Here is a 40,949-nt window from a genome sequence, read left to right as displayed (position 1 = left end):
CCTCGGTGGGCGCCACGTTCAGATTTAAAAACAGCGCACCGACCGCCATCAGAAAAAGTTCACCGCCGTAACTTGTCTCGCGATTTTGAACTGGATCATCGTCATCCTCAGTTTTTTCATCGTCAGATTTTCCACCCAGTTGGCTACGGCCCAACATCGCACCAACGCTCGCCGGCACCGCCAGCAGAGCAATCATACCCACGATCTCGTGGGGCGTCTGACCCGCCTGCAACACGCCTATGGATGACAGAATCAGGGTGCTGGCAACCATGCCCAAAGCGTAAGCGATGACGGCGTCTCGGACAGATTGCCGCCAACCCGAGGTCTGCTCAAACCCTATCCGGCGAGACAACCCGATCAATAGAGGCAGATTGATCAAAAGAAGGAGCAAAAGCCGGGTGCGATCCATGTAGAAGCCAAGCTCCCACATTTCCATCGTCATAAACATCGGCAGAGCGAACAGAAGAGCGCCCGCAACTCCGCGCGCGATTCCAGCAAGAAATTTGCTTGTATCGAATCCACCACTTGCGCCGTCTTTCGAACCCAATCTCGTTCTCCACAGAATGACTCTGGTCATGCGCGAGGACCGGATCGTCGCAATGCCGAACCTTAACAGCATCGAAGAGTGGACGCGACGACAATCACGTCACGCTAATCAAGGACTTTTCAATATCCAACCCACCTGATAGGTTCTCACTTTGTTCGCGGTCAATTTTGACGCGTCCATCGCGGTTTATAGAGCTTCGTCCATACCGAATTCAAAGTAGGCGCATATCAAGGATAACGGCATGGCGGTTGCCTATCTGGAAAAACTGAACGAGCAGCAGCGCAAGGCCGTCGAGCACGGCGTCGGGCTGGCAGATGGCAACACAGCAGGGCCTCTGTTGATCATTGCAGGTGCAGGCTCGGGTAAGACCAACACGCTCGCACACCGCGTGGCCCACCTTATCGTCAACGGGGCTGACCCGCGACGTATTCTCCTGATGACCTTTTCGCGCAGAGCCGCCTCCGAAATGGCCCGCCGCGTCGAGCGCATCTGCCGCAACGTCCTCGGAGCCAATGCTGGCATCATGACAGACGCCCTTGCCTGGTCCGGTACATTCCACGGTATCGGTGCGAGACTGCTACGGATGTATGCCGAGCAGATCGGTCTCAACCTGGACTTCACCATCCATGATCGGGAAGACAGCGCTGATCTTATGAACCTCGTGCGGCACGAGCTCGGATTTTCCAAAACAGAGAGCCGTTTCCCGACCAAGGGCACCTGTCTCGCCATCTACTCCCGCGCCGTCAACTCTGAGACGCCGCTGAACGAAATCCTGCGCCAGCACTACCCATGGGTCGCCACATGGGAAGAACAGTTACAGGAATTGTTCGGAGCTTATGTCGAGGCCAAGCAGGCGCAGAACGTGCTCGATTACGATGATCTCCTGCTCTACTGGGCGCAGATGGTCAGCGATCCCGATCTCGCCGACGATATCGGCAATCGTTTCGACCATGTCATGGTCGACGAATATCAAGATACTAACAAACTCCAGTCGTCTGTCCTGATGGCGCTCAAGCCCGGCGGGCGTGGCCTGACCGTCGTCGGCGACGATGCCCAGTCGATCTACTCGTTCCGGGCAGCGACGGTTCGCAACATTCTCGACTTCCCGACATCCTTCAGCCCTGCCGCTGATGTCATCACACTCGATCGCAATTACCGCTCGACCCAGCCCATTCTGGCGGCAGCCAATGGCGTGATCGAACTGGCGCGCGAGCGTTTCACCAAGAACCTGTGGACCGAACGGGAGTCGCTGGAGCGACCCAAACTCGTCACGGTCAAGGACGAGACCGAACAGGCCAATTTCATTGTTGAGCAAGTTCTGGCCAATCGTGAGACTGGCATGACGCTGAAACAGCAGGCAGTGCTGTTTCGGACATCCAGCCACAGCGGGACGCTAGAAGTCGAACTCACGCGTCGCAACATCCCGTTCGTCAAGTTCGGCGGCTTGAAGTTTCTCGACAGCGCCCATGTGAAGGACATGCTGGCCGTGCTGCGTTTCGCCCAAAACCCTCGTGATCGGGTCGCTGGTTTTCGTCTTTTACAAATGTTGCCCGGTATCGGCCCCAAGAAGGCCGGTGTCATTCTCGACACGATAGCGTCCGATCCCGAACCGCTCTTGACGCTTGCTGAAATTCCGCCACCGCCGAAGACTGGCGAGTACTGGACGTCTTTTGTTCAATTGCTGGGAAACCTTCGCAAAACACAGGAGGGCTGGCCGTCGGATATCGCGCAGGCCCGCCTGTGGTACGAACCCCATCTCGAGCGCATCCATGAAGATGCTGACACTCGCAAGGCCGACCTTCTGCAACTCGAGCAGATCGCCAGCGGCTATCCTTCGCGCGAACGTTTCCTGACCGAACTGACACTCGACCCGCCGGATGCGACAAGCGATCAGGCGGGCGTACCGCTGCTCGATGAAGACTATCTCATCCTATCGACCATCCATTCGGCCAAGGGGCGGGAATGGCGTTCCGTCTTCATGCTTAATGTTGTCGATGGTTGCATACCATCGGACCTGGGGACAGGGACGACGCAAGAGCTCGAGGAGGAACGGCGTCTGCTCTATGTCGGCATGACGCGGGCCAAGGACAGCCTGTCGCTCATCACCCCGCAGCGGTTTTTCACGCATAGTCAGAACTCGCAGGGTGACCGGCACGTCTATGCATCGCGTTCGCGGTTCATCCCGGCGACACTGCTGCAATACTTCGAACCGACGGCTTGGCCGAAAGTCTCGGCCGCAGCATCTGAACGCAGTGCCCAGCAAATCCGCATCGATGTCGGCGCACGCATGCGCGGCATGTGGAAATAGGAGTGAGCGATGTGCAATCTCTACAACGTAACCACAACCCGTGACGCCGTCCTGCAGTTCACCAAGGCATTCCGTGATCTGGCAGGGTGGAACGAGGCGAGCTTTGATGTCTATCCCGGCTATCAGGCTCCCATTGTTCGCATCGCCGAGGATGGTCAAAGAGAGATCGTCCGGGCAACTTGGGGCATGCCTTCACCTCCGGCCTATGTGAAAAACTATGATCCCGGCGTCACCAATATCCGCAATGTCGGCTCTCCACATTGGCGTCGGTGGCTCGGACCGACCAGTCGCTGTGTCGTTCCCTTCACATCCTTTGCGGAACCGGATCCTGCAAGCAAAGTCGGCGGCGGACGCGTGCCGAATGCCTGGTTTGCCAAGGATGAGACCAAACCCCTAATGTTCTTTGCAGGCTTTTGGACACCTTGGAAAGGCATCCGCAAAGTCAGAGACGGAGAGCAGGAGTACGAGCTGTTCGGCTTTCGTCGCAAATCCGAGTCTGCGTAAATCCGCGGAGATCCTTATTGCTAACCACTGCCTAATAGTCTCCGGTCCGCCAGGTGTCGGAAAGACAACGTTGGCACAAGTGCTCGCTGCGGAGTACAGTGATGATGGATGGTAAACGGAATCGAATTTGTCCCGCCTAATGGCACCAAAGGATGGGGCGTGTTCAATATCAACACCGAGGATGATCCCACCCGCTTAAACATCCTTCGCTACATCCCGCCATCTCGACGGAAAAAGGCTCCAGAGGCTAAGAAATGACGTGACGAACTGCCAGAGCGCCACTGTGTGCTAAATTGAATGAGTTTCCGCGCGGCGATCACGTGATTTCGATGGCGAGGAGCCCATCACGCGTTGTGGCCGACAAGTTGGACAGTGCTGTCGGGTTATCGCAACCGTTTTCGTTAGGCTCGACAAAGAGAACCAGAACCGGAAAATGGCACCTGGTTCGTTTTACGAATTGCCTAGAATGACGGATCATTTGGCAGGGCTATGTAATTGCAGGTAGACGCAATCCAAAGCAGGCAAGTCAGATGTGGAACAACGCTGATGCAGGGAAATCCGAACAAGGAATAAATTGTTAGGGTGCAACAGAAATCAGGCACTTACTTAAGCAGATTAAGGGGAAGAATCGATTCTGGAATTTATTTTACCCTCAGAAAGAACGGATATTTCCTTCGTTTAGAATTGTTCTCTTCCGATCCCCATAGAGAGGAAAGTTTCGATGGGTTGTTCATGATGATCCTCATGGATTGACTTCCATAAGAATGATGCTTGAATCAATATAATCAATCTTGATTCATTCAATCAATGTCGAGAAAATGACGAAGCACGAGCAGTTCATCGATGCAGACACGGCATCCCAAACCCTCGGCATCAGCCGCGCTTCGCTCTACGCCTATGTCAGCCGCGGGCTGGTGCGCACGATGGCTGCACCCGAAGACCCGCGACGGCGTTTGTATAGCAGTCACGATATCGATCACCTGAAGAAGACTAAATCCGTCAGTAGAAAGCCCCGCGACGTGGCGGCGACGACGCTGGATTGGGGTCTGCCGGTGCTGCCATCCGGCATCACGCTCATTCAGGATGGACGACTGTTTTATCGCGGACAGGACGCGGCAAAGCTTGCCGAGCGCCAGTCGTTGGAGGATGTCGCGCGTCGCCTCTGGTCCTGCGGCAATCATAATCCGTTTGCGACGGTCAGACCCTTTTCATGGAATCTGTCACTGATCGAGATGACGCGGGATTTGCCGTTGACGGAACGCTGTCAGGCTTTGCTTTCCCTGCTGGAAGCCGGGAGTATGACTGCATGGCAGCGCGACAACAGGACACTATGGCCAAGCGCTGCTGCACTGCTGCGTGCTATGACCGCTGCTGCCACGGCCAGCCCGCCAAGCGCTGAGCCAGCCCATCTGCATCTCGCAAACATCTGGCGGCTGGATGCTGTTGGGGCCGACATCATTCGACGCACGCTGGTGCTGCTGGCAGACCACGAATTGAACGCCTCGGCGTTCGCCGTGCGGGTCGTCGCCTCAACCGGAGCCTCACTCGGTGCCTGCCTGAATGCCGGTCTGTCGGCACTCAGCGGACCGTTACATGGCGGCATGACGAGCCTTGTGGACATCCTATTCGATGAAATCGACGCGGCACCGGATGCCGCAACGGTGGTAGAGCGGCGGTTGAGGCGTGGCGACGGTCTGCCCGGCTTTGACCATCCGCTTTATCCCGATAGCGATCCGCGCGCGGCAGCACTCCTTCCCCTGCTGCAACCCGACGCGAAGCGTCAGTCGCTGATCGACACGATGGCGGAAACAACCGGCAAGCTGCCGACGATTGACGTCGCTCTCGTCGCCATCCGCCGTTCCCTCGGACTTCCGCCCGGCGCGGCACTGAGCCTCTTTGCGATTGGACGCACCGTCGGCTGGATGGCCCATGCCTTCGAGCAATTTGAGGAGAAAAAGCTGATCCGTCCTCGCGCCCGCTACAATGGCCCGCAGCCGAGAGATGATGGGGAATAATTGTATTATACTGAATATATGTTGAAGACGCTCCAAATCGAAGTTTCGCCAAGGCGCTTCACTTGCCAGCATCGCAAATGACTGCAATTAAATCTCCCCTATCTGACGTTACGGGAGGGTGTTGCATGACAACGATGACAGCCGCAAACATACAACTTGGCGCTATTCTCGCCGAGGCTGAAAATCAGCAGTCGTCCCTCAGCGTTTCCAAGCTGGAAAGCAGCGGCCTCGTGCCCGATAACCTCGAAACAGCCATGGCCGCGCAAGCCATCGCAACTGCGGCCATCGGCAAGGACGTCAGTGGCTGGAAAGTCGGGTTCAACAACAACCGCGCGATCGCTGCGCCATTGCTCGATGTTTACGACTTAGCTGCACAGGGCACGCTTGCGGTTCCGAAAACCGGAGCGGTTGGCGTCGAAATCGAGATATGTTTCGTACTCTCCGATGACATTCCGGCACCCGAAACGGGCAAGGACTATACAAGGGACGATATCCTGTCGCATGTCGCATCGGTCCATCTGGGTGCCGAACTGGTGAGCTATCGTATCGTGGAGGAAACAAATGCCCCCTTCCCGCTGCACCTCGCAGACCGTCTCGGCAATCATTCCTTCGTCTTGGGGCCGGAAATCGACAGCGCCATCATAACCCGCGTTGCCAATGAGGACGCCACGCTTCCAACGCTTGTTGTAGAATTCGATGGCGACGTGGTCCTTGCCGCCACTCCAATGCATCCGCAGGCCGATGCTGTCGCGCCGTCGCTGGCCTATGCCAATGCGCCGCTCGACCATCTGGGTGGTTTGAAGCGTGGCCAAGTGGTGACGACCGGCAGCCTTTGCGGGTTGGTGCGCCTGACGGGCCAGACATCCATTCGCGCCACATGGGGCGACATCGCGGCGCTGGACATCACCCTTCCAGATTGACCACGTCTGCCTCCAAACACCACTGATCAAACTTTCATCGCGCCATGTACCCCTGACTTTTCGCAGGGTCTCTGGCGCGATTATTCTCATTTCCGCCACAAAGCACGGCGGCATCGCTGGTACACTTGCGACTGGAGGAATTGTCGGGGAGGACAGTTTTAACAGGAGATAAGTCGATGGCGAATTCGATCATGAATGCTCTTGGAAAGCCGCTCTACTACAGCGACACATCCACCGGCTTTTTCTCGGCAACGGGCTCAGGCCCCAACCTCTACGGCACTGCAAAAAACGATTCGATGTGGGGCGATAGTGGCGTCAACGTTACCATGCATGGCGGCACCGGCGACGACATCTACTACCTCTATTCCACCATCAACCGTGCGGTGGAAGCGCCCGGACAGGGCATCGACACCATCAACACTTGGATGAGCTACACACTTCCCGACAACATTGAAAATCTGATCGTAACCGGTGACGGTCGCAACGCGTTTGGCAACAGCCTCGACAACATCATCAGCGGTGGCTCCGGCAAACAGACGATCGATGGCGGCGCTGGCAATGACGTGCTGAAAGGCGGCGGCGGTGCCGACACTTTCGTCTTCGCCAAGGGAAACGGCACCGACCTCATCACTGATTTTGGCGCTGACGACTTCATTCGTCTCGATGGTTACGGGGTAACCTCCTTCGATAACCTGCTGAGTGCCTCCACGCAAAAGGGCTCAGATCTCTGGCTGAATTTCGACAATGGTGAAAGCGTCGTTCTGGCCAACAAAACGGCCAACGATCTCTCTGCGGACCAGTTCAGGCTCACACTCGACCGGTCGCAACTGACCAGCACCTTTGCCGACGAGTTCAACTCTCTGTCGTTGAGCAACGGCCAGTCCGGCGTCTGGGAACCGAAGTTCTGGTGGTCGGGTGAGGAAGGCGGCAGCCTGCACACAAATTCGGAAAAGCAGTGGTACATCAACCCCGCCTATCAGCCGACCTCTTCGGTCAATCCGTTTTCGGTGCAGAACGGCGTTCTGACAATCAAGGCCGCTCCGACGCCCGATGCCATTTCCGATGCCGTGAACGGGTATGACTACACGTCCGGCATGCTGACGACCCACCCATCGTTTTCACAGACCTATGGCTACTTCGAAATACGTGCCGATATGCCGAGCGATCAGGGCGTATGGCCTGCCTTCTGGTTGCTGCCGGAGGATGGGCGCTGGCCGCCTGAAATCGATGTCATCGAAATGCGCGGCCAGAACCCGAATACGCTGATCCTGTCAGCGCACTCCAACGCCTCTGGCCAGCAGACATCGACCATCAACAATGTCACGGTGGGTAGCACCGAAGGCTTTCACAAATACGGGCTGTTGTGGGAGGAGGACCACATTACCTGGTACTTCGACGATGTGGCCGTAGCCCAGATCGATACGCCCGCCGATATGCACGATCCCATGTACATGCTCGTTAATCTAGCCGTTGGCGGCATCGCGGGGACACCTTCGACCGGGCTGCCGAATGGCTCCGAGATGAAGATCGACTACATCCACGCCTATTCGATCAACGATCATGCCGCGACCGCAACAACGGCGACGCCAATCGCCGACAATCTTCTGGTCTAATGAAATCCCGCGCTCTGGCTTTGTCAGGGCGCGCTTCAGATGCCTGCGGATTTGGAGCGTAGCGCATCGTTGGCATAATGCGCCTTCTTCTGCTCGTACATGTTGATATCGGCGCGTCTGACCATCGCCTCCAGCGTCTCGCCTTGTTCGCTAGTGGCGACGCCGACCGATATGCCGAGTGGCGCAGTGGAATAGAACTGATTGTTGATCTTCAACAGTTCGAAGATGGTGTCCACCATGGTGGCTGCTGCCTGCTTGTCGGCACCGGGCATGAGGATGGCAAACTCATCGCCGCCAATGCGTGCTGCATGGTTGGGGGCCGCCACCACACCGTTCAGAACTTCACCCAACCTGCGCAGCAATTTATCGCCTGCATCGTGGCCCAGCGTGTCATTGGCAATCTTCAACGCGTTGAGATCGATGATGACGGCTGAGACAGGCCGCAGGCTGTTGCGCTCCAGCCGGTTCAATTCATCGGAATAGAAAGCGCGATTGTAGAGTTTGGTCAGCACGTCATGCTTGCCCAGATATTCGAGATAGGCTTCGGCCTTCTTGCGTGCGGTGATGTCCGTCAGCGCCACCTGCACAAGTGACCAGTCGTTTTCATGGCCTGGGAAGACCGAGAAGTGCAGCAACAGGTGACGCTCCGACCCGTCGAGCGCGTAGTTGATGACCTCACGCTGCTGGAACAGATTGCCGTTCCACAGATCGATCAGCTGCTCTCGAAACGGCTTGTCCATCTCGTCGCGAAACACATCACCCAGACGCCGCATCAGCGTTTGCTCATCCGGTGCGCAGAAAAGATCGAGCGTGGCTTTGTTCACCTCGACCACGCGAATTTCGCTCATGCATTGACGCACGAATTCGGGATGCACATCCATGAAAACGCGGAAGTCCATAATGCCGCGACTTTTGATATCGTCGATCAGGCGCTTGATGTGGCTGAAGTCTTCGACCCAGAGCGACACAGGCGAATGTTCGAACATGCCCTCCGCGTAACGCCGGTTGCTCTGTTCCAGCCGTCTTGCTTCCTCACGCTCCGTCACGTCCTCGGTGGTGATGAGGATGCGGTCCAGCGTATCCTCATGGCCGGGAATGATCGCGCCGCGCAACTGTATATCCAGCCGCTGCCCGCTCAGCGAGTAATTGACGGCATGGCTAGAGAAGCGCGCTTTTCCCTGCCACAGCGCTTCCAGCTCGGTAATGTGGCTTTCCAGCATATCGTCGCGAAAGACGCGATGCAGATTGGCGATCAGATGATCGAAATCGCGGGCCGCGAAAAGTTCGAGCGTCTTCTCGTTGACCTTCAGCACCCGTATCTTCTGCGAGCATGCCTGAACGCGGGACAGGTCTTCGCACAGAAATGCCCGGAGATCCGTCACGCCTTGCTGCCGCCAGAGATCGAACTGACGCTTCACGCCCGAGAAGTCTTCGATCCACATGGCAACAGGGACGAGATTGAAGATGTCTGCATCAATGGACTGCGTCATGGCATGATCTCGAATTTGCAAAATCGGGCGGCTCCCGCGATGGAGAAGTTCGCGAAAACCCGCATCGAAACAGCCCCAATGGTTTAAGGCTGGATATCTCGCATTGCGCGGTGCCAAAAGCAGTCTTACGCAATTGCGAGAAAAAGCAAATTACCAAAGCTTAACGTGGCGGTTCACATCTTTATACAGCAGGTAGCGGAACCGGCCCGGCCCGCCCGCATAGCAGGCCTGTGGGCAGAACGCCCGCAGCCACATGAAATCTCCGGCCTCGACTTCCACCCAGTCATTGTTGAGCCGGTAAACCGCCTTGCCTTCCAGCACGAAAAGGCCGTGCTCCATCACATGGGTTTCCATGAAGGGAATGGTCGCGCCTGGCTCGAAGGTCACGATGTTGAGGTGCATGTCATAGCGACCGTCCGCCGGGTCGATGAAGCGCGTGGTCGCCCATTTGCCATCCGTTTCCGGCATGGCGGAAAGCTCGTGCTCATCTTCATGTGTGAAGATGGCCGGCGGCAATTCCAGACCTTCCACGACATCAAACACTTTCCTGACCCAGTGGAACTTGACAGGGCTCGATCCTTCGCCGCGCAGCTTCCACGCGTGGCCAGCCGGAATATAGGCGAAGGACCCTGCCCGCATTGAATGCTTCTGTCCGTCATGTTCGATGGACATTTCACCATCGACCACGAAGATCGCCGCCTGTGCGCGGGCATCCGGCTCTGGCTTGTCGCTACCGCCGCCGGGCAGCACTTCCATGACGTATTGCGCGAAAGTCTCGGAAAAACCCGTCATTGGTCGGGAGATGATCCAGGCACGCGTATCGTTCCAGTGCGGCAGCACGCTGGTGACGATATCAGACATCACCCGCTTTGGAATGACGGCATAGGCGGTGGTAAATGTCGCTTTGCTTGATAAAAGTTCTGTCTGGCCGGGAAGCCCGCCGAAATCCGAATAATATCGCTTGTTTTCCATGATGCACTCCAAAGGCATGCTACTTCATAGAATGCTTTAATGCCTTTCGACATCAAATGGAATCGCCTTGCATAATGAAATTTGCGCTGCCATCAGCGGGCAGCGCAACGTCTGAAGTCGCTGGAAATCAAGCCTTTTTGCGGATAACGCCGTAGACGATATTGCGGTTCTCGCCGAAGAAGACTTCGGCTTCGATGGCCGAGGGATCGGCGCTGGCGTTGATGATGTTCCACATGTCTTCTTCGGTGCGCAGAAGCAGCGCCCAGTTCATGAAGGTTTCCATATAACCGTCCACGCCGATATCCTGCGAGAAGTTGGCAAACAGGAACGTGCCGCCGGGCTTGAGCATATCGAGGCAGCGCTGCGTCAGCTTGATCGAAACCTTGTCGACCAGATAATCGTAGAGGCCCGCCGCGTAGACGAAATCGAACTGACCCAGTTCATGGCGTCCTGCCAGAATACCGCGCACGGAGCCATCGATCGCCTCGATGCAGGTGCCGCTGAAGTCGCGGGTGATAGCACCGATGCTGAGGGGGTCCTGATCCAGCGCGACCCAGCGCTTGATCGCGCCGTTGGCGAGCGCTGCGGACTGGTTTGCCTCACGAAGATGTCCCGCCGCAATCGTCATGATTTCCGTGTCGGCCCCGTGCTTTGCAGCGAGATCATCGACATACTTGGTCAGAATATCGCGACGCTCTCTGACCGCGACGGAGGAGGATGCGTCTTTCGTATATTCGTAGAGTGCAGCGCCGATGGGGGATGCGGCGGCAATCCGGTCTTGCACACTTGGATGGCCGTAGATGAAGTCCAGCAACTGCGCATCGCCGGAGTAGCCACGCGGTTTTTCGTGAGACCAGTAGGTGAATGGGTCTTGCAGGAAATATTCGGAAACCGGGTGATCCTGAACCACCGGGATCAGCTCGCGCCACACGCCAGAGTCGAATTTTTCTCTGATCTGATGCAGCCTACCGGCGACTTCATGTATAATTTGCTGCGGCGCACGCCCACTCAGAAATTGCTGGTGCGCAATACCAAGGATGAGGGCGATTTCTGCTTTTCCGACTTCAAATTTCTCTTCAAAATTGTTGTTTCTCCCACCGAATATCTCCGCCGATATTGCATCTGGAGTAATAAGACTATCGCCGTCAAATTCTCTATTCACAAATTGGGACACACGCACTCTCCTGATTAACGCCTTGTTAACTCTGAGACAATTCAAACTTAAACGGGTGCCGAGTCAATGAGACGAAAGCCTTAAATATACGGGTTTTCGGGAAACTTTTTATTAAGGTAAACACAATTTGGATTGTACTTTTCGCGGCTCTTAAAGAAACTTAAAAGGATACAATTCATTCTTCGCAGGCTTGCAACCTCTCCATGCACCGATGGCCGCAACGGAAGGGGAGTAAAGAAACAGCACCTGGCAATAAAATTTGTTTCGTTGGAAACAATCGACTTACGATATTATTGCAACCTATGGAAAAGTGCATGACGCACACTTTAGTGGATGTGGTTGAACTTGATCTCATCGGGGATGAGACGCAGAAGCAGTCTTCGGATGCTCTGCGGAAAATCTTCCTAGAAGAGGCCGATGTCAAAAGGCGCAAGGCGATACGCCAGGGCCTCTGGATCGCTGTGCCGATCTATCTGCTGTTTTCGATCACCGATCTTTTGCTGGTGCCGGACGTTGCACCGCACACGATGTTTGCGCGTTTCGTCGTCGGCATTGCGGCGTTGCTGACGCTGGAAATGCAAATCCGCGCCAACGCCAAAACCAACCATATGGATATCGCCTGCGCAACGGCGCTGATCTGCGGCTATATCGGCTGGGTCATGCCTGCCATGATGACGACTTACACCGTCAACATGTCCTATTACATGGTGTTCGGTGCCATCTTCATGATGGGCGCCAACCTGTTCTTCACCTTCAATTTCTCGCTCTCGCTGTTTGCATCCAGCCTTGTTCTGATGATCTATTTCGCCGCGCTGAGGTACATCCACGAAGACATCTATTACCAGATCGCCAACGGGACATTCTATTTCTCCTGCTTCATCTTCACGTCCTACGTGAACCTGCGCCTCAATCGAGAGCGCTATCGCGTATTCCTCAATGCCATCGAAGCGAAGGTGCAGCAAAAGCAGGCGGAAGAGCGTGGCCAGGCGCTTCTGCATCTCTCGAACACCGATCCGCTGACCGGCCTTGAAAATCGCAGGGCGATCGACACGAGGCTGCGCGAACTCTGGGATGGATGGGTAAACGAGAACCGCAACTTTGCGGTCTTCCTGATCGACGTCGATTTCTTCAAAAAGTACAACGACTTTTATGGACACCAGGAAGGTGACCGGTGCCTGATACAGGTGGCGCAGACGTTGCAGGAAAGCATGAGCCGTTTCGATGCGGTGATCGGGCGTTATGGCGGTGAAGAGTTCATTGCATTGGCCCGTTTCAGAAATGCCCGGGATATCGAAGAGATCGCGGAAACGTTGCGGCAGACCGTTGAAGACATGTCGCTGGTACACGAGCGGCGCCGCGATGGAACATCAGTCATCACGGTGAGCGTCGGCGCATCCTTCACACGTCCCCAGCCGGACCCGAAGCTTGAACGCCTCATCAACGAAGCGGACCGCGCGCTTTATCTTGCCAAGGCAAACGGGCGTAACACCGTTAAATTGTTCGACCCCAAAGACCCGCTGAACAGCGACGATACGGAAAATGTCGCGGCTTTGCTGAACATTGCTATCGAAAAGGATCTGGTGTCTCTCGTCTATCAGCCGATCAAGAACCTCTCATCGTGCCAGATCGATGGTGCGGAATCGCTGATGCGCCTGCGGCTTTTGGACGGAACCATGGTGCCGCCGTGCATTTTCATTCCGATTGCAGAGCGAACTGGCGTCATCATGGATCTCGGCCTATGGGCCATTCGCACCGCGTGCCAGCAGGTGCTTCGCAGCGACTGCGTGCCCATCGTCAGCGTCAATGTTTCGCCGATCCAGCTGAAAAGCCCAGGTTTCGCGACATCGGTCGCCGCTATTCTCGGGGATGTCGGCGTTGCGGGCGGCAGGCTGGCCTTTGAGATCACCGAGGGGCTGGAGATGGACATGAACTCCGACGTCCTTCACTGCATCAGCGATCTCAAGACGCTCGGCATTCGCATCTGGCTGGATGATTTCGGCACCGGCTTTGCTGGACTGTCCTGGCTGCGGCTCATCGATTTCGATACGGTCAAGATCGACAAATCCTTCTTGCACGATGCCCATACGCAGCGCGGCAAGGCGATGCTGAAGGACATTATCGGCCTCATTCGCAATCGGGGCCACAAGATTCTTGTCGAGGGTGTCGAGACAGCCGAGCAACTGGCGTTGCTGAAAGAACTCGGCATCGATCAGGTCCAGGGCTATTTCGTTGGTCGGCCCACACCGGTCGACAAATTCAGGGTGGACAAGCCCTGCTATCTGCCACGAACAGGGCTTATGCGTCCGGTCTGAACGAAAAAACCCGGCATCTGATTGCCGGGTTTTTCTTTGTCAGTGTCTTGGTATTCGCCTCAATCTGCCGCGCCCGGCACTTCGCACATCTCGCGCTCGCCCACAATGATGGACCGTTTGCCGACGTGGTTAGCGGGACCGACGATCCCCTCCTGCTCCATGCGCTCAACCAGCGAAGCTGCGCGATTGTAGCCGATAGACAGACGGCGCTGGATGTAAGACGTCGAGCACTTCTTGTCGCGCAGCACGACCTTCACTGCTTTTTCGTAGAGATCAGCCGTATCGTCTTCGGCCATGGCGGTTTTGTCGAAGACGGCGCTGTCTTCTTCCTCGCTGTCATCAACCTCGTCCGCATCTTCGGTAACCGTGCCCAAATATTCCGGGCGGCCCTGCGTCTTCAGATGCGCAACGACCTTTTCGACTTCCTCGTCTGAGACGAACGGTCCGTGGACACGCGCAATGCGTCCGCCACCGACCATGTGAAGCATATCGCCCTGCCCCAGCAGATGCTCGGCACCCTGTTCACCCAGAATGGTGCGGCTGTCGATCTTGGAAGTGACCTGGAAGGAGATACGCGTCGGGAAGTTGGCCTTGATGGTGCCGGTGATGACGTCGACCGATGGGCGTTGCGTCGCCATGATCAGGTGAATACCGGCAGCACGCGCCATCTGCGCCAGACGCTGGATCGCGCCTTCGATTTCCTTGCCAGCAACCATCATCAGGTCGGCCATTTCATCGACGATGACGACGATGTAAGGCATGGCCGTGAGGTCCATTTCCTCCTGCTCGTACACGGCCTCACCCGTTGCGCGGTCGAACCCTGTCTGCACGTTGCACATGACCGTCTCGCCCTTGGCACGGGCGGAAGCGGCGCGGGCATTGTAGCCGTCGATATTGCGCACACCCAGACGCGACATCTTGCGATACCGGTCTTCCATTTCGCGCACGGCCCACTTCAGCGCCATCACGGCTTTCTTCGGGTCGGTCACGACGGGGGTCAGCAGGTGCGGAATTCCGTCATAGACAGACAATTCCAGCATCTTGGGATCGACCATGATCAGGCGGCACTCTTCCGGCTTCAGGCGGTAAAGCAGCGACAGGATCATCGTGTTGATGGCCACAGATTTACCGGAGCCGGTAGTACCCGCGACCAGAAGATGCGGCATTTTGGCGAGTTCCGCGACGACAGGCTCACCACCGATGGTCTTGCCGAGGCACAGAGCCAGCTTCATGCGTGTTTCGGCATAATCCGGTGACTCGATCAGTTCGCGGAAATAGACCGTCTCACGAACCGGATTGGGCAGTTCGATACCGATGACATTACGACCGGGCACCACGGCAACGCGGGCCGACAGCGCAGACATGGAGCGGGCAATATCGTCTGAAAGGCCGATAACGCGGGAGGATTTGACACCCGGTGCAGGCTCGAATTCATAGAGCGTTACCACCGGACCAGGGCGCACATCGATAATCTCGCCCTTGATGCCGAAGTCTTCCAGCACGCTTTCCAGAAGTCCGGCGCTCTGCTCCAACGCTTCGGGCGTCATCGTCGTGGTTTGCAGCACCTGCGGCTTTTGTAGTAGGTCGATGGGCGGATATTCGTATTCGCCATCGCTAAAGACAGGCGCTTCGAGGAACATGGGTTGGTTGTTGCGGGCAACCGTGCGCATTTCCCGGCGCGTTTCGACTGGTAGAGCTGGCTCTGCAGCCTGCGTTGCAGGAACAACGGCAGCAGTCACCGGCTGCTCCACGGGCGCTTCGGCCTGGGCCGGTTCAACCACATCCGTATCAAGCTGACGAGCGGTTTTGATATCGACCTGACGGTAAAGCGAGACAGCCGAGCCCTCGATCCTTGCAAAAGCAGGTTTTTCGACAACCGGCGGCGGCTGGCGGACGATCTGCACGGCGCGCGGCAATAACTTGGGTGCCACGGCCTGAATGGGAGCCGGTGCGGAAACGGCAGCGACACGCTGTGCTTTCACGCGCACCAGTTCTGCCAGTCGAAGCGGTTGAGATGGCGGCAGAATGGCGCTGCCGACATCGAGGCTCATGGCCTCCCAGAACATCTCATCCGACAGAACGTCTGCAAAAGCGGGAACAGTGAGCGAAGCCGCAACATCACCCTGCTGGTCCGTCGGAAAACAGGCCACATCGATCTGCTCTGCGACGGGAGCGTCTACCGGAACCTGCGCGACAGTATCGACACCAACGTCTTGAGCGGGAGATGTCTCAGTCTGTTGCTTCAGCGCCAGTTCGCGACGAAGACGGTAGGTCAGCGCAAGTGCGCCTATGGCCCCCGGCGGCTGGGGCAGGACCGCAGGCTTGGCGATGCGGCGCTCGACCGGCGCAGATGTCACGACCGGCTGTTCCTCTGTGGCAGGAATAGTTTCGGCCACGACGGGCGCTACGGCTTCATCTTCACCCTTGGCGCCCTGCTTTCCGGCGACGATATTTTGCGGCGTGCGCGTGAAACGCACATTGGGGCCGAGCGTGAAGGCATTTTGCCAAAGCGGCATTTCATCACGTCCTTCAATAGCGTTGGCGGCGATCTGATCGGCATTGTGTCCTATAACCGCACGCTGTCCGGCGGTCAGTGGAACCATGCCTTGGGCGGCACCTTGCGGCTCCGCAACGGGCTGTTTCTGTCCCCTCTCATCTATCGCATTGACGGAATTATTTAAATTGGAACGGGGAATACGCATCACAGCCTGTACACTCATCATAAACGGACATTCGGCACAGCAAATTGAATAGAAAATAAAGGTTAATCACATATTGCCAACGGGCTCCGAAAAGGGAATTTTCCCGAGCTAATTTACTGATGTGTCCGCTTGGCAACGCTCTGAGAAATCACCTGTTGCAGGTGACATCTCCCGTAAACGCTGGCTTTTGCGACCGGTTTCGACCCGGTTGACGCCTCTGCACCGACAAATCCGTTGACCACAGAAAACTTTGCAGCTGACTGTCACATAGTGGCTTTACAACTAACATGTTAATAACGTATCAAGTGCATGTCAGTTTTTGGAGGAGCAGGCAATTGACTGGGAAATTCGGCCTTTCGGCAGCACTAACGACACCTTTTGCGCAGGATGGCAGCATCGATACCGCAGCCCTGCTCGCACAGGCCAAGCGCTCGATTGCCTCCGGCTGCAACAGCGTCACCCTGTTCGGCACAACGGGAGAAGGCAGTTCCATCGGCGCTCGCGAACGCACAGATATCCTCTCGGCTTTTCTGGACGCGGGCTTCGACACGAAAAATATGGTCGTCGGTGTTCTGGTGGATTCCGCGCAGGACGCAGCCGATCAGGCCTATGACGCGCTGAAGGCCGGTGCTCGCAATGTTCTTTTGGCACCCCCGTCCTATTTCAAGAATGTCAGCGACGACGGCCTGTTCGAATGGTTCTCGTCGGTGTTCCATCAGTTGGGCAGCAACGCCCGCGATATTCTCGTCTACAACATCCCGTCCGTGACCATGGTCGCGCTCTCTGTCGAGCTCATCGGTCGGTTACGTCAGGCGTTTCCCGGCATCGTCACCGGCGTCAAGGATTCGTCCGGCGACTGGCTCTACACACAACGCCTTCTGGCAGAGCATGGCGATCTCATCATTCTCATCGGTGACGAGCGGCATCTGGCGCAGGGCGTGCGCCTCGGCGGTCAGGGCGCCATCTCCGGCTGCGCCAACTTTCTTCCTGCGGAAATCCGCGCCATGGCTGTCGATGGCATCGACGACACGCGCGTACAGGACCTCGTAGGCGAATTGCTGAAATATCCCGTCACGCCAGCCGTCAAGGTTCTCGTGTCGCATGTCACGGGTGAGCCGATCTGGCATTCCGTTCGTGCACCGCTTGTTTCCATTTCCGCTGAAAATCGTAAAAAGATCGAAGCGGCCTTCGAGTCGCTGTTCAGAAGCAAGGCGGCTTGAGAAGGACTGCTTATGGATGACACCGGCGAACAGACGACGTTGCGGGAAAAGGCGTATGAAAGTTTTACGCACCACCTTCTCGCGCGTGACGTTCGCCCCGGCCAGTTCATCTCGCAGCGTCGCCTCGTGGAGCTGACCGGATTACCGCTTGGTGCAATCCGCGAAGCCATCCCGCGGCTAGAAGCAGATGGGTTGATCATTACGGTGCCGCAGCGTGGACTTCAGGTTGCGCATATCGACATCAACCTCATCCGTGAAGCATTCCAGTTTCGTATTTTTCTGGAAAAGGAAGCGATTGCGATTTTCACGCGCACGGCTTCGGATGAAACGATAGCGGCGATGTTAAGAAATCACCGGGACATTGCGGAAGCAGCCAGTTCAGGCAAAACTTCGCCGGAGCTGGACGCGCAGGCGCAGGCAACCGACTGGGGCATGCATGATGCCTTTATCGACTCGCTGGGCAATTCCATCATTTCCAACGCCTACCGCGTCAATTCCATCAAGATGCGCCTGATCAATCAGGAGCGATTTCGCATTGCCGGTCACGTCAAATCGGTGATGGCGGAGCATCTGTCCATTCTGGAAGCCGTCGAACGACGGGCGCCCGAGGAAGCCGCTGAAAGGCTTGTTGCCCACATTCGCAACGCGCGGGACAGGGCTCTGGCGGTTTAGAAACACAGCATAAGCAATCGGCCGGGGGTGAGGAGATTTTCGGCCAACACAAGAGGAGGAAGACATGACACATTCACTGCTCAACCCCACACGCCGTGGGTTCATGGCCGGAACAGCCGCCATTGCGGGTACCGCCGCATTCGGCATTCGCCCGGCCTCTGCTGCGGTCGACTGGAAAAAACATGCTGGCACAACGCTGGAAGTCAATCTCGTCAAGAGCCCGCGTAGCGAAACGCTTTTGAAGTACATCAAGGAATTCGAAGACCTGACCGGCATCAAGGTCAATGCCGAGGCGACGCCGGAACAGCAGCAGCGCCAAAAGGTCGTGATCGAACTGTCCTCTGGCAGACCAAGCTTCGACGTGGTTCACCTAAGCTACCACGTTCAGAAGCGTCAGTTCGAAAAGGGTAAGTGGCTGGCCGATATCAGCGGTTTCCTGAAGGACCCCTCGCTGACCGATCCATCGCTTGTCGAAAGCGATTTCGCCGAAGCGGGCATGCAGTTTGCCAAGGATAGCGACGGCGTTCTGCGCTCCCTGCCCTTCTCCGTGGATTACTGGATTCTTTACTGGAACAAGGAACTCTTCGAAGCCAAGGGCCTGAAATACCCGCAGACTTTCGAAGAACTCGTGACGGCTGCAGAAACCCTGACCGATCCATCGACCAACACCTACGGCTTTGTTGCGCGTGGCCTCAAGAATGCCAACACGCCGGTCTGGACCTCGCTGATGCTGGGTTACGGCGCAACGCCGATCGTAAATGGCAAAATCGATACCACCACTAAGGAAGCGGTCGACGCGGCAACGCTTTACCAGCGCCTGATGACCAAGGCGGCACCTCCCGGTGTTTCCGGCTTCAACTGGGCTGAAGCACAATCCGCCTTCCTTCAGGGCAAGATCGGCATGTGGCTGGATGGCGTCGGCTTTGCACCGCCTATCGAAAATCCGGAAAAGTCCCGCGTTGTCGGCAAGGCAGGCTATGGCGTCATGCCGAAGGGCCCGGCCCAGCAGGCAGCTGGCACATTCGGTGATGGCCTCGGTGTTGTTGAGGCCAGCCAGAAGAAGGAAGCCGCGTACCTGTTCTGCCAGTGGGCGATTTCCCACGAAATGGGTGCACGCCTGTTGCAGGCCGGTGCAGGCGTTCCGTTCCGCCAGTCCATTCTGGAAGACCCCAAAGTTCGCGAAGGCGTGAAAATGCCCGCGGAGTGGCTGGATGCCGTCGTCGGTTCCGGCAAGGTCTCCAAGCTGGCACTGCCCGTCATCATCCCCGTCACGGAGTTCCGTGACATATACGGCGTCGGCCTCACCAACATGATCGGCGGTGCAGACCCGGCAGCGGAACTCAAGAAAGCAACCGAGCAGTTCACACCTGTTCTGGCCCGCAGCGAGGGTTAATGGTGTCCGTCAGCATCGAAAATACAGCAAAAACGACGAAACTCTTCAGAAGGAGCAAGCCCACGCGGCTTGCTCCCAACTACTGGCCTTTCGTCATTCCCGCCCTCATCGTCATTGCCGCCGTTATCGTCTTTCCGTGGGTCTTCACACTGTGGATGAGTGCGCAGCGCTGGACGCTGGGGCAGGAACAGAGCTTCATCGGTTTCGACAACTACATCCGTCTGGCAAGCGATGCGCGGTTCTGGGAATCGCTCTGGCATACGCTTGTTTATACGACGCTGTCGGTCGTCGCGCCCCTGTTTCTTGGTACGCTGGCAGCACTGCTGTTCGATGCGCAATTCCCGCTGCGGGGCTTTCTGCGCGGCGTCTTCGTCATGCCGATGATGGCAACCCCGGTTGCCATCGCGCTCGTCTGGACCATGATGTTCCACCCGCAGCTCGGCGTGCTGAACTATCTTCTGTCCTTCATCGGTATCGGCCCGCTGGAATGGATCTACAACCAGTCCACCGTCATTCCGTCGCTGGTGCTGGTGGAAACATGGCAGTGGACGCCGCTCGTCATGCTCATCGTTCTCGGAGGCCTCGCCGCCGTGCCGCGTGAGCCCTACGAAAGCGCCGAGATCGACGGCGCAAACGCCTGGCAGAAGTTCCGTTATCTGACCATGCCGATGATTGCACCCTTCCTGATGATTGCCGTCATCATCCGCTCCATCGATGCCGTCAAAAGCTTCGACATCATCTACGCGATGACGCAGGGCGGGCCCGGCACGGCGTCTGAGACGATCAACATCTATCTCTACAACACCGCCTTTGCCTATTACGACATCGGCTATGGCTCAGCCATGGCTGTCATGTTCTTCATCGTCATCGTCGCACTCTCTTTCGTGCTTTTGATGGTCCGCGCCCGCACACAATGGAACGAGATGGAGGACCGCTGATGAAACGCAAAACACTCGACCAGATCGGCCTCTTCTTCGTCGCCCTTGTGATGATCTCGCCCGTCATCCTGTTCTTCCTTTGGATGATCTCGCTGTCGCTGAAATACGAAATCGACAACGGCGCCTATCCGCCCATCCTCATTCCAGAACGTTTCGCATGGTCGAACTATGTGAAGGTGTTCGAGGAGAATAACTTCTTCCTCTATTTCTGGAATTCCGTGCTCGTCACCGGTGCCGCTACCTTTCTCGCCCTCGTCATCGGCATACCCGCCGGTTACGGCATCGCGCGATTGAAGGCGGAAAAGGCGGCTATCGTTATCATGATCGCCCGCATGACGCCCGGCCTCTCCTTCCTCATTCCGCTGTTTCTGCTGTTCCAATGGCTGAACCTGCTCGGCACCTTGTGGCCGCAGATCATCATCCATCTGGTCGTTACCGTGCCCATCGTTGTCTGGATCATGATCGGCTATTTCGAGACGACGCCGAAAGAACTCGAGGAAGCAGCGAGCATTGACGGCGCATCGTCATGGCAAGTCTTCCGTCTAGTGGCTCTGCCCATCGCCAAGCCCGGCATCGTCGTGTCCTTCATTCTTGCCGTTATCTTCTCCTGGAACAACTTCGTCTTCGGCATCGTGCTGGCCAGCCGTGAAACGCGCACCCTGCCCGTCGCGGTCTACAATATGTTGTCCTTCGAGCAGGTCAGTTGGGGTCCTCTGGCGGCAGCGGCGCTGATCGTCACGCTTCCGGTGCTCTTGCTCACCATGTTCGCACAGAAACAGATCGTTGCCGGCCTCACCGCTGGCGCCGTCAAAGGCGGCTAACTCATCTTTTGTTTAACGCAATTCCGAACGCAAAACCGCTTCACACTTTTGCTGGAATTGCTTTCATTACGGGATCAAAACCATGGCACCGGTCAATATTCAGAACGTCCAAAAGCGCTTCGGCGCAGTCAACGTCATCCAAGGCATCGATATCGATATCGATGACGGCGAATTCGTCGTCCTCGTTGGCCCCTCCGGCTGCGGGAAATCGACACTGTTGCGCATGATTGCGGGCCTTGAGGAGGTCAGCGGCGGCGAAATCCATATCGGCGCACGCGAGGTCAGCAATCTGCGCGCTCGTGACCGCGATATTGCCATGGTTTTTCAGAATTACGCGCTCTATCCGCACATGACGGTCAAGGAGAATATGGGGTTTGCCCTGAAGCTCAAGAAGGTCAGCGCGGACGAAACCGCTGCCAAAGTCAACAATGCCGCTGGCATTCTGGGTCTCGACAAATTGCTGGACCGTTACCCCCGCCAGCTCTCCGGCGGCCAGCGCCAGCGCGTTGCCATGGGCCGCGCACTGGTGCGCGACCCGCAGGTCTTCCTGTTCGACGAGCCGTTGTCCAACCTCGATGCCAAGCTACGCGTGCAGATGCGTGGCGAGATCAAAGCCCTGCATCAACGCATCGGCACCACCACAATCTACGTGACGCACGACCAGGTGGAAGCCATGACCATGGCCGATAAGATCGTCGTGCTGCATGATGGCGTCATCGAGCAGATCGGTGCACCGCTGGAGCTTTATGATCGTCCCGCCAACCTCTTCGTTGCAGGCTTCATCGGCTCTCCCGCCATGAACTTCATTCGTGGACATGTCGAAGAGGGCGTTTTCCGCACTGCGAAGGGTCTGACCCTGCCGCTGCCACAGACGGCGAACCCGGCAGAGCTTGGTGGACGCGACCTCGTCTACGGCATTCGCCCGGAGCACATCAGGGCCGCTACAGACGGCATCGAGGGCCGAGTGGAAATCGTTGAGGGGACTGGCTCGGAAATCTATGCCAAACTGAATTGTGGCGGGGAGGACATTTCTTGCCTGTTCCGCGAAAGACTGAACATCCGCTTCGGAGATACCGTTCACATTGCCATCGATCCGGCCTCCGTCCATCTGTTCGACAAAGACACGGGAAAGCGGATCTGATCATCCATGGGTGAGACCAGACATTTCGGCAAGCATGTGCTGTGCGTCGGTGCAGCCGTGCTGGACACACTCTTTCGTGTGCGTGACATGCCAACCGGTCAAGGCAAAGTGCTGCCCTACGAGATGCTGCAAATTGCCGAAGGCATGGCGTCAAGCGCGGCCTACACCGTTCACCGCATGGGTGGACGCGCCAGTCTGTGGGGTGCGGTTGGTGACGATGAAACGGGCGCCCGCATTCTGCGTGACCTTACGGAAAGCGGCATAAACACATCCGGCATGACGATTGCGAAAGGCGCTCGTTCCGCTCTGTCCACGATCATCATCGATGATAACGGCGAGCGGCTGATCGTGCCATTCTACGACCCCAAGCTCCATGACACCAGACGACCCTGCACAGAAGCTGACATAGCACCCTTCGATGCGGTGTTGGTGGACGTGCGCTGGCCGGAACTGGCGTTTGATGTGCTCACCGTCGCGCGCGCACTCGGCAAGCCCGCCATTCTGGATGGAGATGTTGCCCCGGTCGAGACACTGGAAATGTTGGCGCCAACCGCCACACACATCATTTTCTCGGAGCCTGCGGCAGAGCGTCTGACCGGCACCGCAGACGTTGCTGCTATGTTGCCCATCCTGCACAAGCGCTATCCGCAAACCTTTCTTGCAGTAACGGCAGGTCCCGGCGGTTGCTACTGGACCGAACCCGGCGACGCGACAGTCCATCACCAGCACACGATGGCGGTAAAAGCCATCGACACATTGGCGGCGGGCGATGTCTTTCACGGCACACTCGCACTGTCCATCGCAGAAGGCATGCAAAGCCGTCCCGCAATCCAGCTTTCATCGGTCGCCGCTGCCCTGAAATGCACAGTTTTCGGCGGTCGTGCAGGAGCGCCAACACGCGCTGAGACACAGACCCACCTTCATGCCTGGCTTTCAGAGCAGCGTTGAAGACAGGCCTGTTCCGGCTACTGCACCTTCGCAGCGCTGGACTTCGCGCTTGCCAGTTCATCGATGTACGCGCTGATCATCGCGACTGTGGAAGCGCTCCAGACCTCTGAGTAAGCCGAAACAAGCGCTTTCGTTTTCGCCTCACCATAAGAACTGGCATAGAACTTCTGGATGGCGGCTAAGTCGGCGTCCGAGAGGGTGGCAAGCGAGAACGTCAACATAGTGGTCGCGCCAAGCCGCGCCGTGTCCCTGGAGTAAGCACCCTCGTTTTCGCTTCGTTTGCGCAACTCGGAGAGAACATTGGGCAAGTCTGCCTTGAGTTCTTTATACACATCCGGCGAGTGATCAGTCGCAAGTGTTTTCTCTTCCATCGTCAGTGAAACGTTGATTGCCTGCTGCGTGACGGAAGTTTCGGCGGCGAGCGCAGGCGATGCCATGCGACCGACGATGTCATCGATTGTGGCTTTTGTTTCGGGCGCTGCCAGACGTTCTTGCAGCTTTTTCCCCGTCGCTTCGTCCTTGTCGGCGTACATTTTATCGACCGTACGATGACCTTCGGCAAGGGCAGCGGCAGCGTGCTCGAATGCCGCCGCGTCCTCATAGGTGCCATTCTGCTCCTCAAGCGCCGCAAGGATTTTTTCCTGCATAGCGTTGGGGTCGAAGGCCTTTCGAGACGCATTGACAAGAGACGTCTCGGCTTCCGACACATCGATGCTTTCGGCTTCTTTTTTGGCAACTGCGACGGTATGGATCAGGGTCTCGGCCTGCGTTAGCCGCTGCTCTACCATCTCGGCGCGCAGAAGCGCGTTATCGACGGTATCCTTCGATTTCGCGGCCCATACGTCGCAACCGGCAAGCCCAAGGGCCAGAACCGGAATTGCCATAACAAGCGCAGCTTTGTGAGCAGCGTTGATGATCACGGCGGAATTCTTCATTGCAATCACCGGCCTAAATCATCTTCACATCGGTCAAATCTTTTGGCCGCGCAGCAGCGGAAAGGCGGTTGATGACCTGTTCGGCCTTGAGCAATTGAGCACTGCTCGTGGGGTCGATCAGCATCCTCTCAGCAAAATTCTGCTCCGGGTAAAAGGACGAGTTACCCGTCATGCGGCTGAGCGTATCGATACGTTCCCTGACGGCCGAGCCGATATTGTTGTATTCCACACGCTGACCGGGCTCATAGGGCGCAAAAGGCATGCCCGTAAACTTGGGCGCTATGGCCTTGGGGTAATTTGTGGCTGATGGCATTTGTGAAATCGGCTTGCTGCCATATTCCGTGTCACGCCCCATCGACCTCTCGCCAACGGCCGGGGCATAGGTCACGAGCTTGTCCGATTCCAGAACGGCGTCCATGTAGAACAGGAGTTCCATTTTCTGCGACAGGCGGTTCTCGTCTATGCGGCGGCCTTCTGGAGGATTGCAGAATGGCGTCTGGCTAACCAACTCCGCGATGCGCGTTTTATCCGCTTCTCTGACGCTATCGTCGTCGCGTACGCCCTGCACGAAATTGTGCACGCAAATGTGGTTGGTGTTGATGAAATCTTCGATACGCGTCAGAAAATTCAATGCTGTCGGTGCAGAGGCGATAGAGGCGCTGCTGACCAGACCTTCTGCGGCACTGGTGATCTGCTTTCCAGCAAGCTTCTTTGCCTCATCCAGCACGCCGCCGAGGGCGAACATCAACACCTTGTTGTTGTTCGCCGCATGCATCGCATCGAAGGTTCTGTTCAAATTGTTGTTGCAGATGACGCGCAGAGCCGCGCGGCTTGCCAGTACGCGGAGCGAACTCGTAGCGAAGGCTGCCATCATCACGCTGCCCGTCAGGATCGAGGCGGACATGACGAACAATTCCGCCGTCAACTTATCGCGCGCCTCCTGCGATTTTCTGGTGCGCTGAAAATTGTCGATAGCAAGATCATAGGCGCGCACATAGGGGCTCGCGATGTTCAATTGCCACTGTGATTTGTACTTCGGCAGTTCGAGGAGGATATTGTTCAAGCGATCTTTTGCCAGCGACACGACCATCTCCATTGATAAAACTGGATAAAATTCACCGTCACCTGCAAAGCCGCATGACGACTGCGTGCAGGACATGGGAGCACACAAGCGAGACAACAGGTGCCGGCATCATGCCGACACCTGCCGTTTCAAAGGATGTTAGCCAGCCTTTGTCGTTGCCAGATCGTAAGATGCGATCATTGGTGCCTGCGGTGTGTTGTTTTCATCAGCAGGTGTGTACTTGACTTCCATCTTGGTGAAGTTGAGCCGTACTGTCTCAACAGGGCGGTCACCGCTGGAGTCGATGGAGTAGCTGGCGATCAGCGTGTTCGTCAGCAGGTACTGGATGTACGTGTTGCCTGGATCGCCGGTCGTGACGAGGTGGATCGTCGCGAGTTTGCCCTGACGACCGGAGCATGCTTCCTGGAAGAGCTTCGTGGAAGACGAGTCGCTGACTTTGGTCAGGATGACTTCCGAAATCGTGGGCTCAGAAGCTTCACGGTTCGTCGCAGAACCGGCAGATGTGTTCATGTTGCGTGTTACGTTCCAGTGAATGGCTTCGATATCCATCCACTTGCGGTGTTCCTCATGGGTCGCATCGCCCTGAATACCGTCGAGCTGCAAATAAATTGGCATACTGTAAACTCCTGTAATGACTGAAAGGCCTCTTGCTCCGAGGCCGGTTTGCCTTTCCACTACTGCCGCATGCGTCGGGGCTTCCCTTCCGACGCGGCAACCTTATCCACGCCAGCCGGTGCAGCCGTCGCGAATTCATCAGCTTCCCCAACCGCTTCGGCGTGAATACCGAACCCGGTGCTATCAAAATCAACAGTGATCCGCTTGACCTTGTCCCCTGTGATGACTTTCTCAAGAAAGTAGGTGGACAGTGGCGGTAGCAAATCCCTGCCGATCATGATTTCGATGGCGCGTGCGCCTATTTCGCTGGAACCCGCACGTCCCACCAGCGCCTCTCGCGCCGCCGGAGAAAGCGTCAATTCCGTGCCGTAAGCTGCGCGAACACGCTCGGCAATTTTGCCGATCTGTATATCGACGATGCGCGACAGTTGCTCTGGTCCAAGCGGCATGAACGGGAGAATGACCGTTCGCCCCAGAAACGCTGGCTTAAAGTGCTTCGTCAGTTCCGGCATCAGCAGGGCTTCGAGCGCTTCACCTTCCGGCATAGTGTCAGGGTCAGCCGCCAGCGATGTCAGTAATTCCGACCCCGTATTTGCAGTCATGAAGATGGTCGTGTTCTTGAAGTCGATGTCGCGGCCTTCGCCGTCTTTCAGCATGCCCTTGTCGAACACCTGATAGAATATGTCCTGAACGCCGGGATGCGCCTTGTCGATTTCGTCCAGCAGCAACACGCCAAAGGGCCGACGGCGCACGGCTTCCGTCAACACACCGCCCTCACCGAAACCAACGTAACCGGGGGGCGAACCGAGAAGGAGCGAGACCTTATGCTCTTCCTTGAACTCAGACATGTTGATGGTGGTCAGATGGCTGTTGCCGCCGTAAAGCAGATCAGCAAGAGACAGCGCCGTCTCCGTCTTTCCGGTGCCTGACATGCCGACCAGCAGGAAAACGGCGGGCGGGCGGCGGGGGTCCGACAGGCCTGCGCGTGCGGCGCGCATGGCGTCGGCAATACGGCCTATCGCCAGATCCTGACCGATGACGCGCTGTTTCATACGATCATCAAGGGACTTTGCACTTTCGATCTGGTCGGCGAGCAGTTTGCCAAGGGGAATACCTGTCCAGCGGGAGACGACGGACGCGATCATCTCGCGATCCACGACGGTCGGCACCAGCTTTTCGCTGGCGCCATCTTTGGACGTTGTGACTGGTCTCAGCGTTGCGACGTTGGAAGCCTCGGCGGTCAGCTCGGTTATCTCCGCATCGAAGCGCGTCCGCAGGTCATCAATCCCGATATCGAGTGCCGAAATCTCAGCTGCAACAGTATCGATGCGCGATGCCGTTTCTTCACTCGCCGGTTCCCGCAGCAGCCATTCATGTTCGGTGGACAGCAATTGCCGTTCGCTTTCCATGTTGCGAAGCTTTTCCGGCAAAGTCTGCCTTGCAAGAGAGACAGCAGCCGCTGCCGTATCCAGCAGGCTCACGGCCTTGTCAGGCAACTGGCGAGACGGCATGTAGCGCGCCGAGAGTTGCACCGCTGCGACGATGGCTTCATCGCGAATGGTCACGCCATGATGCTTGACGAAAGTGTCGGCGATTCCGCGCAGCATTCGGATGGCGGTGGTTTCATCCGGTTCGCGCACATGCACGGGCTGAAAGCGCCGGGTGAGCGCAGCGTCCTTCTCGAAATATTTCTTGTATTCGCTCCAGGTCGTTGCCGCGACTGTACGAACTTCGCCACGCGCAAGCGCGGGCTTCAGAATATTGGCTGCGTCGCCATGACCGGCGGCACCACCTGCGCCGATGAGGCCGTGCGCCTCATCGATGAAAAGAATGATCGGTTCTGGTGAGCGTTTGACGGCATCGATGACGCCATGGAGCCGCCGCTCAAACTCGCCCTTCACACCGGCACCGGCCTGAAGCAACGAGAGATCGAGCGTCAGAAGACGAACATCGCGCAACTTTTCCGGCACGTTGCCTGAAACGATTTCCAGCGCCAAAGCCTCGGCGACTGCAGTCTTACCGACACCGGCTTCGCCGACCAGAATGGGGTTGTTCTGCCGACGTCTGGTGAGAATATCCACCATCTGCCGCAACTCGTCGTCACGCCCGATTACAGGGTCGATTTTGCCCTGACGGGCGTCTTCTGTCATGTCCTGCGTGTAGAGGCGAAGGAACTCGTTTTGATCTTTGGACTGACCCAGTCCCTGGAGCGTCTCATCTTTTGAAGCGGTTGAATTTGCAGCGCTTTCACGCAGGCTCTCCAGTGCCGTGCGATCCATAGCCTTGAGCGCCGGAAACGCGGCGCGCACCATGCTGCGCAGCGACGTCTCTTCTTCCAAAGCCAGAAGCAGGTGGACTACAGCGATATGCGAGCGGCCATCCTGCAAGGAAGCCAGCAACCATGCTTCTCGTCCAGCGGTCAGAACGTTCTGGGAAAGCGAAAGCGCCTCGCCATCACCGATAGCCGCATCATCGAGCGCCCTATCAATTTGAGCGCGCAGTTCATCCTGCGAGATTTTCAACCGGGCAAAGACGTCAGAGAAGGCGTCGGCGTCTACAACCGCACTCAGCCAATGGGCAATATCGACAAACTGGTGACCCCGCCGCGCAGCAATAGAAGCTGCTGTTTCCAGCGATATACGCAGTTCTGGCTCAAGCGCTTCGACAAGGCGATTGAGATCAATATGCGACATGCAGCGAGCCTCCGGTTTGGATCAATCCACAACGTGACGTGGCATAGTTAGGTCGATGAAACTCACTTGTCCAGCAAAAGTTGCTTTTTTATTTGACGAGCTTAAAATCAAGTCGCCACAATTTTGCCTTGTTTTCCATAAGTCTGTTTAGTGAATAACCTTACGTAACGGAAGTAACAGACACATATCTATCATACTTAATGAGGGATAAACTGACATTGAGTGCGCAAGAGCCGGTCCAAGTTATAGAACACACGAGTGATTGCGGAGAAAATATTCGAAGCAATGCAAGAACTCGTGAAATATACTATAGAATTAAGGATGAAAGAAACCAAGCAAGGGCAGAAGAGCGCACAGTTTCGCCACAGGAAGTTCTAAGGGTTTCCAGCAACTGGGCAGAAGTCAGCAATCTCGGATTGCATATTATATATTCTGAAAGTCGAGACGTTGAAATATTGGCGTGGCTGGCGGAAGCAGAACTCCGGTTGAAAGGCTTTCGCGGCCTGCGAGAGGTTTACCGGGTTACATATGATATATTTTGCAACCATTGGGATTCTCTGCGTTCCATCAGCGACGATGATGACGAGGAAAAATTCGCACCTTTCGCTGGATTGAACGGTATTGGCAGCGAGGGGACGCTTATCCAGCCCCTTCGCCTGAGTTCGCTGATTCCCGAAGGCAAATTTGGTGAGCACACGCTTTGGGATTTTCAGCTCGCGCAGCGGTCCGGCGAGAGCAAACGCAAGGAAGAACTGTATAGCGCTGCCTCCGAAGCTGGCATTGCGGCCATGTCTTCGCATCTGGCAGACGTGAACGCATGTCTTTCGACATTCGACTCCATCACCGCCATTCTGACGGAGCGTTGCGGCCACAATGCACCTGCCAGTTCCAACATCAGAAACACGCTGATCGAGGCTGCGGCGGCCATCCGCGCGCTGGGTGGAAGGGATGACAGCCAACCCGCGCAAACACCGAATACACGGATAACGGACAGCAATACTCACGAAACACAGCCCGAGGTTCAAAAAAAATCACCTTCAGCGCCAGAAGAAATCGCTTCACGTGACGAAGCTTTTGAAACTCTTCTTCAAGTTGCGCGTTACTTCCGCCGGACGGAGCCGCATTCTCCGATATCGCTGGCTATTGAAACATTGGTTCGCAGGGGGCGCATGGATTTTTCAGAACTGCTCGCAGAGCTTTTACCCGAGGCGCAGGCACGCCACGCTGTTTTGACGGCAGCGGGGATAAAGCCCGAAAGCGAGACCAACGGAAAATAGTGAAACCAGGGGGAGCCTGGCGCTTCCTCAAAAGTCAGTCGTGCCCGGAGGGCACCAAGGAGGTTTGAATGCCAAGTGTACACGAAAAGCTGGAGCGCGTCCGCAAGCCTCGCGTTCACATCAAATACGAAGTCGAAACAGAAGGCGCGATGGTAGTGAAAGAACTGCCGTTCGTCGTCGGCGTTCTCGGCGATTTTTCTGGCAATCCAACGCAGCCGCTCAAGCCTTTCGGCGAACGCAAGTTCGTTCAGGTCGACCGTGACAATTTCGATGAGGTGATGCGCCGCATGACACCGGGCCTCAACATCGCCGTTCCGAACACGCTGCAGAATGACGGCACCGCCATTCAGGTCAATTTGAAGTTTGAAAGCATGGACGATTTCCTGCCAGCCTCCGTTGTGGAGCAGGTTCCGGCGCTAAAGGCACTTCTGGATGCACGCAACGAACTTCGCGATCTGCTGTCCAAGGCCGACCGCTCCGAAGATCTGGAGCGTCTTCTGGAAGACATTCTTCAGAACAAGACCGACCTCGGAAAGCTCGTATCCGAACTGAAAGAGAAAAACAGTGCAGGCAACTGACCTCGCCCATTGAGGACTGCTTCGTTGAGACGCCCCGACACCGGGGCTTCATCTGTTCTCGCGGCCAGACAAGAGCCGCATTTGGAAGGATTGAACCATGAGCGCTGAAAGCCTGCTAAAACCCGATGCACAGGCAACAACCGCCGAAGAGACCGGCCTGTTGTCCAAGGTGGTAGCCGCAACCCGTCAGACCGAACCGGACCGCGCGCAGAACCTGTTGCGCACATTGACCGATCAGGCGCTGAAAGGCACCGTTAAGTACGATCGCAACCTGACTGTCACACTCAACCACGCTATCGCCGAGATAGACCGTGCGATTTCCGCGCAGCTTGCAGCGATCATGCAGGCACCGGAGTTCGCAAAGCTGGAAGGCACTTGGCGGGGCCTCAACTATCTCGTCAAGAATTCCGAAACCAGCGTCAACCTCAAGATCCGCGTTCTCAACGCGTCCAAGCGTGATGTTGGCCGCGATCTCGAAAAGGCCGTGGAATTCGACCAGTCGCGTCTGTTCAAATCGATCTACGAAGATGAGTTCGGCACCCCCGGCGGAGAGCCCATGGGCGCCATCATCGGTGACTACGAGTTCGACAATTCCTTTGATGACGTCCAGCTTCTGCAGGGTGTGTCCTCCATCGCTGCCGCAGCATTCGCACCCTTCATCTCGGCAGCAAGCCCGCACATGTTCGGCTTCGAGGACTACCGCGATCTGGCGCGACCACGTGATCTTGAGAAGATTTTCGACACGGTGGAATATGCCAAATGGCGCAGCTTCCGCGAAAGCGACGATTCACGCTTCGTAACGCTGGCACTGCCCCGCGTGCTCGCCCGCATGCCGTACGGCCCGAAGACCAGCCCTATCGACGAATTCGGCTATGACGAGACCCGAGGCTCGGCCAATGGCGATTTGCAGCATGATGAATATTGCTGGATGAACGCGGCCTATGTCATGGGCACTAAGCTGACCGACGCCTTTGCAAAGCATGGCTGGTGCACGGCCATTCGCGGTGCGGAGAACGGCGGTAAGGTGGAAAACCTTCCCATGCATGTCTTCTCCAGCGATGACGGCGACCTCGATCTGAAATGCCCGACCGAAGTCGGTATTACCGACCGTCGCGATGCAGAACTGGGCAAGCTGGGCTTCCTGCCGCTCTGCCACTACAAAAACACCGATTACGCCGTGTTCTTCGGCGCGCAGACGGCCCACAAGCCGAAGCTTTACGACAGACCAGAGGCAACGGCCAACGCCGCCGTGTCTGCCCGCCTGCCTTACATGATGGCGACCTCGCGCTTTGCGCATTACCTCAAGGTCATGGGCCGCGACAAGATCGGCTCCTTCATGGAAGCGTCTGACTGCGAAGTCTGGCTGAACCGCTGGATATCCAACTACGTCAACGCCAACGATGTGGCTGGCGAGGAATCCCGCGCCAAGTATCCGCTACGCGACGCGAAAGTGACTGTTCAGGAAATTCCCGGCAAGCCAGGCGCCTACAACGCCGTCGCCTGGATGCGTCCTTGGTTGCAGATGGAAGAGTTGACGACTTCGCTTCGCATGGTCGCCCGCATTCCAACCAAGAACTGAACAGAGCAAGGGGCAGACATGCCCCTCGCCTTTCATTTCCGCCCGGAGCCCATTCATGACGCCCAGGTCCGTTTCGGACATACGCAGTCAGGCCGACCAGCTCATCGCGTTGATAGACGACGCGCTGAACGGTCAGGTAAACGCCATTTTGCACCACGCCGCGTTTCAGGCGATGGAAGCAAGATGGCGGGGGCTTGCCATGGTGGTGCGCGAAGCCAGCCGCTGCCCTGAGGTGAAGGTCAAGCTGCTGAACGCAAGCTGGCGCGAATTGGCCCGCAGCATGGAGCGGGCGACGGATTTCGACCAAAGCCATCTGTTCGAAATCATCTACAACCGTGAATTCGGCATGCCTGGTGGCGAACCCGTCGGGCTTCTGGTGGGTGACTACACCTTCTCTCCAGATGACTTCGAAGGCATCGATTCCATCACCGCGCTGGCGCAAATCGGGATGGTGGCCGCTGCCGCATTCTGCCCGTTCATCGCGGCAGCGGCGCCTGCAACGGTTGGGCTGGAAGACTTTTCCGAGCTGAGCCGCGTTCAGGATTTCTCCTGGCTGAAGCAGGAGAAAAGCCGCCTGCGCTGGAACGCGCTGCGCGCGCGTGATGACAGCCGTTTCGTCGGGCTTGTTGCGCCGCGTATTCTGCTGCGCTCTCCGCACAAGCCGTACTCGCGCCGCCGCGAAGATCCGTTTCCCTTTCGCGAACACGTATCGGAAGACGGGCAGTCACTGCTGTGGGGCAATGCGGCTTTCGCCTTCGCCTCTGTCGTCATTCGCAATTTCACCGATAGCGGCTGGTTTGCAGATATTCGTGGCGTGACGCAGGATGAGGTGGACGGGGGCATGCTGTCGCCTTCGCAATTGCCGCCGCTCGATCTTGGCATCGAAAGCAATGGTCTTTCAGCGCAGCCGCCGGTCGAAATGCAGCTGACCATGGGTCAGGAACAGCAGTTTTCCGATCTCGGCATCGTCCCGGTTTCCACGACATATCTCTCCAGCATGGCGATTTTCAACGCCAACCAGTCGCTGCACGCTCCCGGGCATTATTCCAAGGAAAGCGCGCGGCAGAATGCCCGACTGGCTGCCATGCTGCAATATGTGCTGTGTGCCTCGCGTTTCTCGCATTATCTCAAAGTCATCATGCGCGATGATATCGGCCAGCTCAGCGACGCCATCACCATCGAGCGCAAGCTGGAAAACTGGCTTTCGTCCTACACGCTGGGCAACGACGATGCGGAGGCTGCCCTTCGCACGCGTTACCCACTGCGGTCAGCCGGCATCAAGGTTTTTGAAATTCCCGGAAAGCCGGGCAGTTTTTCCTGCACAGTGCGTCTCCAGCCGCATTTCCAGCTGGATGACGTCTCCACCAGTTTCCACCTCATCGCCGAAACAAACACGTCCGCAGCCTCCATTGCGCGTTCGTCGGCAGAGCCACAAAGGATACCCGCATGACATTGCGCGACGATATTTCCCGCCTGCTCGACGATAACCAGCTAGATGAAGCCATCGCGAAATCCCGCGAACAGGTCAAGGCGACACCGTCCGATAAAACAGCACGCTATCTTTACATCGATCTGTTGATCCTTGCCGGTGACTACGAAAAGGCCGATGCACAGTGCAATCTGGCTTCGACATTCGCCCCGCAGGACGCGGTCGGTTTCTCGCTGTTTCGCAACCATCTTCGCGCGATGGCCGCGCGCGTTGCATGGTTTGAGACCGGTGCATTGCCGGACTTCATCCATGGCCCTTCCGAACTCGACCAACTGGCCATAAAAGCCAATGTCGCCACACGCGAAGGCAACGATGCCGAGGCAACAAAGGCGCTGCTGGAACTGGATGAAAAACGCGGCGAGGTGCAACTCGTTCTGAACGACGGGGCGGCAGGCGACATCCGCGATCTTGACGACCGTATTCCGCATGCACTCGAGGTGCTGACCAATGGCGGCAAGTATCTCTGGATCGACTTCAACCGCATCGACACTGTCGTCATTGAGCCAATGACGCGTCCGCGGGATCTGGCGTTCCGGCAGGCTGACATCACACTGCTGGACGGTTCCGTTGCCTCTGTCCTACTGCCAGCCCTCTATCACAGCGGCGACAGCAGGCCGACGCTGCTGCTTGGTCGCGAGACGGAATGGAGCGAGGACGATGGCCCGTTGGTGACAGGTCGTGGCCAGCGCTGCGTGTTGATCGGCGATGATCTGGTGCCCTTCCACGAAATCTCGAGCCTTTCGGCCCCGACCGAAGCCAGGGAAAGGCAGACAGCGCGTGGTTGATCCGCTCGAGCACTATCGCCCGAAACAAAGAACGCTGGCCCGCTCGGTGCTCGACCGTTTGCTGGACGATGCGCCCGATATGGAAAACGATCCGCCTGCAAGCTTGTCGGATCAGGTTAGGGAGATGCGCGAGGTCATCCGACGCGATCTGGAATCCCTGCTGAATACGAGACGTAATCCCGCTGGTCCGCCTGCTGATTTCAAGGAACTGTCGGATGCACTCGTTAGCTACGGCGTCGATGGTATTCTGTCTGCAAATCTGGTGACGGATGCTTCGAAAGCCAAGCTTGCCAACACCATAGAGCGGCGCATCTCCATGTTCGAAACGCGGCTGTCGGACGTACGCGTAACCATCATGAAGAACCGCAACGATGGCGACCGGGCGTTGCGGATGCGCATTCAGGCTACATTCCGCCTGCACGAGGGCATGCCGCCGATCAGCTTCGAATCCAAGATCGACCCTTCCACGCAACGTTTTCTGGTGGAGACAGCCAATGGCTGACGGTTTTCTGGAAAAATACAATGACGAGTTGTTTGCGCTGAGAAAACGCGCCTCCCGCTTCGCCGCCGCTTTTCCCAAAATCGCGGGCCGCCTGCGCATGACGGGAGACGTAGCTGATGACCCGCATGTCGAACGACTGATCCAGAGCTTTGCCTATTCCGCCGCGCGCGTTCGCCAGAAGCTGGACGACGAGTTTCCTGAACTTTCCGACAGCCTGTTGGAGACGCTTTACCCCCATTATCTGGCACCGCTTCCATCCATGAGCGTCGCGCATTTTGCGCCGAGCCCCGCATTGACGACTGCGCAGACCCTGCCGCGCCACAGCGAGATATTGTCGGAGCCAATCGGCGGCGAAAGTTGCAGGTTCCGCACGGCTCAGGATGTGACCATCGTTCCGCTGGAGATTGCCGCAGCAACACTGGCCAGCCAACCTATCGATGCGCCGTTCTCGGCAATATCCGCCGGTGCGGCTAGTTGTCTGAAACTGTCGCTGCGCACCACCTCGCCGCGTCCGTCGACATTCAATGAAATCGGGCTGAAATCGCTACAGATATTCATTTCCTCTGCATGGCAGCAGGCAACAGCGCTGTACGAATTGCTGGCCAACCATTGCGTTGGCTTGGCTCTCGCCCAGCATTCGGAGGACCGAAACGCGGTGTTTCTACCAGCCGCCAACCTCAAACCCTCGGGCTTCTCCCGTGATCAGGCCATGCTGCCTTATCCCGCCAACAGCTTCGATGGCTACCGGCTGTTGACGGAATTTTTCGCGCTGCCACAGAAGTTCCTGTTCCTCGATATCGATGGACTGGACCGCTGGAATGGTGGTGATTGCGAGCTTTATATCTATCTCGATGCCGCTGAAACCCGGCTTGAGCGTATGGTCTCGGCCAAGGATTTCGTGCTGAACGCATCGCCCGTCATCAATCTCTTCCAACAAAGCTGCGAGCCGTTGAGCCTCGATGGCACGCGAACGGAATATCGTCTTCTGCCGGATGCGAGACGCCAGCGGACCCGTGAAATCTACGGCGTTGAAAAGGTCGAACTGACCAGCCGTTCCGGCCAGATCGAAAAGACCTCGCCCTTCTTTGGGCGCACGCAGAGAAGCAACGGCTCCAACGTCTTCTGGCAAACCTACCGCCGCTTCGATGATGACGATGGCTCATCCGATACCGACATAGCATTCGTAGATGCGCAACGCGGACCCCTGGGGCCACTGGATGTGGTCGCAAGCGTCGACACACTTTGCATCAACCGCGAACTGCCCAGCCAGTTGCCGTTTGGCGGCGGCCATCCGTTCCTGCAACTGTCCGCCGGCAACGAGGCCGTCAACTCCGTGCACGCGCTCATGCCGCCCACATCGGCTGTGCGGATGAACGAGCGGTCGGCGCGCGAGTGGCGGCTGGTGTCGCATCTGCTTTTGAACCACCTGTCGCTGTTCGATAATGGCGGTGCGCCGTTGAAGGACATTCTGTCGCTTTATGCATTCAGGGACACGCCGGAAACGCGGCAGCTCCTCGAAGCCATCACCTCTGTGGAAGCTCGCAATTCCCATGCCCGGATCGGCTCTGCCATGGTGCCGGGCACAGATATCACGCTGGAATTCGACCCGGCGCTGATCGACAGAGCCGCAGCCTTCGTGTTTTCGAACGTTCTCAATCACTTCTTCGGCCTCTACACGTCGATCAACAGCTTCACCCGCCTGACCGTGACCATGCGCGGGCAATCCGAACCCTTGGCCAGGTGGCCTGCCCGCGCGGCAGACCGTCCATTGCTTTAGGAGTTCGCGATGCAGCAAGCGGCAAACGACATCAGAGAAAAACAGACGGCGCGGCTGGCAAGCGATCCGGGCAGCTTCGACCCGGCAACCGCGTTTCGCGTAGCCCAGCACCTTGCTCTCGAAGACGAACTGACGGTTGGCTCCCACAATGGCGCACGCCCGACACCCGTCGTCATTGGCGGCTTCCGCAGCAAGAACGGCAAGGCGGAGCTGCGGTCGGCCTTCGCTCCCATTATCGGACCACTCGGTTCCTTGCCGCCGAGTTATTCGGAATTGCAGCAGCGGGAAGAGCGCAATCGCTCGAAGGCGCTGACGAGTTTCTTTAATCTCTTTGCAGCCCGGTTTAGCGAGCTGTTCGTTTCAGCCACCGAGAAATACCGGCTGGCACGGGGTTTGCGCTGGGCACGCAACCACCAGGATAACGCCTTCCGCAAGACGCTGCTGTCGCTCACGGGCTTCGGCACCGCTGGCCTGAGCGAAAAAGTCGGCGTCAAACAGGACGTGCTTTTGCGCTTCAGCGGTCTGCTCGCCAATCGCAACCGCAACGCCACGGCGTTGACGTCGATGCTGTGTGAATTCACCGGTCTCGATGTCGAGGTCGAGCAGTTCCGCAGGCGATGGGTGCCGTTGCCGGTGCATGAACAGAGCCAGTTTGGCCAAGGCGGAGGCTTGCGGTTGGGACAGAATGTCACCGCCGGAAGCGCAATCGAGGATTTCAGCGGCAGCTTCCGCATCGTCATAGGCCCCGTCGGTTATGCGGATTATCTGGCGCTGACGCCGGGCTCGAAGCGTCTTGCGGAAATTTTCGCCGTTGCGCGGCTCTTCGCTGGCAGCGGTTTCGACTTCGACGTTCAGGTGATCCTGAGAAAAGAGGACATTCCCTTCTGCCAGCTCGGCGCAACAGAAGCACCGGCACGGCTGGGCTGGAACAGCTGGGCGCGACTGGCGCCAGCGCAAAAAGACAGTACCGACGCAATCGTGACCGAGCGCGAAGGCTCGGCACTTTCAGCGTGAGGATGGAACGATGAAACTTGTTCTGAAAGAAAAGACATCTTCTGGCGGCGCAAAGCCTGCACAATGGAGTTTCGAGCAAGGCAGCCGCACCATCGGTCGTTCGACGGACTGCGACTGGCAGATCGCCGATGACGCACGTCGCGTCTCCAAACTGCACTGTACCTTGAGTTACGACCGCGAAGGCTTCTTCATTACTGACCGCAGCGCGAACGGTACGCAGGTGGATGGGCGTCTTTTGCTAGAAGGCGAGACCGCCCGACTTGCCGACGGATCACAGATCGGCATCGGCGCGCAGACATTCGACGTTGTTATCAGCGGAGAGGCCGAAATGGATTTCGGCGATCCTGACCGCTCGTTGAGAGTGAGCGACGAGCACATGACGATTTCGGCCATTCTTTCGGATATCGCCCCCAATGGTCGCTCCGCACGGGGAGTGATTGCCGGAGGAGTGACCCAGGATGACTGGGCAGACGCAGCGCCCAGCCTGACCGGTAAAAAAGCCAAGTCCATTTCCCGCAATGTCGAGGTTGGTTGGAACGCGCCGCCCTCCACTGCCGGTGTCGGTGCCGTGCTGCCCAATGACTGGAACGAAGAACCGGTTGAAAGTAGCAAGCACGAACATACCGACGCCATGAACATTCCCGTGCTCGTTTCCCGCCCCGCAAAAAAACCGCCGGTGGAAGACTTCGATGCCGTTTTCATGGATGCGGAAGAGCCTGACGACATCGAACAGAAAGCCGCTGTCGCGCCTGTGGCGAGCGACCCAGTCGATGACCTCCTGCTTCAGTTGGAAAAGGAAAGCGCCGAATGTCTCGCGGTCCTCGATATCGATCCGGCATCCATCGGTGCTGAACCGCACGATGCGTCGGCCCGAGCGCGACTGGAGGCGCTCATTCGCCAGCAACGTTTGCTCGCGTCTTCTCTGGAAAACTTGATCCAGACCTGCACGCAAAAGCTTGAGCCGAGACTGTTGGAGGCAAGAGCGGATGCGCAAAACGACTGGCGTGACAAGCTGGCGCGCAAGGAGTGGCGGTCTGTCATCGCCAGAACGGACTACTGGTCCACCTTCAAACAGCAATTCGAGGACGAGGGCCGACAATTATCGGTCCGGCAGTTTTTGCAACGCGCAGCACAGGGCGAGGCTGCGCCCGACGATGCGCTTCAAACAAATATCAAGGGGGTAAGCAACCAAGATGAGGCATGAAAACCGCGTCGCATGGAGCGAGGGCATGTTCCTTCGCGTTCAACATTTTCAACAATCGGACCGCTGGACGGAGCGTTTGGTGCGCAACACCACACGCAATCTCTCGCCCTACCCCTGGGGCGTGGCGGAAATCGGTATAGACCGCAGCGCGCTCGCCATTGGTCAGTTCGCCTTGTCCAACCTGCGGGGCATCCTGCCGGATGGCACGCCGTTCGAAGCGCCCGAAGATTCCGACCTGCCGCCGCCGCTCGACCTCGATGAAGGTGTCAAGAATGCCATTGTCTACCTCGCGCTGCCCGCACGGCAGCCCGGCAAGGCGGACATGTCCAGCGGCACGAAGGCAGATACCAACAGCGTGCGTGTCGTCGCCACGACCTACGAGGCATCGGATGCCAATGTCGACACGGACTTCGTCGCCCCCATCGATGTCGGGCGGCTCAGCCTGAAATTCCTGAAGACGGGCGATGATCTTTCAGGCTATGACCTGATCGGGCTGGCGCGGATCATAGAGGTTCGGTCGGATCGCGCCGTCATTCTCGATCCTGATTTCATTCCGCCTTCTCTCAACTGCGCGGCCTCATCGCGGTTGAGCGAATTGCTTACCGAATTGCTCGGCATTGTCCGGCACCGGGCGCAGGCAATCTCCGAGCGGATCGGCGATCCGACTATTCGCGGAACCGCGGAGGTGGGCGACTATTTCCTGCTGCAAATCCTCAACAGGGCGGACCCGCTGCTGGCACATCTTTCGGCGAATGCCACCCGGTTTCACCCCATCCGTTTTTATGAGGACTGCATTCAGCTTGCCGGTGAACTCGCTACGTTCACCACCGACAAGAAGCGCGCCACGGACTTCCCGCCCTATCGCCACGATGATTTGAAGGCGAGCTTTGCGGCGGTGTTCGATGATCTGCGCACATCGCTTTCGGCTGTGCTGGAACAGGCGGCGGTGGCAATCGAACTCGTGGAGCGCAGGCACGGCGTGCGTGTCGGCACCATCCACGACCGTACCTTGCTGCGCGATGCGGGTTTCGTGCTGGCCGTGCGGGCAGACATGTCCGCCGAAGACATCAGACGCAAACTCCCGGCCCAGATCAAGGTCGGGCCTGTGGAGCGTATTTCCGAACTCGTCAACGTGGCACTCCCCGGCATTCCGGTGCGTTCGCTGCCGGTACTGCCACGTCAGTTACCCTACCGTTCGGGCACGATCTATTTCGAAATCGATACCAAGACACCTCTTTGGAAGCAGCTCGAAACCTCCGGCGCTATTGCGCTGCATCTCGCTGGTGAATTCCCCGGTCTCGAGATGGAAATGTGGGCATTACGCGAATGAGCAATGACACGCCCTCCTCCTGGCAGGACCTTCCAACGGTGGTCGAGATCACCGACGAAAGTCGTCGCAGAAACCAGAACGCCCGCAACATGGCGGCCATCCTCGATGACATCGTCGATGGCGACGACGCACCCAAGCGTGCGACGCAAGGCGATAGCGCGTTGCCGATAGATGCGCTTCTCGCGAACTTTCGCTTTGGTGGAGAGGAAGTTCCGACGCTGGTGCAATCGGCAGCGCCGCTGCTCAACCTTGCCCATGTGCTGCGTTTTTCCGATGCTCAGCCGGACCCGGACCACCTTCGCCGCGCTTGCATGGAGGCGATCACCCGATACGAGCGGGATCTGGCGTCAGCACGCATCAGCCCCGAACGGGCAAGGGCGGCGCATTACGCCGTGTG

At 57.3% G+C, this 40,949-nt stretch carries 34 protein-coding genes (1 of these 34 cut by a window edge); 25 read left to right on the top strand and 9 right to left on the bottom strand.

Features of this window, described 5'->3' with window-relative positions:
* Positions 1 to 547 (bottom strand): TIGR02587 family membrane protein (locus QRN55_RS23450; protein WP_284778493.1); only part of this gene is annotated, 547 nt, incomplete at its 3' end.
* Between the two features lie 241 nt (positions 548 to 788).
* Here QRN55_RS23450 and QRN55_RS23445 point away from each other — a divergent pair.
* The 6 genes from QRN55_RS23445 (at position 789) to eglC (ending at position 7,907) form a co-directional block, all read left to right on the top strand.
* A complete protein-coding gene (locus QRN55_RS23445; RefSeq protein WP_284778492.1) occupies positions 789 to 2,855 on the top strand; it encodes an ATP-dependent helicase in 2,067 nt (688 codons plus the stop codon).
* 9 nt (positions 2,856 to 2,864) lie between these two features.
* Positions 2,865 to 3,359, top strand: coding sequence for an SOS response-associated peptidase family protein (locus QRN55_RS23440; RefSeq protein ID WP_284778491.1), 495 nt, complete (start codon positions 2,865 to 2,867; stop codon positions 3,357 to 3,359).
* On the top strand, positions 3,259 to 3,474 hold the full coding sequence (locus tag QRN55_RS23435) for an nSTAND3 domain-containing NTPase (protein ID WP_284778490.1): 216 nt from the start codon (positions 3,259 to 3,261) through the stop codon (positions 3,472 to 3,474). The genes QRN55_RS23440 and QRN55_RS23435 overlap by 101 nt, the downstream gene beginning before the upstream one ends.
* Before the next feature lie 703 nt (positions 3,475 to 4,177).
* On the top strand, positions 4,178 to 5,374 hold the full coding sequence (locus QRN55_RS23430) for a citrate synthase (protein WP_284778489.1): 1,197 nt from the start codon (positions 4,178 to 4,180) through the stop codon (positions 5,372 to 5,374).
* Positions 5,375 to 5,499: 125 nt separating this feature from the next.
* On the top strand, positions 5,500 to 6,294 hold the full coding sequence (locus QRN55_RS23425) for a 2-keto-4-pentenoate hydratase (protein WP_284778488.1): 795 nt from the start codon (positions 5,500 to 5,502) through the stop codon (positions 6,292 to 6,294).
* A 176-nt stretch (positions 6,295 to 6,470) separates the two neighbouring features.
* Positions 6,471 to 7,907, top strand: coding sequence for an endo-1,3-1,4-beta-glycanase EglC (eglC, locus tag QRN55_RS23420; RefSeq protein ID WP_284778487.1), 1,437 nt, complete (start codon positions 6,471 to 6,473; stop codon positions 7,905 to 7,907).
* 35 nt (positions 7,908 to 7,942) lie between these two features.
* Here the strand turns inward: eglC and QRN55_RS23415 are convergent, their stop codons facing one another.
* The 3 genes from QRN55_RS23415 to QRN55_RS23405 form a co-directional block, all read right to left on the bottom strand.
* Entirely contained in the window at positions 7,943 to 9,397 is a 1,455-nt protein-coding gene (locus QRN55_RS23415; protein ID WP_284778486.1) for a sensor domain-containing diguanylate cyclase, read from the bottom strand.
* Positions 9,398 to 9,547: 150 nt separating this feature from the next.
* Complete coding sequence (locus QRN55_RS23410; RefSeq protein ID WP_284778485.1) at positions 9,548 to 10,369, bottom strand: bifunctional allantoicase/(S)-ureidoglycine aminohydrolase; 822 nt, start codon at positions 10,367 to 10,369, stop codon at positions 9,548 to 9,550.
* A gap of 127 nt (positions 10,370 to 10,496) precedes the next feature.
* On the bottom strand, positions 10,497 to 11,543 hold the full coding sequence (locus QRN55_RS23405) for a class I SAM-dependent methyltransferase (RefSeq protein WP_284778484.1): 1,047 nt from the start codon (positions 11,541 to 11,543) through the stop codon (positions 10,497 to 10,499).
* A 314-nt stretch (positions 11,544 to 11,857) separates the two neighbouring features.
* Here QRN55_RS23405 and QRN55_RS23400 point away from each other — a divergent pair, with 314 nt between their 5' ends.
* A complete protein-coding gene (locus QRN55_RS23400) occupies positions 11,858 to 13,855 on the top strand; it encodes a putative bifunctional diguanylate cyclase/phosphodiesterase (RefSeq protein ID WP_284778483.1) in 1,998 nt (665 codons plus the stop codon).
* A gap of 59 nt (positions 13,856 to 13,914) precedes the next feature.
* Here QRN55_RS23400 and QRN55_RS23395 read toward each other — a convergent pair whose 3' ends face one another.
* Positions 13,915 to 16,578, bottom strand: a complete 2,664-nt coding sequence (locus QRN55_RS23395) for a DNA translocase FtsK (protein ID WP_502871368.1) — start codon at positions 16,576 to 16,578, stop codon at positions 13,915 to 13,917.
* Positions 16,579 to 16,892: 314 nt separating this feature from the next.
* On the opposite strand from QRN55_RS23395, the gene QRN55_RS23390 reads away from it, so the two are divergent.
* The 7 genes from QRN55_RS23390 (at position 16,893) to QRN55_RS23360 (ending at position 23,690) form a co-directional block, all read left to right on the top strand.
* Positions 16,893 to 17,777: a dihydrodipicolinate synthase family protein gene (locus QRN55_RS23390; protein ID WP_284778481.1), complete on the top strand. Its 885-nt coding sequence runs from the start codon at positions 16,893 to 16,895 to the stop codon at positions 17,775 to 17,777.
* A gap of 12 nt (positions 17,778 to 17,789) precedes the next feature.
* A complete protein-coding gene (locus QRN55_RS23385; RefSeq protein ID WP_284778480.1) occupies positions 17,790 to 18,449 on the top strand; it encodes a GntR family transcriptional regulator in 660 nt (219 codons plus the stop codon).
* A 64-nt stretch (positions 18,450 to 18,513) separates the two neighbouring features.
* A complete protein-coding gene (locus QRN55_RS23380; RefSeq protein ID WP_111841454.1) occupies positions 18,514 to 19,842 on the top strand; it encodes an ABC transporter substrate-binding protein in 1,329 nt (442 codons plus the stop codon).
* The gene (locus QRN55_RS23375; protein WP_284778479.1) at positions 19,842 to 20,780 is read left to right on the top strand and encodes a carbohydrate ABC transporter permease; all 939 of its coding nucleotides are present in this window, start codon (positions 19,842 to 19,844) and stop codon (positions 20,778 to 20,780) included. Before QRN55_RS23380 ends, QRN55_RS23375 begins: the two co-directional genes overlap by 1 nt.
* The gene (locus tag QRN55_RS23370; protein ID WP_284778478.1) at positions 20,780 to 21,601 is read left to right on the top strand and encodes a carbohydrate ABC transporter permease; all 822 of its coding nucleotides are present in this window, start codon (positions 20,780 to 20,782) and stop codon (positions 21,599 to 21,601) included. Before QRN55_RS23375 ends, QRN55_RS23370 begins: the two co-directional genes overlap by 1 nt.
* A gap of 82 nt (positions 21,602 to 21,683) precedes the next feature.
* Positions 21,684 to 22,742: an ABC transporter ATP-binding protein gene (locus tag QRN55_RS23365; RefSeq protein WP_284778477.1), complete on the top strand. Its 1,059-nt coding sequence runs from the start codon at positions 21,684 to 21,686 to the stop codon at positions 22,740 to 22,742.
* Positions 22,743 to 22,748: 6 nt separating this feature from the next.
* A complete protein-coding gene (locus QRN55_RS23360) occupies positions 22,749 to 23,690 on the top strand; it encodes a sugar kinase (RefSeq protein WP_284778476.1) in 942 nt (313 codons plus the stop codon).
* 17 nt (positions 23,691 to 23,707) lie between these two features.
* Here QRN55_RS23360 and QRN55_RS23355 read toward each other — a convergent pair whose 3' ends face one another.
* The 4 genes from QRN55_RS23355 to tssH all read right to left on the bottom strand — a co-directional run bounded on the left by QRN55_RS23355 (position 23,708) and on the right by tssH (position 29,017).
* Positions 23,708 to 24,625 carry a hypothetical protein gene (locus QRN55_RS23355; protein WP_284778475.1) on the bottom strand — a complete coding sequence of 306 codons (918 nt, stop codon included), beginning with the start codon at positions 24,623 to 24,625 and terminating at the stop codon, positions 23,708 to 23,710.
* A 13-nt stretch (positions 24,626 to 24,638) separates the two neighbouring features.
* The gene (locus tag QRN55_RS23350; protein ID WP_284778498.1) at positions 24,639 to 25,715 is read right to left on the bottom strand and encodes a hypothetical protein; all 1,077 of its coding nucleotides are present in this window, start codon (positions 25,713 to 25,715) and stop codon (positions 24,639 to 24,641) included.
* A 132-nt stretch (positions 25,716 to 25,847) separates the two neighbouring features.
* A complete protein-coding gene (locus QRN55_RS23345; protein ID WP_111841460.1) occupies positions 25,848 to 26,324 on the bottom strand; it encodes an Hcp family type VI secretion system effector in 477 nt (158 codons plus the stop codon).
* A gap of 59 nt (positions 26,325 to 26,383) precedes the next feature.
* Positions 26,384 to 29,017 carry a type VI secretion system ATPase TssH gene (gene tssH, locus QRN55_RS23340; RefSeq protein ID WP_284778474.1) on the bottom strand — a complete coding sequence of 878 codons (2,634 nt, stop codon included), beginning with the start codon at positions 29,015 to 29,017 and terminating at the stop codon, positions 26,384 to 26,386.
* A 218-nt stretch (positions 29,018 to 29,235) separates the two neighbouring features.
* Between tssH and tssA the strand changes: the two genes are divergently transcribed.
* The 11 genes from tssA to tssL form a co-directional block, all read left to right on the top strand.
* Positions 29,236 to 30,294 carry a type VI secretion system protein TssA gene (gene tssA, locus QRN55_RS23335; RefSeq protein WP_284778473.1) on the top strand — a complete coding sequence of 353 codons (1,059 nt, stop codon included), beginning with the start codon at positions 29,236 to 29,238 and terminating at the stop codon, positions 30,292 to 30,294.
* A 68-nt stretch (positions 30,295 to 30,362) separates the two neighbouring features.
* Entirely contained in the window at positions 30,363 to 30,872 is a 510-nt protein-coding gene (gene tssB / locus QRN55_RS23330; RefSeq protein ID WP_284778472.1) for a type VI secretion system contractile sheath small subunit, read from the top strand.
* A gap of 97 nt (positions 30,873 to 30,969) precedes the next feature.
* Positions 30,970 to 32,451 carry a type VI secretion system contractile sheath large subunit gene (tssC, locus tag QRN55_RS23325; RefSeq protein WP_111841464.1) on the top strand — a complete coding sequence of 494 codons (1,482 nt, stop codon included), beginning with the start codon at positions 30,970 to 30,972 and terminating at the stop codon, positions 32,449 to 32,451.
* 55 nt (positions 32,452 to 32,506) lie between these two features.
* The gene (gene tssC / locus QRN55_RS23320) at positions 32,507 to 33,901 is read left to right on the top strand and encodes a type VI secretion system contractile sheath large subunit (RefSeq protein WP_112501569.1); all 1,395 of its coding nucleotides are present in this window, start codon (positions 32,507 to 32,509) and stop codon (positions 33,899 to 33,901) included.
* Positions 33,898 to 34,725, top strand: a complete 828-nt coding sequence (locus QRN55_RS23315) for a type VI secretion system accessory protein TagJ (protein WP_284778471.1) — start codon at positions 33,898 to 33,900, stop codon at positions 34,723 to 34,725. The genes tssC (QRN55_RS23320) and QRN55_RS23315 overlap by 4 nt, the downstream gene beginning before the upstream one ends.
* A complete protein-coding gene (tssE, locus tag QRN55_RS23310; protein WP_111841467.1) occupies positions 34,718 to 35,227 on the top strand; it encodes a type VI secretion system baseplate subunit TssE in 510 nt (169 codons plus the stop codon). Before QRN55_RS23315 ends, tssE begins: the two co-directional genes overlap by 8 nt.
* Positions 35,220 to 37,004 (top strand): type VI secretion system baseplate subunit TssF, encoded by a 1,785-nt coding sequence (tssF, locus tag QRN55_RS23305; protein ID WP_284778470.1) that lies wholly within the window; start codon positions 35,220 to 35,222, stop codon positions 37,002 to 37,004. The genes tssE and tssF overlap by 8 nt, the downstream gene beginning before the upstream one ends.
* 9 nt (positions 37,005 to 37,013) lie before the next feature.
* Complete coding sequence (gene tssG / locus QRN55_RS23300) at positions 37,014 to 38,018, top strand: type VI secretion system baseplate subunit TssG (protein WP_284778469.1); 1,005 nt, start codon at positions 37,014 to 37,016, stop codon at positions 38,016 to 38,018.
* Positions 38,019 to 38,028: 10 nt separating this feature from the next.
* Positions 38,029 to 39,222, top strand: coding sequence for an FHA domain-containing protein (locus tag QRN55_RS23295; protein ID WP_284778468.1), 1,194 nt, complete (start codon positions 38,029 to 38,031; stop codon positions 39,220 to 39,222).
* Positions 39,212 to 40,552 (top strand): type VI secretion system baseplate subunit TssK, encoded by a 1,341-nt coding sequence (gene tssK, locus QRN55_RS23290; RefSeq protein WP_111841471.1) that lies wholly within the window; start codon positions 39,212 to 39,214, stop codon positions 40,550 to 40,552. Before QRN55_RS23295 ends, tssK begins: the two co-directional genes overlap by 11 nt.
* On the top strand, positions 40,549 to 40,949 hold the beginning of the coding sequence (gene tssL, locus QRN55_RS23285) for a type VI secretion system protein TssL, long form (RefSeq protein ID WP_284778467.1). The gene runs 1,114 nt beyond the window's last position; the window shows 401 of its 1,515 coding nt (coding positions 1–401); the start codon lies at positions 40,549 to 40,551; the stop codon falls past the right edge of the window. The genes tssK and tssL overlap by 4 nt, the downstream gene beginning before the upstream one ends.

The organism is Agrobacterium sp. lyk4-40-TYG-31, from assembly GCF_030209855.1.
GTDB classification, from domain to species: Bacteria; Pseudomonadota; Alphaproteobacteria; order Rhizobiales; family Rhizobiaceae; genus Agrobacterium; species Agrobacterium vaccinii.
Note: the sequence above shows the minus strand (reverse complement) of the source record. Positions and strands in the feature narration are given on the sequence as shown.

Coding starts and splice junctions, on each gene's coding strand:
- tssH (WP_284778474.1), bottom strand. CDS start 29,017: ATGTCGCATATTGATCTCAATCGCCTTGTCGAAGCGCTTGAGCCAGAA.
- tssF (WP_284778470.1), top strand. CDS start 35,220: ATGGCTGACGGTTTTCTGGAAAAATACAATGACGAGTTGTTTGCGCTG.
- tssC (WP_111841464.1), top strand. CDS start 30,970: ATGAGCGCTGAAAGCCTGCTAAAACCCGATGCACAGGCAACAACCGCC.
- QRN55_RS23350 (WP_284778498.1), bottom strand. CDS start 25,715: ATGGTCGTGTCGCTGGCAAAAGATCGCTTGAACAATATCCTCCTCGAA.
- QRN55_RS23355 (WP_284778475.1), bottom strand. CDS start 24,625: ATGAAGAATTCCGCCGTGATCATCAACGCTGCTCACAAAGCTGCGCTT.
- QRN55_RS23415 (WP_284778486.1), bottom strand. CDS start 9,397: ATGACGCAGTCCATTGATGCAGACATCTTCAATCTCGTCCCTGTTGCC.
- QRN55_RS23315 (WP_284778471.1), top strand. CDS start 33,898: ATGACATTGCGCGACGATATTTCCCGCCTGCTCGACGATAACCAGCTA.
- tssB (WP_284778472.1), top strand. CDS start 30,363: ATGCCAAGTGTACACGAAAAGCTGGAGCGCGTCCGCAAGCCTCGCGTT.
- QRN55_RS23445 (WP_284778492.1), top strand. CDS start 789: ATGGCGGTTGCCTATCTGGAAAAACTGAACGAGCAGCAGCGCAAGGCC.
- QRN55_RS23365 (WP_284778477.1), top strand. CDS start 21,684: ATGGCACCGGTCAATATTCAGAACGTCCAAAAGCGCTTCGGCGCAGTC.
- QRN55_RS23440 (WP_284778491.1), top strand. CDS start 2,865: ATGTGCAATCTCTACAACGTAACCACAACCCGTGACGCCGTCCTGCAG.
- QRN55_RS23425 (WP_284778488.1), top strand. CDS start 5,500: ATGACAACGATGACAGCCGCAAACATACAACTTGGCGCTATTCTCGCC.
- tssC (WP_112501569.1), top strand. CDS start 32,507: ATGACGCCCAGGTCCGTTTCGGACATACGCAGTCAGGCCGACCAGCTC.
- QRN55_RS23395 (WP_502871368.1), bottom strand. CDS start 16,578: ATGATGAGTGTACAGGCTGTGATGCGTATTCCCCGTTCCAATTTAAAT.
- QRN55_RS23295 (WP_284778468.1), top strand. CDS start 38,029: ATGAAACTTGTTCTGAAAGAAAAGACATCTTCTGGCGGCGCAAAGCCT.
- QRN55_RS23360 (WP_284778476.1), top strand. CDS start 22,749: ATGGGTGAGACCAGACATTTCGGCAAGCATGTGCTGTGCGTCGGTGCA.
- QRN55_RS23400 (WP_284778483.1), top strand. CDS start 11,858: ATGACGCACACTTTAGTGGATGTGGTTGAACTTGATCTCATCGGGGAT.
- QRN55_RS23345 (WP_111841460.1), bottom strand. CDS start 26,324: ATGCCAATTTATTTGCAGCTCGACGGTATTCAGGGCGATGCGACCCAT.
- eglC (WP_284778487.1), top strand. CDS start 6,471: ATGGCGAATTCGATCATGAATGCTCTTGGAAAGCCGCTCTACTACAGC.
- QRN55_RS23385 (WP_284778480.1), top strand. CDS start 17,790: ATGGATGACACCGGCGAACAGACGACGTTGCGGGAAAAGGCGTATGAA.
- tssK (WP_111841471.1), top strand. CDS start 39,212: ATGAGGCATGAAAACCGCGTCGCATGGAGCGAGGGCATGTTCCTTCGC.
- QRN55_RS23430 (WP_284778489.1), top strand. CDS start 4,178: ATGACGAAGCACGAGCAGTTCATCGATGCAGACACGGCATCCCAAACC.
- QRN55_RS23375 (WP_284778479.1), top strand. CDS start 19,842: ATGGTGTCCGTCAGCATCGAAAATACAGCAAAAACGACGAAACTCTTC.
- QRN55_RS23380 (WP_111841454.1), top strand. CDS start 18,514: ATGACACATTCACTGCTCAACCCCACACGCCGTGGGTTCATGGCCGGA.
- tssG (WP_284778469.1), top strand. CDS start 37,014: ATGCAGCAAGCGGCAAACGACATCAGAGAAAAACAGACGGCGCGGCTG.
- QRN55_RS23370 (WP_284778478.1), top strand. CDS start 20,780: ATGAAACGCAAAACACTCGACCAGATCGGCCTCTTCTTCGTCGCCCTT.
- QRN55_RS23410 (WP_284778485.1), bottom strand. CDS start 10,369: ATGGAAAACAAGCGATATTATTCGGATTTCGGCGGGCTTCCCGGCCAG.